The 42,468-nt window shown below is 39.8% G+C and carries 34 protein-coding genes, 2 tRNA genes and 1 other RNA gene; 15 read left to right on the forward strand and 22 right to left on the reverse strand.

The genetic code is table 11. The features are described from left to right. Positions 1–132: 132 nt before the first annotated feature. Both JW841_14055 and JW841_14060 read right to left on the reverse strand, forming a co-directional pair. Positions 133–435 (reverse strand): nucleotidyltransferase domain-containing protein, encoded by a 303-nt coding sequence (locus JW841_14055; protein ID MBN1962063.1) that lies wholly within the window; start codon positions 433–435, stop codon positions 133–135. Further along, positions 428–850, reverse strand: coding sequence for a nucleotidyltransferase substrate binding protein (locus tag JW841_14060; protein MBN1962064.1), 423 nt, complete (start codon positions 848–850; stop codon positions 428–430). The genes JW841_14055 and JW841_14060 overlap by 8 nt, the downstream gene beginning before the upstream one ends. 161 nt (positions 851–1,011) lie before the next feature. Between JW841_14060 and JW841_14065 the strand changes: the two genes are divergently transcribed. From JW841_14065 to JW841_14075, 3 genes are all read left to right on the forward strand, one after another. Further along, positions 1,012–2,124: an ATP-binding protein gene (locus tag JW841_14065; GenBank protein MBN1962065.1), complete on the forward strand. Its 1,113-nt coding sequence runs from the start codon at positions 1,012–1,014 to the stop codon at positions 2,122–2,124. 334 nt (positions 2,125–2,458) lie between these two features. Beyond that, positions 2,459–4,264, forward strand: a complete 1,806-nt coding sequence (locus tag JW841_14070; protein ID MBN1962066.1) for a hypothetical protein — start codon at positions 2,459–2,461, stop codon at positions 4,262–4,264. A 371-nt stretch (positions 4,265–4,635) separates the two neighbouring features. After that, positions 4,636–5,976 (forward strand): hypothetical protein, encoded by a 1,341-nt coding sequence (locus tag JW841_14075; protein MBN1962067.1) that lies wholly within the window; start codon positions 4,636–4,638, stop codon positions 5,974–5,976. A 22-nt stretch (positions 5,977–5,998) separates the two neighbouring features. Here the strand turns inward: JW841_14075 and JW841_14080 are convergent, their stop codons facing one another. The 9 genes from JW841_14080 to JW841_14120 all read right to left on the reverse strand — a co-directional run bounded on the left by JW841_14080 (position 5,999) and on the right by JW841_14120 (position 11,835). Then, positions 5,999–7,174: an ATP-binding protein gene (locus JW841_14080; protein ID MBN1962068.1), complete on the reverse strand. Its 1,176-nt coding sequence runs from the start codon at positions 7,172–7,174 to the stop codon at positions 5,999–6,001. Between the two features lie 127 nt (positions 7,175–7,301). Continuing rightward, positions 7,302–7,889, reverse strand: a complete 588-nt coding sequence (locus JW841_14085) for a GTPase domain-containing protein (GenBank protein ID MBN1962069.1) — start codon at positions 7,887–7,889, stop codon at positions 7,302–7,304. Positions 7,890–7,915: 26 nt separating this feature from the next. Continuing rightward, entirely contained in the window at positions 7,916–8,395 is a 480-nt protein-coding gene (locus JW841_14090; GenBank protein MBN1962070.1) for a roadblock/LC7 domain-containing protein, read from the reverse strand. A 121-nt stretch (positions 8,396–8,516) separates the two neighbouring features. Further along, positions 8,517–9,128, reverse strand: a complete 612-nt coding sequence (recR, locus tag JW841_14095) for a recombination protein RecR (protein MBN1962071.1) — start codon at positions 9,126–9,128, stop codon at positions 8,517–8,519. Positions 9,129–9,161: 33 nt separating this feature from the next. Next, positions 9,162–9,506, reverse strand: a complete 345-nt coding sequence (locus tag JW841_14100) for a YbaB/EbfC family nucleoid-associated protein (GenBank protein ID MBN1962072.1) — start codon at positions 9,504–9,506, stop codon at positions 9,162–9,164. A 15-nt stretch (positions 9,507–9,521) separates the two neighbouring features. After that, positions 9,522–11,432 (reverse strand): DNA polymerase III subunit gamma/tau, encoded by a 1,911-nt coding sequence (gene dnaX / locus JW841_14105; protein ID MBN1962073.1) that lies wholly within the window; start codon positions 11,430–11,432, stop codon positions 9,522–9,524. Between the two features lie 25 nt (positions 11,433–11,457). Further along, positions 11,458–11,545 (reverse strand) — tRNA-Ser (locus JW841_14110). 13 nt (positions 11,546–11,558) lie between these two features. Further along, positions 11,559–11,652: signal recognition particle sRNA small type (ffs, locus tag JW841_14115), an RNA gene on the reverse strand. A 94-nt stretch (positions 11,653–11,746) separates the two neighbouring features. Further along, a tRNA-Ser gene (locus tag JW841_14120) sits at positions 11,747–11,835 on the reverse strand. 182 nt (positions 11,836–12,017) lie between these two features. Between JW841_14120 and JW841_14125 the strand changes: the two genes are divergently transcribed. Next, entirely contained in the window at positions 12,018–14,291 is a 2,274-nt protein-coding gene (locus JW841_14125) for an endo-1,4-beta-xylanase (GenBank protein ID MBN1962074.1), read from the forward strand. 130 nt (positions 14,292–14,421) lie between these two features. After that, a complete protein-coding gene (locus JW841_14130; GenBank protein ID MBN1962075.1) occupies positions 14,422–14,721 on the forward strand; it encodes a nucleotidyltransferase domain-containing protein in 300 nt (99 codons plus the stop codon). A 123-nt stretch (positions 14,722–14,844) separates the two neighbouring features. On the opposite strand, the gene hypE is transcribed toward JW841_14130, so the two are convergent. Genes hypE through hypF form a run of 4 tightly spaced genes read right to left on the reverse strand, consistent with a single transcriptional unit; the run spans position 14,845 to position 19,535 of the window. Further along, entirely contained in the window at positions 14,845–15,843 is a 999-nt protein-coding gene (hypE, locus tag JW841_14135) for a hydrogenase expression/formation protein HypE (GenBank protein ID MBN1962076.1), read from the reverse strand. A gap of 35 nt (positions 15,844–15,878) precedes the next feature. Beyond that, on the reverse strand, positions 15,879–17,018 hold the full coding sequence (gene hypD / locus JW841_14140) for a hydrogenase formation protein HypD (protein MBN1962077.1): 1,140 nt from the start codon (positions 17,016–17,018) through the stop codon (positions 15,879–15,881). A gap of 14 nt (positions 17,019–17,032) precedes the next feature. Beyond that, a complete protein-coding gene (locus JW841_14145) occupies positions 17,033–17,242 on the reverse strand; it encodes a HypC/HybG/HupF family hydrogenase formation chaperone (GenBank protein MBN1962078.1) in 210 nt (69 codons plus the stop codon). Positions 17,243–17,270: 28 nt separating this feature from the next. Then, on the reverse strand, positions 17,271–19,535 hold the full coding sequence (hypF, locus tag JW841_14150; protein ID MBN1962079.1) for a carbamoyltransferase HypF: 2,265 nt from the start codon (positions 19,533–19,535) through the stop codon (positions 17,271–17,273). Positions 19,536–19,728: 193 nt separating this feature from the next. On the opposite strand from hypF, the gene JW841_14155 reads away from it, so the two are divergent. From JW841_14155 to JW841_14180, 6 genes are all read left to right on the forward strand, one after another. Further along, entirely contained in the window at positions 19,729–20,004 is a 276-nt protein-coding gene (locus tag JW841_14155; GenBank protein ID MBN1962080.1) for a hypothetical protein, read from the forward strand. A gap of 83 nt (positions 20,005–20,087) precedes the next feature. Beyond that, positions 20,088–20,996, forward strand: a complete 909-nt coding sequence (locus JW841_14160; GenBank protein ID MBN1962081.1) for a hypothetical protein — start codon at positions 20,088–20,090, stop codon at positions 20,994–20,996. Positions 20,997–21,075: 79 nt separating this feature from the next. Further along, complete coding sequence (locus JW841_14165; GenBank protein MBN1962082.1) at positions 21,076–21,582, forward strand: sigma-70 family RNA polymerase sigma factor; 507 nt, start codon at positions 21,076–21,078, stop codon at positions 21,580–21,582. Beyond that, positions 21,579–22,448, forward strand: coding sequence for a tetratricopeptide repeat protein (locus JW841_14170; protein ID MBN1962083.1), 870 nt, complete (start codon positions 21,579–21,581; stop codon positions 22,446–22,448). The genes JW841_14165 and JW841_14170 overlap by 4 nt, the downstream gene beginning before the upstream one ends. A gap of 92 nt (positions 22,449–22,540) precedes the next feature. Then, positions 22,541–24,082, forward strand: a complete 1,542-nt coding sequence (locus tag JW841_14175) for a right-handed parallel beta-helix repeat-containing protein (protein ID MBN1962084.1) — start codon at positions 22,541–22,543, stop codon at positions 24,080–24,082. A 115-nt stretch (positions 24,083–24,197) separates the two neighbouring features. Continuing rightward, positions 24,198–24,653 (forward strand): ATP-binding protein, encoded by a 456-nt coding sequence (locus JW841_14180; protein MBN1962085.1) that lies wholly within the window; start codon positions 24,198–24,200, stop codon positions 24,651–24,653. Between the two features lie 6 nt (positions 24,654–24,659). On the opposite strand, the gene JW841_14185 is transcribed toward JW841_14180, so the two are convergent. Genes JW841_14185 through JW841_14205 form a run of 5 tightly spaced genes read right to left on the reverse strand, consistent with a single transcriptional unit; the run spans position 24,660 to position 27,427 of the window. Beyond that, the gene (locus JW841_14185) at positions 24,660–25,262 is read right to left on the reverse strand and encodes a SpoIIE family protein phosphatase (protein MBN1962086.1); all 603 of its coding nucleotides are present in this window, start codon (positions 25,260–25,262) and stop codon (positions 24,660–24,662) included. After that, positions 25,259–25,909: an ATP-binding protein gene (locus JW841_14190; protein MBN1962087.1), complete on the reverse strand. Its 651-nt coding sequence runs from the start codon at positions 25,907–25,909 to the stop codon at positions 25,259–25,261. Before JW841_14190 ends, JW841_14185 begins: the two co-directional genes overlap by 4 nt. Next, on the reverse strand, positions 25,906–26,382 hold the full coding sequence (locus tag JW841_14195) for an STAS domain-containing protein (protein MBN1962088.1): 477 nt from the start codon (positions 26,380–26,382) through the stop codon (positions 25,906–25,908). Before JW841_14195 ends, JW841_14190 begins: the two co-directional genes overlap by 4 nt. Before the next feature lie 25 nt (positions 26,383–26,407). Continuing rightward, positions 26,408–27,172: an STAS domain-containing protein gene (locus JW841_14200; GenBank protein MBN1962089.1), complete on the reverse strand. Its 765-nt coding sequence runs from the start codon at positions 27,170–27,172 to the stop codon at positions 26,408–26,410. A gap of 33 nt (positions 27,173–27,205) precedes the next feature. Next, entirely contained in the window at positions 27,206–27,427 is a 222-nt protein-coding gene (locus JW841_14205) for a sulfurtransferase TusA family protein (protein ID MBN1962090.1), read from the reverse strand. Positions 27,428–27,712: 285 nt separating this feature from the next. Here JW841_14205 and JW841_14210 point away from each other — a divergent pair, with 285 nt between their 5' ends. The 3 genes from JW841_14210 to metH are packed head-to-tail and all read left to right on the forward strand — an operon-like array spanning position 27,713 to position 38,583. Beyond that, the gene (locus JW841_14210; GenBank protein ID MBN1962091.1) at positions 27,713–29,356 is read left to right on the forward strand and encodes a hypothetical protein; all 1,644 of its coding nucleotides are present in this window, start codon (positions 27,713–27,715) and stop codon (positions 29,354–29,356) included. Further along, a complete protein-coding gene (locus JW841_14215) occupies positions 29,338–34,854 on the forward strand; it encodes a hypothetical protein (GenBank protein ID MBN1962092.1) in 5,517 nt (1,838 codons plus the stop codon). The genes JW841_14210 and JW841_14215 overlap by 19 nt, the downstream gene beginning before the upstream one ends. Positions 34,855–34,893: 39 nt before the next feature. Continuing rightward, the gene (gene metH / locus JW841_14220; GenBank protein MBN1962093.1) at positions 34,894–38,583 is read left to right on the forward strand and encodes a methionine synthase; all 3,690 of its coding nucleotides are present in this window, start codon (positions 34,894–34,896) and stop codon (positions 38,581–38,583) included. A gap of 23 nt (positions 38,584–38,606) precedes the next feature. Here the strand turns inward: metH and JW841_14225 are convergent, their stop codons facing one another. After that, complete coding sequence (locus JW841_14225) at positions 38,607–38,843, reverse strand: hypothetical protein (protein MBN1962094.1); 237 nt, start codon at positions 38,841–38,843, stop codon at positions 38,607–38,609. A 44-nt stretch (positions 38,844–38,887) separates the two neighbouring features. Between JW841_14225 and trxB the strand changes: the two genes are divergently transcribed. Continuing rightward, positions 38,888–39,826, forward strand: coding sequence for a thioredoxin-disulfide reductase (gene trxB / locus JW841_14230; GenBank protein MBN1962095.1), 939 nt, complete (start codon positions 38,888–38,890; stop codon positions 39,824–39,826). Between the two features lie 14 nt (positions 39,827–39,840). Here trxB and JW841_14235 read toward each other — a convergent pair whose 3' ends face one another. Further along, positions 39,841–42,294, reverse strand: coding sequence for a DNA internalization-related competence protein ComEC/Rec2 (locus JW841_14235; GenBank protein ID MBN1962096.1), 2,454 nt, complete (start codon positions 42,292–42,294; stop codon positions 39,841–39,843). Positions 42,295–42,468: the final 174 nt, after the last annotated feature.

The raw sequence follows: 42,468 nt of genomic DNA on the forward strand, positions 1-42,468 counted from the left end.
GTAGAGAGTTTTACTTAACTCCTCGTCATTCCTACGAAAGTAGGAATCCAATTCCGATAAAAGTGAAAAATGAGACTAAGAGTCAGCATCACCCACCCTCGACGCGGTGCCTGGCACTCTTGGTTTCTGCATCTATGCTTCTAAATCTAATATTTCATAATTTTTTAAAATAATCGATTGAAATTCTGGTGCAATTTGATGCCAATCTAGAATATCAACGCAAAAAGGTAGTTCAGAAAATTCAAAATCATCTTTTAGTCTACGAATAATTTTTGGATCAAGAGCACTATCGCTGACAATGGCTATATCTAAATCAGAATAAGTATTTGCATTACCTTGAATACGTGAGCCAAATACGCGAATCTGTGCATTAGGCACATACCTATTTAAAATATATCTAATATCCTCGATATATTTTTGTTCTAAATCAATCATTACTTGCTTTTATACGTTCTAATAATAGACGCACATCGTTAATAAATTCTTTTGCAGTGTCGATAACTGCCTGTGCGACAAAAGAGTCGTAAGTGTGTACAGTTTCATTGCGAGCTTGGTGATAATCCATCCATGTATCAACATCATTAATAAGACGGTGTTGCGCCGCAAGACGAAATAAATGGCGACGAGAAATACCTTCGGTTTCAGTGCGGCCAAGATTGCGTGTTAGCCACCGTTGTATAAATTTCCATGATAATTCATAAGTAAATTCAAAATTTTGAATAACACCAGCACGTAATACTTCTATTTGTGACGTATTCCAAGACATAGAATCTGCACTTGCTAATACCGATAAGGCATTAGCAAAAGACTCGATAGCCCGACGTAGACTGCTAAGATCTAAATAATCCATTAACATATTGAAATATAATAATATTAATGCTGAAGAAAGTTAATTGTTATTTTTATTGTATTGCTAGTATTTTGACTCAGTAGTCAAAACACTAGCTAGTAATTTGACTATATGATAAATTTTTTCGTATATAGTAATTTGTCATGATACGAGGGTCCTTTATGCAGCGTTATCTTGCAGAAAATATAAAAGCTGATTTATCGAAAAAAATGGTTTTTTTAGCAGGTCCGCGCCAAGTTGGTAAAACTACACTTGCAAAAAATATACTTTCAAACCAAGGCGCCTATTTAAATTGGGATGTTGATAGTGACAGAGCCTTATTATTGCAGCGGCAAATACCAACAACAGATTTAATTGTTTTAGATGAAATTCATAAATATCGACAATGGCGCAATTTTCTTAAAGGGCTTTATGATGGTTCGCGCGAGCGAAAATTACACATATTAGTAACAGGCAGTGCTCGTCTAGATTATTACCGCCGCGGTGGTGATTCATTGCAAGGTAGATATTATTTTTATCGGCTCCATCCTTTAAGCCTAGCTGAATTGAGTGATAAAAGTAGTAATACTTTACAGCAATTGTTAAGTCTGGGTGGTTTTCCTGAACCATTTTTTTCCCAAAGCCAACGCGAAGCAAGTCGTTGGTCACTTGATTATCGTACACGTTTAATTCGTGAAGATTTACGTGATCTAGAAAAATTTGAGGATTTCGGTAGCATTGAATTAATGCAGCAAAGATTACCTGCGCTTGTTGGTAGCCCATTGTCGATAAATGCTTTGCGTGAAGACCTGCAAGTTAGTCATCATTCAGTTAAAAGATGGCTTGCGGCGCTTGAGAGACTATATGCGATTTTTCGTATAGCGCCATTTGGGGCGCCACGCATTCGCGCGGTTAAAAAAGAACAAAAGCATTATCATTTTGATTGGACTTTAATTGCTAACAAAGCCTTACGTTTTGAAAATTTGGTGGCTTGCGCCTTGCTAAAATGGGTTGATTGGCAACGCGATATTGAAGGTAAAGAGTATGAGCTACGATATTTTCGTGATGTTGATAAGCGTGAAGTAGATTTTGTTATTGTGCATCAAAACGAGCCCTATATGTTTATTGAATGTAAATGGTCAGATACCGCAGCAAGCCCAGGCTTAAGGTATTTAGCGCAACGATTTCCTAAAGTGCCAGCGTGGCAAATTGCTGCTTTAGGCACAAAAGATGTTACTACTCTTGATGGCATTCGCCTTGCCCCAGCAGTAATCTTCTTAAGCACTTTAGTTTAAAAAAATAGCATTGGTGTCTGGCACCAGTTGTTTGTGCACCAGTTGTTTGTGGCACCAGTTGTTTGTGGTTGTTTGTGTTTGCGGCACCAGTTGTTTGCTGTTTGCGCACGAGTTGTTTTGCTGTTTTGCGAATTTAAGTGTCGCAAATTGAAACAAAGGCGTGTGTCATTTTGCGACATCTCTTTAGTTCAAAAACCTATTAACATGGTGTCTGGCACCATTTTTGTTTAATGAATTCAACGCCATAAAAAAATCGCAATCCCATAAACTATTTTTTAACAAGATGGCATGCCGCTTGCTTAATGAATTATGCAAACCTTAAAAGGGGGCAGTTATGACGCGAACTAAGTATCTTGATAACAACAACTTACCATCATCTAATGAATATTTGTTTTCATTATCAATCCCAGCAAGAAAGAAATTAACTAGACGTGAAGCAATTAGACGTAGAAAAGCTGAGTGTTCGGTATTTAAACAAAAGACAAAAGCAACTGAAAATCTAACGACAATACCATGGGGATCAATTAATTATAAATCAAATCTCACAAACTTTCTTGCTGGGCTTCAATCTGCAAATGACAACACCTTGCAAAAATTTATCAAACAAGTAAAAACAAATTCAGCAATCGCCAAAATAAACGTCAATCAACGCATACCTGTCACTAAATCACCTGAAGCATTAGCAAACCATATTGCATCCAAAGGTAATTATAATACCGCTACTTGGGAAAATGAGCGCACTTTTGATTTTATTGATGTTGTTCAATCGCATTTTGAAGAAAAAGCTTTCATAACAGATTTTATGCGTGCACTTGGACCTGAATTATGCACAAAACTTACACATCAGTCAGTTGATGCTATTGCACGTCGAACTTACAAACAACCTAAAAAATATGATAAAGACTATCCATTGTTAACTTTAAAAACCATTGCACAAGCATTTGCACAAACACCTGAAAGCTTTCAAAAACAAAGTGCCGAAATTGCAAGTCAAAAATATTTATTAGCTGGATTAATTTTTGCTCAACCTGTTTACCCGACTAATAGCCTTGATACTGCACGCAGTGTATTTTTAATCGAATGCGAACAGATTGCCATTAGTGACCCAAACAATATTAATGATAATAACGCAGACCTAAATCAAAATGATGCTAATAAAAAAGAGAACAAAAAACTCACCAAAAATGATATTTATCTTACCGCAATGATAGCTAGCAAAATACTTTCATCTGACCGAAAACTTGCTGAAAAATATTTTAACAAATGGTCCTATGAACAAACAACTCAATTATTTAGCAATGATCTACTACGACCCATAAATTTACTAGATACCCAAGCTATCCCAAAATCGTTAATACCTAACGGCAGCGAACAATTAATTATTATGTCGACAACTGCTGCATCAAACACCAAGATGGGTTCAGATGAATTTAAAACAATAATTTTTCGTGAAAGTATTTTAGCATTAAAAAGTTTCAACCCAGAAAAATACCAACGCGATGATCTAATAAGTGCTTTAGAAATTATGTTTGTCACCAATTACTACAGTATCATTGACCTCTTACACAGCAATGAATCAAACAGTCTGACTTACGATAAGACTAAGGAAACTCTCGCAATATTTCTTGCTTATGCGATATTCAATAAAAATTCAAAACATGATTCATTCATAAAAATTTTTCAAAAAATTATAGCTAACACACACACTCAAATGCTTAATCCACAAAACAAATATAAAGATTATTTTCGTAACGAATATGATAACAAATGGTATGCCACTTGTTTAAACAATATCCTTAACGCATTTACTCTTGGACACATTTTTTATTCAACAAAACTTGCAAAAAATAAAAGTGAGCGTGAACAGGCAATTGATAGCATGGTAACCATTTTACAACTTGTTCTTCCTAAACACAAACTCACTGGAGCCCTGCTTTCTAGTGCCAAAAAAATGATTAATAACTATGCCAATAGCAACCACAAAGAAAAAACTAAAAATATACAACAACTATTAATTGAATTTAATGACAATATCAAACAAGACGTTCAAAAATTTGATAGATGTTTTGAAACTGATGTTAGCACTACACTAAAAGGAGACCCCAATGAACAATATATTGGTTTTTTAAATCTAACATGAATTTTGATAAAAACTAGCTAGTCAAAAAAACAATACCATCAGGTAGTATAATTTTGTAGCCAAAAGCGATATAAATCGTGTATGTATGATTACTTTTTTAAGTAGGTGTTTTTTTGCTTTACTTTTGTTTTAAAAATTCATTTTTAAAAAGGGGAGATCATGTTTAATCACCAACATTATCCCGTCAATTTTAAAATCATAAAATCATCGCCCAAAAAGTTTCTATCATCTGTTATCTATTAGGGCTTATCGTAACTAACACCGCTTGTTGGGCTATAGCACCTAAAGATGATACCAAAAGCACTGCTGAAGATTGCCCAAACGGTAATGAATGTGCCTCTGGCTATACTTGTCTATCAAATAAAAAATGTGTGCGTTTGGTACTGCCTTATTGTGATAGCTCTTCTGCAACAAATTGCAGCGCCTTTACCGCTGGTCAAAGCTGCTCTAACAATAATGGTGCAGTAACCCCTTGTTTCGCTGGTGCTACCAATTGCAATGGCGGTTGCGCTGTTTGCGATTGCCCGCCAGCAGATACAAACGACCCTAATTCACCAGCAAAAGCTGATTGTAATAACGATGAATTAGTTTGGGGTAATTGCAATGCTTCGCTATGCACTTTAGGGCAAGTGCATAGCTGTTCGTCATGCGAAGATGATTGTGTTAAAAATCTCAACCTTGCTAGTATTGGTGATACTACAACAACAAAAGCAATATGCGTTGAGGTACATTCATCGATAAGTGGCGTTGATAAAACCTCATCACCACTCTACCAATGTCAAGCTGCCAATGGGGCCATTTGCCAAAAAGGTTATGTAGATGCCGACGAGGATATTGGCCTTTATGGCAATAACGGTTGTGAATGTAATGTGGCTGAAGGGTTATGCAGTGCCTTGGGCAATTCTGCCTGTGATTTAGCAATTAACCAAGCGGTGCTAGCTGGTAATACTGACAGCGAGCCCTTAGGATGTATAAACTATTATATAGATAGTGATAATGATGGATACGGTAACTTGGCACTTGCCCCAAAATGTTTATGTAGCCCTACAGCTATTTATACTGCATCTACTGGTGGTGATTGTAACGACGACAATAAACAAATAAACCCTGGCGTTATCGAACAGTGTGATGATATTGACAATAACTGTAATAATCAAAACAATGAGGGTGAAAATACAATAAATTGCAACATATATTACGCTGATAGTGATGGTGATAGTTTTGGCTTTGGCGAACCAAAATGTATTTGCAATCCGACTGGTGTGTTAACCGCAACCAACGGTGATGATTGTGATGACAACCCAACAGCCTGTGGCGCAGCTTGTTACCCTGGGGCCAATAAAAAATCCGATGGTTATGACCATGATTGTGACAAACGACCTGATTATTTAGTAAGCCACTTTGTAGGACCTACAGGTGGGCCTGGGTTTAAAGATGGCATTGGTAGCGCAGCCACATTTTACCGCCCCACAGGTATTACCAACGATGGTACTAACCTATTTGTGACTGACTCGCAAAACCACACCATTCGCAAAATTGTCATCGCCACCGGCGAAGTATCGACCATAGCAGGTAGTGCTGGCATTTGGGGTTCAACAGATGGCGCAGGTATTAACAGCGCGTTTAATTATCCATATGGCATAGTTTATATTAAAAATAAACTCTATATAGTTGATAGTAGCAACAACGCCATTCGCCTTCTTGATTTATAGCGTTGCCCGCACATTATTTTGTTTAAGGCAAATTAGCTAAAAATCGAGTTGCTGACACAATACGAACTTTAGTGCGGCCGATGTCGGGCAGGCGTCTTTCATTTTTAGCATTAAGCACTACTTGAAAGGCATAGTTCGGCTGCACTCTTTCAACAAAATATCGTAAACTTGGTGCTAATTCGCAATCTGATAATTTTGCTTTTATTGCTATCCAGGGTTTATGTTCTTTTAGCAGCACAAAATCAACTTCATGACCTTCGCGATGGCGAAAATATCGCAATTGCAAGCGCTCGCCTTCAACATCTGCGGCCCAATCAATAGCGCGCCATAAATGCGTTGCAATTAAATTTTCAAACCGTGCACCTTCATTAGGGCAACGAGACCAATCATAAAAATATAATTTTTGTTCTTTTTTAACGCTTTTAATTTTTGGTGGTCCATAAGGAGAAATTCTGAATATTGCATCAAGACGCTCGAGAATGGTTAGCCATGAACGTACTGTTTCAAATGCTACCTCTAGATCTTCACGCAAACTATTTATTGATACTATACTGCCAGCAATATCTGATAGACGGTCATACAGTAACTCCATCCGCTCAATTTCACGAACTTGCGAAAGCGAGCTAATTTCTTCATATAAAATACGCTGCGCATAGGCTAAACGCCATCGGGCTGCGGTGCGAGACGAACCTGAAAAAAGCGGCTCTGGAAATCCACCCAGTATAATCAAATCATTAAGTTTTTGTTGAGGCGGCGCCACTGGCAATTCGGGCAGGGTATTAATCTCAGCAAATGGCAACCCGCAAAATTCAGAATAAGTAATAGGATGCAAACGATGTGGAAAATAGCGGCCCTGCAGCGAATCACCTCCACGACCAAATAATTCAAGACGAGCGCTGCCAGTAACTAGAATAGATATCTTTTCATTATATGTATCTGCAATATCTTTTAAAAAAGCTCGCCAGCGTTTATATTTATGCAATTCATCAAATACCCATAGATTACTATCAAGATTAAGCTGACGTTTTTGAATTGCTAATCGATCTGGTGCCGCATCCCAATTAAGATAAGTCCCCGTTTGTTTAACCAGCAAACGTTTAGCTAGGGTAGTTTTACCACACTGTCGCGGGCCAGATAATATGACCATTTTATTTGTTAAATCTTCAGCAATATTTGCAAAAATTCTTCGCTGCAGCATATCGACAATTTTAGACTATACTCTAAAATTGTCCAGACAAAATTAGAGTAAACTCTAAATTTGTTGTACCAGCTCTTGCAGTATTTATTGAAAACTATAAGAAAAACCGTTTTCAGGATAAAACCTATTAACCACCCTTGCGCAGCTCAACCAGAACCAGCTTGGCGATAGCTTTAAGAGTATCAAACACACCATCACCGCGAGTTGCCGAAGCTTCAAAATCAGGTACCTGACGTGGATTTAGCAAACGCTTGAGCTCTTCAACATCTGCAGCGTTAGGCAAATCACGTTTGTTGTATTGAATAACAAATGGCACTTTATCGAGATCGTAGCCTTGTTCGCTTAAATTGGTGCGCAAATTCTCAAGCGATTCAAGATTGGCTTCCATACGCTCAATCTGCGAATCAGCGACAAATACGACACCATCAACGCCTTTTAAAATTAACTTACGGCTAGCGTCGTAAAAAACTTGGCCTGGCACCGTGTAAAGATGAAAACGAGTCTTAAAACCTCTTATTTCACCAAGTGATAAAGGCAAAAAGTCGAAAAACAAGGTTCGCTCGGTCTCGGTGGCGAGCGATATCATCTTGCCTTTAGCGTCAGGGTTAGTTTTGTTGTAGATGTACTGCAAATTAGTCGTTTTTCCGCATAAACCGGGACCATAGTAAACGATTTTGCAGTTAATCTCACGTGAACTGTAATTAATAAATGACATGGCGGCTCGGTTGATTCTCGCCCATTTTAGCTAAAAAGATTATCGATGTCGTCATCGGTAATCTCGCCAAAGGGTGTTTCCTGCGACTGCTGCTCCGCTTTAGCCAGAATCATTTGAAAGATTTTGGTTAATTCTTCGCTGCTTTTCTTAACCCGCAATCGTACTAAACCAAGGCTAGAACGTTGGTCAAACATAACCACCAAAATAGCCCGTTGAGCGACGATTGATAGGTGAAGATTATCTTTCTCTCCTTCATGAAAGACGTTAGGAAACTCCTTTTCACCAATAAGTTTGGCAAGACCGCTGGTCGCGGCATAATTGCCAGCAGTTAACGAAGCCAATGATGTCGTATCGAGATCATCGATTTCGCCACTAGACGTAATAAATTGGCCGTTTTTATCAACTAATAAAACGGCTTTTGCATTGGCTTCACGATTAAGGCGTTCGCAAACCGCAGCGATTTGTCGAAACTCCTCTTCGTACAGCACCATTTGCTGCTCAACCATAGGCACCCCAAAGGTCCAATCCTTAATACCGATATCAAAGGACTCGAACCCGTGCAAGCAAGCTTTTGTATGTTAACTTAATATATATCCTGCAGAAAAAACTCGGCGCGGTCAAAATTTTTTAAAACTCCCTTCTCTCAGCCAATGCCCGCCCGAGCGTAGCTTGGTCTATAAATTCTAACTCACCGCCAAGTGGTATTCCGGCAGCAAGTCGCGATAAACGTACCTTTGTACTACGTAATAATTGACCGATATACAAGGCGGTAGCGTCACCTTCAACATCAGCATTAGTTGCAATTATTACTTCTTGAAACTTCTCGCGCTGTACTCTTTCATAAAGTTCATCAAGAAAAAGATCTTTTGGCCCAATACCATCAAGCGGGGCTAATGAACCATGTAGTACGTGATAAAATCCGCGATAGCTACCACAAGCCTCGATTGCCCTTAAATCCTCAACTCCTTCAACAATGCATAATAAATGCTCATCACGACGGGCATCAGAACAAATATTGCATTGAATAGATGTAGCCAGATTATGGCAGGTTTTACAAAGCACTACTTTATCTGCAACTTCGGTAAGTGCCTTAGCTAAATCGTAGGCAAGCGATTGCTCCACCGGATATTTGCGTGATTCGGCAATAATATAAAAAGCCAAACGAGCAGCCGAACGCACACCTACGCCGGGCAAACGTCCAAGCTCAAGAATAAGATGTTCAATAGGATCTAAACTCATCGTAACATCGCGCAATTATTAAAATTTTAGCGATCAACCACCACTTGAATTAGGCTTATCGCCACCAGTAAATTGCGAAATATCAATACCCATATTTTTGCCTAAATCGCCTACACGTTCTCGTAGCGAATCGGCAATTTTGCTTGCAGCCGAATTAATTGCTGCGCGTACTAAATCTTCAAGTAAGCTAACTTCGCTTGCAACCATGGCTTTCTTATCAATATGAACCTCAACGGCTTCATAGTTGCCATTCATTACAACTGAGACCAATCCAGCACCAGCTTCGCCTTTGACTCTAATATTGCCAACTTCTTTTTGTGCTACGGTTAATTGGTCGCGTAATTGGCCTGCCATACGCATAATGTCATTGATATCCATAAGCTGCCTCCTAATTCATTCATCTTGTTTGTCATTTATTTGATTAGCAAGCGGCACAACCCCAGTAATTTCGCCACCCAATACTGATATTGCTTGACGCACCGCGGGATGTGCAACTGCAGTTGACTCTAAATCACGTTGGCGTTGTTTTTGATCTTCATCTTTTTGGGCTGCTATTGAAGTAGTTACAGTTTTTGCCTGGGTATCTATTGGTGTTAATATTAATTTTACTGGTTGGCCAAATTGTTGTTTAAGCAAACCTTCAACCGGCGCACGAAACTCTTTATCGTGAGCTGTATCCCAATAAAAAGTTTTTGGCACAAAGCCAAGTTCAACACATTGTGGCGTAAACTGTAATAAATGTGCATGCTCAAGCACTGAAGCAAGTGCCGGTTTTAATTCACGAACTCTATTAATAAGACGTGCCCAGCCGAGATTAATTACCTCACGATTAGTGTTTGAATCGTCACTATGGATACCCGGTTGTGCTGGGGTGACTACAGAGTCAACATTATCATCATTCCCGTCTCGAAAGCGGAAATCTGGACCAGCCTGTTTTTGAATATCATTTTGGATCCCCGCTTTCGCGGGGATGACGTTATTTTTAGCTTGCGCGTGGATGTTATCATTTTTAGCCTTTGTGGGGATGACATCATTTTTAGCCTTCGTGGGGATAACAGTACCTTGCTGCGCTGCATTAGTTGCACTTATTTTTGGAGTACCACTGCTTAGGCCTGAGCCTTTTGCACCACTAGTTGGCGAACTACCATGAGGTCCGTCACCACCTTTAGCTATCGTATCAAATCTGTGTACTAAATCAGCCAAGCTTGACACCGGCTCAATTTCAAGCAGACGCAACAAACCCATCTCAAAAGTAACCCGGGGATGTGGCGAGCGATTAACATCTTCGGCCACTGCTACTAGTCCTGAAAATAATCGATGCAAATCTGGCTTGCTAACAGTTTGTGCTTGTTGACTCAGCGTTTCGATTTCAACAGGTGAACGTGCTAAAACAGCCTCTGAGGGGTTGGGCATTACTTTTACCACCATTAAATCGCGTAAATGCTCAACTAAGAGACCGGCAACATCACTTAAATCATGACCACGAGCATCAACTTCAGCTACTAAATCAAGCAAGGTACTTGCTTGACGAGTCAGCAAGGCATGCGCAAGAGCAAAAATAGTTTCGCGTTCAACAATACCAAGTGCCTGACTAACTTGTGCATCGTTAGGATTATCTCCTGCAAAGCTTAATACTTGGTCAATTAGTGATAAAGCATCACGTACCGACCCTTGGGCTTCACGGACAACAGCGGTGATGGCGGTGGCGCTTAACGAAGCCCCTTCGGATGCTAATATTTTTTTTATATGTTCAGTTTGATCACGTACGGTGGCACGACGAAAATCAAAACGCTGGCATCGAGATAAGATGGTAATAGGGATTTTTTGTGGTTCAGTTGTTGCAAAAATAAATTTTACATGTGGTGGTGGCTCTTCAAGAGTTTTAAGCAACGCATTAAATGCTGCCGTTGAAAGCATATGCACTTCATCAATGATATACAGCTTATAGCGACCACGACTTGGCAAATAACGAACCGCTTCGCGCAGTTCACGAACATTATCAACGCCAGTATTAGAAGCGCCATCGATTTCAATAACATCAGTTGCAGCGCCACTAGTAATATCTTTGCATGCACTGCAAGCGTTACATGGCTCAATAGTAGGTCCGCTTTCGCAATTTAACGCTCTAGCTAATACACGCGCCGTAGTCGTTTTACCTACACCACGAGCACCCGTAAATAAAAAAGCATGATGCACGCGCCCAAGTTTAATGGCGTTCATCAAAGTGCGCACAACGTGCTCTTGACCGATTATCTCGTCAAAGCGAGTGGGACGATATTTTCGAGCAAGGACTAAATACGACATAGGCTTAATCTATAGGCATAAGTGGTGGCGGAGCGAGAGGGATTCGAACCCTCGGTACCTTGCGGTACACACGATTTCCAGTCGTGCACCTTCGACCACTCGGTCATCGCTCCTTGAAAAATGGTGATAGCTCGACGGCCCAACACCCCAAAAATACCACTACCGTTGCTTCCTTCCGGACCTGGCGGAGTTTGCGGCGCTTTGATTGCTGGCGCCGAGCTATCCCAACTTAAAAACCATAAATACATAGCTGGCATTGTAGCCAGCGGTTACTTTTGTTTATAGTCTGCTCTTGTCAAACAACAAACTTAAAATGGCGGAGCGAGAGGGATTCGAACCCCCGGTGCCTTGCGGCACACGTGATTTCGAGTCACGCGCCTTCGACCAGCTCGGCCATCGCTCCAAATACGAAAGGCGCTTGTCCTACTCCAACGCATTGCGGATGACAAGTCACAACTGATATCAAGACGTACTGTTATGCTTTACCGTCGTAGGTGTTTTGTGCTTTGCTCAGCGCCAATTAAGGCAAAAAAATAACGACATTGATGACATAAACATAATTAAATACCCCTGAGGTTTATTGCGATGATGCACTTTTCTCATTTTTTGCTTACTTTTTGCTTGGTTACTATTGTTTTAGTAAACGCGACCGCCAAAAACCCAAACCTACGTGAACTTGCCGATAAAAAAGGAATTTTATTGGGTACGGCTGTTGCCCCAGATAATTTAGACGACCCCAAATTTGTAAAAGCACTGATAAATAGCTGCAATGTAGTAACCCCAGAGAATCAATTAAAATGGGAGCGTGTTCATCCTACCCCTAAAAAGTACGATTTCTCGGGTGCAGATAAGATCATAAATTTTGCTCAAAAACACAAAATGTTAGTGCATGGACATAATCTCACCTGGCACCGGCAAAATCCGGCTTGGCTGGCAGCATCATACAAATCAAAAGAACAATTTTTGGCTACGCTTAAAGCTCATATTGATACCGTGGTTGGTCGCTATCGCGGTAAAATCTATGCTTGGGACGTTATCAATGAACCAATCGATGATAACAATGGCAAGCTACGTGATAATCTCTGGCACTTCGCAGTTGGCCCACAATACATTGAGTTAGCTCTTAAATGGGCGCATGAGGCTGATCCGCAAGCTCAGCTATTTATTAACGACTTTGGCGTTGAAGAGATAAATAAAAAATCTGATCGTCTCTATGAGTTAGTCAAAGATCTTAAATCCCGCGGCATTCCTGTTAATGGGGTTGGCTTGCAATTCCACATTGATGGTCAATATCAACCTGATTGGGGCAGTGTGGTAAAAAATATTAAACGGTTTAGTGAATTAGGAGTAGTTATAGAAATAACTGAACTAGATGTAAGAATGCAAATGCCCCCCAAAGAATCTGCACTAAAACAACAAGCACGTATCTTTGCAGAAACTATGCGAGTGGCATTGGCTTTTAATTCGGTCAAAGCTTTTATCATGTGGGGATTATATGATGGGTACTCTTGGATACCGATGGAAATACCTGGTACAGGAGCCGCTTTAATTCTCGACGAAGCATTTCAACCAAAACCATCATACCTTGCAATGCATGATGTTTTATCTAAACCAAATCCAACATTAAAATATTTTGATCGTTATATGCAAAAAGCAGGTCAAGCGCGCGTCTTGCCGACCTTTAGGGCGGTTAGGGCAAAAAAATCTCCAAAAATTGATGGCATTGAGAATAATAACGAATGGGATGGTGCAATTGCCTACCCATTTCTTTATAACCAATTAAATAGCGCTGATTTACGACCACCCTCTTTATTAACCAATGACCAAGATATATGGGGCAACTGGCGACTAATGTATATTGAAGATACTTTATATGGGTTGGTACACCGCAAAGATGATATTACCGATACCACAAGCAATAATCCCTGGGATAATGATTGTATTGAAATATTTTTTAGTATCAACGGTGAATGGAAACAATACCGAACAATAGTTGGTAAAGGTTGGCAAGAAGATAATAATGTTACGGGTGAAGCTGTATGGAGTAAAGACGGCTCAGTTTTAGAATTTTCAGTAAAAATGCCTCAAAATCTTAGTGGAATAACTATCGGATGGAATACCGCTTTAGCCGACAATGATGAGCTAGGTGGCAGTGTACGTGAATGCCAACTTTATCCCGTAGTGGGCAATAATACCGGATGGCAAGGTAAAGGTTTTGCAGAGCTCACCTTTGCCAACGCTGAAGGCAAATTTGTTGATCAACAAAATATTAGTAATCCACCGCCATTTGTGGCAACGCAAATAAACAAAGAACAACAGCCTAAACTTGATGGTAATAGTGACGATAGTTGCTGGCGTGATGCAATAATTTATCCGTTAGGTTATAATCAACTATCTGTAAACGATCAAAGTATACCCAAGTTACAAGACCTTGCTGGTGATTGGCGCGTACTAATTAGTGGTAATACTATTTACGGATTAGTTACCAGGATTGACAATAAAACTATTACTAATAACCCTCAACTATATAATAACGACTTAGTTGAAATTTCATTTTTAATAGATGGGCAACAAACTACTTTAATAACTTTTGTTGGGCAAAATTTTGAAAAAAATGATTATATTCAAAATGCCACTGCGATTTGGAGCAAAGATGGTAAAATTCTTGAGTTTGCCGTCGAATTACCCAACACTGAACTATTAGGCCAACAAATTAGCTGGTCAATTGGGTTAATTGATGCAGATAACAATGTAAAAGCATCAGCGGCACTGAATGGGCTATTTCCATTCAGTGGATATAGACAAAGCTTAAGTGAAAACGCTGACAAGCCTAAAGAATATGGGCGATTGCAATTGTAATAATTAAGAATTATTATATTATGACTACAGTAATAATTTTCAACATTTGATTATTTAGTTACAAATTATTGCCATGTTAAATTTTGAAAAAAAAATACCTCAAATTAACACTATTTGTCATTCACTATCTGTGAAACGTCTTGGACTTTTTGGCTCGGTATTAACTAATAGCTTTTCACCAAATAGCGATGTTGACGTATTAGTGGTTTTCGATTCGGATGATAATATTGATTATTTTGAAAATTATTTTAGATTAAAAGAACAACTCGAAATCATTTTTGAACGTAAAGTTGATCTTATTGTTGATAAACCATTTAAAAATTATGTGTTTAGCAAGGCGGTCGAACAATCAAGGTTAACGATATATGAAAGCAGTTTATCCGCTATAATATCGCCTTTCATTCTCAGTTCCATATTCTCTGTTCTTTAAATACTCAGTTCAAACTTCCCTCACTTAAAGATAAACAGTCGGCCATCACATAAAATGAAGATTTAAAGAACAGAAAACAGAGAACTGGAAATTTTAAGTGAGTTTATTTGTAATCGTGTCTATTTAACATATTCTTGGCAACAACTCACCGCTGGCCATACGCAACGATCTCCGACCACCTGCTTTAGTACGCAACTCAATACTTGAATCACCAGAAGTTACTGTACCTATTTGCACAGCATCGCGACCTAAAGGATGAGCACGTAATGCTGTTAAAGTTGCTGCTGCTTGTGACTCTGGCACTATTGCAATAAGTTTGCCTTCATTAGCTACATATAAGGGATCTAATCCTAAAAGCTCGCAGGCTGCTAAAACTTCTGGTGTCACTGGAATAACAGTTTCTTGTAATTCAATTTGCACTTGCGCAGCTTGAGATAATTCGATCAAACTTTGTGCCAAACCACCACGAGTAGGATCACGCAAGGCATGTACAGCAATATTTGCTTGGCGTAGTATTTCGACTAAAGGTGCCAAAGTTGCAACATCACTAGTTATTGGTTTGCTAAAAGGCATACCTGGCCGAGCGGTCATAACTGCCATGCCATGATCACCAATTGTTCCACTCACAATAACCGCATCACCAACTTTAATATCACGCGGTTGTGGACGAAAATTAGCATCAATACGACCAACCGCCGAAGTGGTAATAAAAATACCATCACAAGCATCATGTGGTACAACTTTAGTATCACCTGCTACAATATCAACACCAATGGCATGAGCCTCTCGTGCCATTGAGGTAATAATTAAATCTAACTCACTTAATGGTAACCCTTCGGCCAAAATAAAAGCTGCCGTCAAACCAATTACATTAGCACCTACCATGGATAAATCATTTAAGGTACCGCAAATTGCGAGCTTACCGATATCACCACCTGCAAAAAAACGTGGGGTAACCACAAATGAATCAGTAGTGAATGCTAAGTCATTTATTACCCCACTATCTTGCATAGTATCTAAAATAGGATTGCTAAATGCCGGCATAAAATGACAAGCTAGCAATTCTTGAGTTTGACGTCCCCCTGAACCATGTCCAAGCATAATAGTTTCGTTTTTAATCATAACTTTTTCTCACTCTTGTATTTATAAATGCTTGGTTAAACTTCGTAATAGCGGGCTGCACAACTACCTTCTGAACTAACCATACATGCACCAATCGGATTTTCGGGTGTACAAGTTTTACCAAATAGTGGACATAATACAGGATCAAGTATGCCACGTAAAACCTCACCACAATGACAACCAACTGGTTCAATTGATTTTTTAAGTGATACCGAGAATTTCAGGGCTGCGTCAAATTTAGCATATTCTGAACGTAGCCTTAGGCCACTATGAGCGATTATGCCAAGGCCTCGCCAAATACTATCACAAGGTTCGAATACTTGGGATAAAATGTGACGCGCCCGTGGATTACCATTTATATGTACCACTGCGCTATAACAATTTTCGACGACGGCTCTGCCAGATTGACATTGCGCCACTAAACAAGAAAGAGCACGAACTATCTCAATCGCCTCAAAACCGGCGATGACGCATGGTACATTATACCGAATAGCTAACTCTGTGTATGCACTATGGCCTAAGACAACACTGACATGACCTGGCGCTAAAAAACCATCAAGTTTCAATTCATCAGAATTGGCTAACATTGCCATAGCTTCAGGAATAGTTTTATGAGCGCACAATACAGAAAAATTATTTAGCCCTTCGCGTTGTGCATTAAGAATAGTTGCTGCAATTATAGGTGTAGTGGTTTCAAAACCAACACCTAAAAAAACTATTTCACGGCTCGGATGTTCACGTGCTACTTTTAATGCTTCAAGTGGTGAGTAAACCACTCTAATATCCGCACCTCTGGCTTTTGCATGAATAAGATTATTAGTGATTTCATCACTATCTGGTGACCCAGGAACTCTTAATAAATCCCCAAAAGTCGTCAATGTTACCGATGAAAGGTGTGAGAGAGCTAAAGCATGATCAATATAACTAACCGGAGTAACACACACTGGACAGCCAGGACCTGAAACTAAATTTATTTGTGAAGGCAGAAGTGAACGCAAACCACTTTTAGCAATTGCCATGGTATGCGTCCCACATACTTCCATAAAAGTAAGTGGTGGGCCTTGATAAGCTGCTATATCATCAAGTAACGCTCGTATTTCATAAGCGGTACTACGATTGCTTTTTCTATATTGGATATATGGAAGATTATTTGCCGATGATTGATTGGATGTCATAGCTTAAAAAACCATTATGATAGGCGATCGAATATGGCTAAAGTCTCTCGTGCTTCATCTACGGATAATGATTGAATCGCAAAACCAGCATGTACAATAACATAATCGCCCACCTGCACATCATCTACCAAATCTAACGACACAGATAATTCAACACCGTTGATTTGCACAACCGCACTATTTCCTTGACGTCGTATGATTTCCATCGGAACAGCTAAACACATCTGTTTTTTGCCTTTGCTTAGCTATAACCTACAGGTTACATGCAGCGCAAGCAACCTGACCTACTGCAATCGCGCCATCACCTGCAGGAAATTGTATTGGTTGTAATACTCTCACACCTGCGTGCAAAAGATTACCAACTATTCGACGAGTCAATAGCCGATTTACTATAGACCCACCTCCGAGAGCAACTATACTTTGGTTCGATGATAATGCAGCAAATGTCAATCCATCGGCGAGACCATTATGAAAACGCGCCGCTCTGATTGATATTGATGCTTTATCTTTTACAAGTGCAGTGATCAGAGCGCGAGTATCTAACATGTTGTTTATCAATGGTAGAGGATATGCATCATTAACAGCAGAATCAGCGATAGTTTCAAGACGCGCTGCAGCTTCACCTTCGTAATCAATACGTTCGGGAGCAATACCAAGAATTGCCGCAACCCCATCAAATAACCGACCAACACTGCTAGTAAGTGGAGAAAACTCTCGCATTTGTGCTATGGCTGCAAAATTCTCAACAAACCCTAACATACCAATTCGTCCAAGATCTGCATCATACAACAAACTAGTTGCCATACGCATAGGCTCAATAGTTGCTTGGTCGCCTCCTGGTTGTGCTATTGGTCGTAAATATGCGTGGCGTTTAACCGTGGAATAATCACCAACTAATATTTCTCCACCCCAAATTGTGCCATCATAGCCATAGCCTAATCCATCTATCATTATTCCACATACATTTTTATTTAAAGCAATAGCATGCTCACAAAGTACCGCCGCCATATGAGCATGATGATGCTGTACTTCTACTATTGGAATATTAGCAAAAAGTTTTGTTGCCGCTAAACGACCAGAGCCTTCAGGATGCAGATCAACAGCAATAATATCAGGTGAAAAGTTATAAAATGCTAACGTGCGCATAATTTCATCAAAATAGGCTTTTAGTGTTCGCGAATTATCAAGGTCGCCAAGATGACGGCCAACTGTTAGCATTCCTTGATTAAGTATGGCAACGGTTGCTTTTATTTCACTTCCTAAAGCTAATATTTTCTTCGCAGGTAAAAAAGGTGTACTAATACTAACGGGTACATACCCACGTGAACGCCTTATACCAATATTTTCACTTAAACTATGAGTTTTATTGTTCATGGTTCTAACAACACTATCATCACAGGCTAAGTAAATTTCACGATCATGTAAGAGAAAAGCATCCGCAGGAAGATTAGCTACAGCCTCTTGATTGTCTGTAATCATAGGTTCACTAGAACGATTACCAGAAGTAAGAACAATAGCATCTAAATCATCATTAAAAAGTAACTCGTGAGTACCAGTATAAGGTAAAAATATTCCCAGATCACCAAGGCCTGGTGCGATAAGCTCAGTATAAGGTGTTGCTTTGCATAGAGGTGCTAACACAATTGGAGCGGCATAACTTGTTAATATCTTTTTTGCAGCAACACTTAAAGTAACTAAAGAACAAGCAACCTTAATAGTATGAACCATTACTGCAAATGGTTTGCGTAAACGATACTTTGCTTTACGCAATCTTTGTATTGCATTAATACTACGAGCATTTACCGCGAGATGAAAACCACCGATACCTTTTATTGCAACAATCTTATCTGCTAATAATAATTTTCGTGCTGCAATAATAGCAGCAACACCATTAACATCACGATTAATTGGGGGATTAGTATCTTCACCTTTATTAATAAGCCATGTTTGTGGACCACACTTTGGGCAACTTATGGCTTGTGCGTGATAGCGACGATCACCTGGGTTTTCATATTCGCGTTTGCATTTTGTACACATAGGAAACTGATTAAGTGTGGTGTGCTCGCGATCATAGGGCATAGCTGTAGTAATGCTGTATCTTGGACCACACTGTGTGCAACTAATAAATGGGTGAAGATAGCGACGATTACTTTGGTCATACATCTCTTTACGACAATCACTACATAAAGCACCATCAGGAGCCAGACTTATCGTTCCACTTGCGACATTTTCACTGGCAATTATTTTAAAAGTAGTTTCCTTATCACAAATGGGTATAGCACTAATATTTAGGTGTTCAATTTTGCCAGGCGTTTTCAATTCACTCTGCAATCTTTCACAAAAGCTCAATATTTGTGATAAATTGCCTTGTATTTCTATACTGACTATCCCACCGTTATTTTTTACTGTTCCACTAAGTTTAATGGCATGTGCAAGATGATAAACAAATGGGCGAAAACCAACCCCCTGTACAATGCCACTAACTAAGATATGACGACGTTCAATTTTAGTTGTCATAAAATGTCACAACGCTTTAAATTACAAAATTCATTTGCTGATAATGTAGAACAATTATTTCTATCAATGATAGGCATTAAACTGCTAGACTATATATTTATCAATTTTATTAATTAGTTTTTGCTTCTAAATGCATTTCGCGCTAAATCATAGGTCAATAGTTAGTTGTATCCATTTAAGGAGGAACTATACTTTGGATGCCACAACACAAAAAAGTTTAAAGAAAGCTCTTGCAGATCTTATCGCAGAACAACGCATGATAACTAATGCGATTAACACTATTCAAACATTGCTTGGCGCAAAAACTACTGCAACCCGCGTGCCTGCATCTGCTGCTAAGCATACAACCAATAAGAAGCGTGCTGCTTCTCGACGTAAACCCCAATGGAGTTCAGCGATGCGTAAAGCTGCAAAAGAGCGTATGAAACGCTATTGGGATCAAAGACGCAAAGGTACAAGTAAGGGCTAACTATTAGGCCGATTAAATTCTAACGAAGCGTTTATTAATTGATACATGCGCTTCGCAATATTTTTAAGGTGCTTAAGGTGAAGATGGGTAGTAGTATCTTTCATTATCTTCCTATCTTCGGATTGGTTACAGCGCTTAGTGTAAATTTTGTTCCACGTGCTTTATACGCAGGTGCCGCATTAGATATTGAATCAACGAGTGGCTGTGTAAAACCCAACGCGGTTAGAGCGCGGCTAAAGCCAGTTCTTGAACCCTATGCTGACGCTCGCGGTGGCACAATTGCTGTTGTCAGTCACAAAGCCGGCAAGGTAACTAGTGTCACCCTGCGTGTGGTAGCCTTAAATGGTGATGTAGTTTTCTATCGCCGTCTTAAACTACAACCTGAAGACTGCCCGAGTGCTCCGGCTCTTATTGCAACTATTATAGATAGATTTTTACATAATTTTCCACGTGCACGTTGGACTGATTTACCAGCACATGAATCCTCAGTAGTAGTCATCGGTCATCAAATGCCGTGGATCGTTGCAATGATGCGTACAACTATAATGGGTCGATATCCTCAGCCGGGTGCTGATTTAGATTTGGGTTTAAGTCTTGAAACTGGCACAGCGCGTCATCGCCTTTATATAGCTGCAAATGCTCGTTCAGGTACTCCGATAGCTTTAGGTATTGGTAAGGTGTTTGATAGCACTGCTACTGGTAGCATAGGTTGGCGTGAAATTAGTGATAATTGTACGGCTGAATTTGAAATACGTGTAGGTGGAAGACTTACATCAGGCATTGAATACTCTGTAAATCGTAATGTATGGCTACCATGGATTGAGTTTGAAACAGCAGTTTCCTGGCCTTGGGGACCGTGGCTTTTTGGTCCAATGATCGCGGTTTCGCCTTTGCAACAACGCGCCAAAACTGCAGCTGGAGCTCGAGTTAAGCTGCCATGGATACATCTTGGTCTTGGAGCATGGATCCCACTAACAGTTGACCTTCTTTGAAGTAAAATCACCTTGCTGGGCAATTAATAGGAGGATGACAACAGCAGTGGCACAGCGTGCGGAGACCCACGATTTGGACGTGGATACCATTTTCCGTGAGCACGCTCGCTTCGTGACTCGCTGTATTGAACGATTGGTAGGAACGGGCAGCCATGTCGATGACATACTGCAAGAAACTTTTATCGCAGCTTTTCGCAATAAAGAGCGATTCGATCCTGAGCGAGCCAGCATTACCACCTGGTTGTATGGTATTGCCGCAAACCTCTGTCGTCGTCATCGACGCGGTGCATTTCGTTTTGGAAGATTACAAAATAAAGTCGCTAGCGAAGCACCTTTTGCTACTCTGCCAATGCCCGACGAAAATATTGAACGTCAGCAGTCGATTTCGTTGGTTTATGATTGCCTGCAAAAACTTCCTTTTAAACAACGTGAGATCTTTGCGCTCTACGAGCTTGAAGGTCTCGATGGCGGTAGTATCGCCGATATGGTTGGTGTTCCGGTTGGTACCGTTTGGACCAGGTTGCACCATGCCCGTCAAGCGTTCGTCAAACAAGTACGACATCGAACGAGTACGGAGGGCTTATGAAAACAATAGTTAATCCGACCCGCTTAGTACTTTCTCCGGAGTTCGGACCTCTACTTAAGCAAGCGTCTAATATAACCGTAAGTGATGCTCGACTTGAATATAATCGACGTATAGTTTCAGCGGCCCTTATTAATATTTCTGTTCCTACTAGCGCTACTTTACTTAAGGTTATTACTAAAGCCAGTACGTTAACAAAAACTGGTATGATAACAATAGGATTAGTGGGTGGACTGGTGCTTTGGCGGCATGGAGGTGGTTTATCTAGTGGTGATAATTCCGCGAAACCAACCACGCCACCCCCAGCAGTATCTACTGCCTTGGCGCCAGATCCCACTCCAAAACCAATCCAGCCTGCAAGTGACTTAAACTTAGAAAAAACACCAAAACAAATAACTAAAAAGGCCCAATTAGAACGCCCACGAATGCCAAAAATGCGGCAATCGGGTCTATCAAATCGTCGCGCAAATCAAATGCCACCCAGTGCAGTGGCTGCACAACTGAAGCTGTTTCATCAAGCTCAAGCCAAAGCCAAACTACAGCAATACAATGAGGCACTAAAAACTCTCGATGTCTTAGAACGTCGCTATCCTCAAGGGTCACTTGAAGCAGAAATCATCATAAGCCGCGCTGAGTATCTTTGGCTGGCCGGACGTTATCAAGACGCTGCCAATTTAATTGAGAAACAAATCAATAACCCAGTTGTTGCTGCACGCAAAGCAGAATTATGGCTAACTCTTGGAGATGTGCGTCAGAGACAAGGGTCATGCAAAGAAGCTATAATTGCTTATCAACGAGCACTAGGTCTTGGTTTACGTCCTGCGGATGTAAAAGCAGCGCAAAAAGGATTAAAACGGTGTACACCATAAGCAAACATAGTTTCACCTTGCGTCTCATAGATGTCTTGGGCCTATATTCTGCTTTAATTCTCAGCCTGCTTTTGCAATCATGCACAAGTGTAATGGTCGGTGCCGAATGTCGCGAAGGTGAGGTATGCAGCTCACTTGAACTTATATCTTTAAGTACTACTGATAATGAAATATGGCCTGGTCGAGTAAATATTGATGTAACCGCAGCATTGCGAAACCGTAGCAGCCACAAAATTGAACATGCCGCTATAAAACTTACCTTTATTGATAGTTCAGGAGCGCGCGATGTTGATTTTGTTGCGAGACAAAATGTACCATGGTCTGGCTCGATTAAAGCAGGTCATCGTGTAGAAATTCCATTTACTGTTGATGTATCTCCACTAGCTTCTATTGAACGAGAAATTATTGTAAATGGTGAATTACTATTTATAGATGGTGGTGTAAGTTATGTGCTCAATGCTACAAAGCCTATACGCTTATATTTTGCTGCAATAAATAGCGATCTTACGGTAAATACAACAATTGACAGCGACGATGGCTCTAATAATACCGAAGGTACTGATAGCCTTTCATTACGAAAAGCTTTACGTATAGCTAATGAGCGGCCTGGGATAGACCGCATTACCTTCTCGCAAGATATTTTTATTACAGGTCAGCGTAATTTAATTACTCTTGATTCTAATTTGCCAGATCTACCACCTTTGCATGGTGATATTGAACCAACATTATTAATTGCCGACAACAATCGTGTCACTATAACACCTGACAGTGGTTATGATAACTCTCGTAGAGTCGGCATTAGTGTATATGGTCCTGCAGTTGTTTCAGGCATAGAATTTTTAGAAATGTCTAGATTAATTGAAAGTAGTGCTCAATGTCCTGATGAAGGTCCCGAGCCTGGTGTTGGCTCTGCAATACTTATCGCTGGTGGAGAAAATGCCGCCATAACCAATAATAATTTTGACGACACTGGTTTGCTCGTACGACCATGTATTCATCATTTAATTGCAGTGACTGCTGGTGAAAATCATGTGTTAGCTAATAACTTTTTTAATAGCCCAGCAGGAAGTGTTATTGGAATCTTTAGTTCACCTGTAGAAGTTCGCGGCAATAGAATAATAAACGGTCTAAATAATGGCGTTGTTATTGATGCCCCAGGAAATATAGTAAAATTTACTGGTAACCTTCTAGTAAATATGAGTGCCGTAGGGTTAGGAATATTTGATAACAACGATGTCGAAGCAACGCATAATACTTTTGTACGAACTCAATGTAATAGTATTATTGCATTAGCTCCTGCACGATTATGGTTACGAAATAATGTTTATATAGATAGCGAATATACTGCACTATCTTCACATAATAATGGCCTCAATATTAATGCGGCATATGAAGCAACTGATATCGCCGTATATTGTCAAAATTGTCTTGAAGCAACTATCGACTCTTCAAGTATGATCATTTCTGTTGATGCAGGTCTGGCTAATAGTTTGGGTTCGAGTTGGGAAGAATTAATGCCAACTGTAAATTCGGTGTTAATAGACTCTGGATTAGATGTCATCGATCGTAACGGCTCAGAAGTTGGGCGTTTCAGTGGTTATGCTAGTGACCGCGGTGCTATTGAAAGACCTTAATATTATACTGCTATAATTTTTCTCACCTTTTCAAGTAACTTACATTAATGCAACACTGTAACAAGAAGCCAGTTCTGTTTTTTGCTATAATAATTTTAAATAAGGAGAGATTTTTTTGCATTACCAAATACCTTCAGAGTTTTCTTGTCGTTTCAATTACTTGCATGATGCATGGTGGTGCGCTCCACGTGCAGAACGCTTTGTTCGTCATATAGGATTATCACACCATGAATCTGCGGAAACCGCTATAATTGTTAGTGAACTTGTAACCAATGCCGTGAAGTATGCTGGTGGTGGAGAGTTAAAAATTCGCTCGCTAATTTTTTCTTTATTAGTAGGTGTTGAAATCATTGTTAGTGACCAAGGCCCTGGTATTACAGATATTCATGCTGTTTTTATTGATGGCTATTCACAAGGTTATCAACGCGAGCCAGGTATCATTTTATCTGGTAGTCTTGGCACCGGCTTAGGTGCAGTAAAAAGGTTGAGTGATAAAGTTGAATTCACTCAAGCTCATGATCGTGGATTAATCATCCGAGTAATTAAATATTCACGAGCAGGATCAAAGTAGCGCATATCAGGTAATTGCAAGCACTATACAACTTGCATCATCAATATCTTTACCATGTTTTGACACAATTTTATCTGCAATTTCTTGAGGTGTTGCTTTAACGCCAAGAGATGAACTAATTTCTTTTATACAGGTCGATAAAGAAAACCGAGATGAAATCCCATCACTATAAATAGCTATGATATCATTAGATGCAATATTACAAGAAAATACTTTAACTGTGCGCACTCTACGCCCTAATATCCCAGCAATCGAAATAGGACGTATTGCATATTGGCTGATAGATTGTAGGGCAATATTGCCAATCCCAACAAAATGAAGCAATGATTTATCACGATCAATAACCACTAATGCTACTGCGGCACCACGAGTAGATGATAAGTTGCGATTAGCTGAATGTATTACTTGTTCTAGTTGGCTAATATCAGCAGCTTGTTCTACAGCGTCACAAAAAGCAGTTGCCGCGAGATTTGCATGTCGTCCATGACCAAGACCATCGGCAATAGCAATTACATAAAGTGCCGCTCTTTCAAAAGTGCGAATTACATCACCGCAAATAAGCTCACCTTTGCATGATCGTTGTGACACACCACAAATAACAGTGTTCATCTATTTTTCTTAATCGCAGTTATTTTTGTTCCTCTGCCAGGTATGGTATCAATACGCAACTCATCCATCAAAGCCTTAACCCCAAGCAAACCTCTTCCCATACCAGTCTTTGAAATATATTCTCCGTTAAGAATTTGTTCGATATTATTAATACCAAGACCATTATCTTTGGCGATCACTTCTACACTCATTGGATCGCCGGTTTTGATTGAGACAACGATTTCACCACCTTTGGTATATTTTACGATATTACGTGCCAATTCAGAAATGGCTGTTGCAACTCTAATTTGAATAGAAGCAGGAAATCCGGCAGCCATACATAAATCTTGACCAGACTTGCGTGCCGCTAAAATGTCATACTCGTTATTAATTAAAGTAGTTATGGCGTTAGGCACTTCAGTTGTTTTATAAGCTTTTAATAATAAAAAACGCATACGATTAAGGCATTGAGCACGACTTTTATCGTCATGCATATGCGCATTTAAACTTACAGATAATCGATTAAGAAAACGATCGACATCCGTACCTCTTGGCATCTCGAAATTTAAACCAGAAGCTTTTACCGTAGAAAAAAGTATTGCACGAGCAACGATCTCACCTACTGCATCACGTAAAATTTCTTGCATCTTCTCTTGTAATTCATTCATACGCTACTGCTTCCTCCCTCATTTGCAGCAGTACCGCTTTGGCGTTTAGTATCTGCTTCGCTATTGGCCGTTGTTTTCGTAATCTCGCTTAATACTGCGTGTGAATCGCCAGCTTTAAGGGTTTCTATATAGTCAATTGCCGTCTCTAAATTAAGTGCTGTTTTTACTCCCGTTAGATCCATTCCCATTTCTACTAAGGTAATAGCAATCATAGCATCAAGGCCGGATATAACCGTATGTGTACCCATTAATTTTGCCATTAAGGCAATATCTCGCAGAGTGCGAGTAATATAGGTATCCATAACATCGATACCCGAAACATCAATTATCAAGGCAACTGGTCCGCTACGTTCAATTTCAGCAGTAATATCATCTTTTAATTGCTTAACTAAGTCATCACTTAAGGCGACTTGAATTGGAACAATAAGATTACCATACAGTTTGATTAATGGAATCCGCAGACTAGATAGCATAACTCTCTCTTTAATAAACTTTTGTTTAGCTATGATGAGTAGATTTGAGACGTAAGCATTCTTTCAAACCAGCCTGCAAATCACGCATAGTGATTATAGCTGATAAATCTATACCCAGTTCGACAAGAGTTTGCGCGACAGCTGGGCGAATTCCGGTAACTACACATTTAGTACCTAGTAATTCAGCAGAACGAATAACCTTAATGAAATGGTCAGCAGTTCTAGTATCAACTACTTCGACGCCTGTTATATCAAGAATAACAAAACGCGCTTGGCGTGCTACCACTTCGTTAAGTAGCTTTTCCATCATTTCAGCAGTACGACGAGAATCAACTACACCAATAACCGGCAGCGCTAACACATCATCCCATACTTGCAAAATTGGAGTTGATAATTCTTGGATTGCTAGACGTTGATTTGTAATAGTTTCTACTTGTTTGCTAATTTCTTCAATAGTGTCATTTAATGCTGCGCTAAACTTTGCAATCAACTCATCGCTTGCCGTTAAACCAGACTCACTTACTCTAGCATTAAGGCGACCCGACCTAACTTCAGATAAGACGTGAAAGCATTCAGATAAACCAATAGCAATATCCATTGATGTTGTCTGAAACACATTCAAATCTCTTAATAGTTCATTAAGCAATTTACCAATTGTGACAGCTTGGTCGCCAGAAGGCCGCAGTTTTTCAACATCAACATGTACTTGGCAATCTCCTGCTTTGGCAGCTTCTAAAACTCGATGTAATTCGCTAATTACCAAAGCAATATCGGCATCGTTGTTCGCCATAATAACACTCCGCAATATCCTTAACGATCGTGATTAAAATTTAATCTGAGCAATCTTAGAGTCACCCTGAATAGTAATAGCAAGCAATGTTTTTTGCATACGCTGACACCATTTACGCACGTCGTCTTCAAATGTTGTGCAGTCTGCCAGAACTTCCAGAATGTCTCCGCTATTCAACTCAGGCATTTTTGAAGCAATTTTAAGAATTGGCTGGGGGCATCTAAGCCCTGTTGCATCAAGTTTGACTGTAGCCATAGTTAAACCCCTTTTTTATGATTTAATCCGCTTCCAATGTGATATCACCTTCAGTGTATCAAGGCTCGTAGTGGCAAGCTACGACCTTTTATTTTAACTTTCACCAATAATGCTACCGTTCGTTTATTTAGCACGCAACCTGATTTGGGGTGTCCCTGATTTTCCGTGTTTTTTAGGAGATTTTTTGCAAATATATTAGTAGCAAAGGTAGAATTAAACGTGATTCGTTTTTTTAAAAAATTAACGCATTGCGCATTAAAAATATTATTTTTGGCGCAATTTTGTATGCCTGTCTATATTTTTGCCAAAACTATACGTAAAAATACTTTAAATATTAATGTAGTACCAAATCGTATAGTTCTCGGTAAAAAAAATGCTATAGCTGTTGTTGATATAACTGTTGGTGATGCAAATAGTCGAGCAGGTGTGGCTGGTCTTCGGGTTAAAACTACAGCCGGCAAAATTGAAAATTTACATTATATCGGCAAAAATCAATTTCGTGCTTTTTTAAAACCACCCAGCGACAAATTTCCGCAAATAGCGGTTGTTAGTGTAGCGGATGTAGCCAAACTTGATACTGGGGATGCGCCACAAGTACAAATTGCAGCCGTAGCTTTTGCCGCCCCGCTTGAATTAAATGGAACTAGTGAGCCTGAAGTACAAGTAGTTATCGATATTGGTAAAAACCGATTTGGCCCTGTAATTAGTGATACCAGCGGAAAGTTTACCATTCCTGTCATAGTTGAGCCTGGTGAAGGATGGGCAACCGCAACTGCAAAAGATACCTTAGGAAATACATCCCACTCGCGTATTAATCTATATTTGCCGGTAGTACAAAGACTACAAACTTATATATTCCCCGAAACAATAATTACCGATGGTGAAGACATTGGCTGGATTTATGTAACGAGTCTTGGTCCTACTGGAGCACCACGAGCTACCCCATTAACAGCTACGGTAAAACATGGCTGCATTATAAAATCAGAAGTTATCGGTACTGGGCTCACCCGCTTTGCGTATCTTGCACCACGAATAGCAGATAATAGCAATGACACTCTCACACTTAACGCACCTAAATGGAAAATGAACGCAACTTTTAAAATTGCGCTCTCATCAGGACCACCTACTACAATTAAATATATTGCCTCACCATCACCAACCCCAGCAGATGGTAACACAAATACAAAACTACAAATAATGGCATATGATGCCTCAGGTAATCCTGCTTCTGGTCATAGTGTCGCAATTTCACTTGGTGAGTTAAGGTTAGCAGCAAATGAAATTAAACCAGGAGTATACGAATCCACTCTTGCACCTCGCCAGCTTGCCGGTGTCTTGACAGGTAAAATATTATTACAACCTCAAGCTCAACGATGTATGCGCCCACGTGCGCTTAAACATAATAAATATATGTGGGTGCTTGATCGACGAGGTATCCCTTGTCTCGGTGAACTTATTGGTATTGCAGTGGATGGCACAACTAAATGGCGACAATTAATTACTACCGGAGATGATATAAAAGGTGTAATCATACCAACTTCTAATGAAGATATATTATTAGTTTTTACTGATATTTCTGGCGAACAGTATGTTGTCATACCACCTGAAAACAATCAGGACGAAAAATTAATTGTAATGCCTTTAATTGAACATCCAATTGAAGTGGCTTGGCGTGTTCCAGTTGCGGCAGAATTGCATCTAACTACGCTTGAAAAACAAACAGGCTGGGCGAAAATTCGGTTACTAAGTAATAGTATTGAAGATCTTGAGCAACGAGTAAGTCTTGATGCTACCGGCGCCAGCATACAACCAATTGGTAAAGGTTTGAAATATATTGACTATACTATCAACTGGAGCTCAGGTCAAATTGTTGACGTACTTGCTACTGACAAGCAAACGGGTATTTCAGCATGGCTGCGTTTAGAATAGCAACATATATCCCTAATAGTATAATTAGATCATTATATGTAGCTGTGTATTTAACTCGTACTAAAATTCACAAGTTATTTGTATTTATAACTTTTTTACTATTAGCACTATTTCCACATGCACTTCGTGCACAAGCAATATCAATTAGCGGAGCACCAAACAGCATCTTTGATGGTAATGTTGTTGAGATAAATATCAGCAGCACTCCAATCTTAGCTATGTCAATGGATATCAGCTTGCCTGTTGGTTTTGAGCTTGTTGCTATAGAAAATAATCTTGGCGTAGTAATATTACAAAGCGAAGACCTCGGCACTACTTGCCCATTGTTAGGTGGTTATTATACTTGCAATATATCAGGTATATCTATTGGACCTGGAATAAATCCAGTATCTAGCTTAATAGAACAACAGATAAATTTTCCTGGCAGCGGTATATCTATATTAAATGCTAAAGTTTTTGTGCGCTTAAAATTGCCGATATGTGCCCCACCGGTATTGCGAGTTTATGATGAATTCAACAATCCGGTACCATCTTTATCTTATGCGCCAATGGCACCATTATGTAGCTCGGTTGAAATCCCCACTGCTGTTGTTTTTGTGCCAACTGGTGGTAATGCTATAGCAAGCCGTAATGGTACGCCCTTAATTTTGACTTTATACGCTCAAACAAACTCAGGTCTACAACCTATTTCTGAAGCTATTTCTGATCCAAATGTTCGTGCTAATATATTTAAATGCCGTCGTACATCTGTTGATGCTACTTATGGTGCATGTGAAAGCGGTTCCTTTCCAGGTTTTCTCACCCTAGCAGCTTATAATAATTCTCCCGCAAGTATAATACTTACAGCAGTTAATGACCCAAATCCTATCCCGGGGGATGCACAACTTGAAGCACAACTTGAAACAACTAATTCTATCTCAGGTTCGGTATTAATAACTGTAGAACAACCAGTAGCTAATGGTTCATTAACCTTAGGGTCACAACCTGGGCTGACAATTAGCGAAAGTACGAACGTAACATTCAATGTAACCAACGCTTATAATGCAAATGGTGGTTATGAACCTCTTAAAGCTACTTGGGCGATTACCAATGTTTCACCAAGCATCAATGACTCTATTATACGTTCTTGGTTCAATGCTGCAGCAGCTTCATTAAATATTGCCCAATTGTTCGAACAAGTTACTAATGTAACTGTTGAAGCTAGCCATACTAATCCAGATTCAAGCGTAACCACGGCTAATTTAACTTTAGCCATAGACGCTGCACCTATACCTCCAACTTCTTGTTTATTAGTTGCTGAGCAAAATACTATCGTCACCGATACCACAACCAACATAAGTATTGTTAGTGCTGATGGGCGTGACTTAAGTGACAATATCACAAACTGGAGCATTGTCAGCGGCACTGGCGAGCTTACCGTCGACCCTCAAAATCAAAATCTTGCTCACTATAAGTCGCCTACCGTAATTACCAATGCGCGGATACATGTTGAGTTATCGAACAGTATATGTGGCGAGACTAGTTTAGAAACTGACATTGAAGTAATTGAAGATGTTCGACTTGCATTCGCTTTTGCAAAAAAAACAATAGCAACTGGCAATATTGCTATTGGACAAGCCACTATCACCAATTTAGTTCAAAGCCAACGCTCGGGACTCATTCTAAAGTTGAAATCATCTCCAGCTTTAGCTGTACTTAATAAATCACCTCGAACCGATTCTAAGACTATAATAGCCAAAAATAACAGCGCAAGTGATATATCTGCCTATACTATTACGATTGATAATGAATCTACTCATCAAATTGAACATGCATTTTTAGCCCGTCATAGTGCTGGTTGCGGTAAAGCACATGTTGAACTGTCTCTGCATCGCTCGTTAAACGGCCCTGCTATTGCCCAAGCTTCTAGTAGTATTGAAATAGAATGTGATCCTGAACTTACATTTGCTACGGTATTTGGCCGAGTCTTTGCAGACAGCAACAATAATCAAGTTCAAGATGATGATGAACCTGGTATTGCTGGTGCCTTAATTGCAAGTGCTGCTGGTGTCTATGCTGTTAGCGATCGCAACGGCAACTACCATTTAAATCGTTTAACCGTTGGACGTCATGTCATAAAAATAGATGCGGCAAGTTTACCGGAGGGAACTAAAGTAAATGAAGCAAGGCGTGAAGTGACTCTCACTCCTGGTGTTTTTGTACGATTAAGTTACGCTGTTGAAATACCAAAGCTTAAACTTGATTCATCGTTGCAACTTAATACCAATAAAAGTGGCATTATTATAAACCAAGGCAAACTTACTTATAAAGCCTGTTTTCATTTACCTCAAGATGGTATCTTAACTGCATTGCGTGACAAGACCGTAATAATTGCGGATAAATCGTGTGCTGATTCGGATGAAGCTGTAGCCATCGAATTACCGCTAGCCCAAAATAATATTAACTCTGATGACCATTGGTTATTACATCTACGTACTAAAGACGGTCGCATGTGGCTATGGGTTTTTGCTGTTCATATCTATCGCCGTACCAGTGGAGATCAGTTAGTCGTACCATGGGGACCACGTTTTATCGGCGGTTTAATATTGCCTTCAATAAATTTGCAAAATCGTCCATTGGTTTTTAATGCATTACTTGCTGAAGCTGTAAATTTAAAAATTTCTGCTACATCAACTGCGTCATGCTCGCTGGGCGGGAAAATTGGCCCGGATCAATGTCAATTAAGCTTAACCGAAACAGATCGCGAAGTGAGTATCGCATTTGATGCCCACGCTGATCGTGGTGGTGATGATCCTCCACTAATGTTTATCAGCTTACCGCTAGCTATAAGCCCGACAAGGCACTTTTTTGTAGGTAGGGCTAGTGCCCAAATTGAAGGACTATTACAAAAAGATCATAAACCACTTGGTAATGGTGGTGGTGCATTTTTTTACCGAGCACAACATGCAAACGGTGTGTTAGCCACTGCGGGTGCTGACTTGCCTGCACGAGAACTTATTTTAGGTGATGATGGTCGACGTCTTTCTTGGGGCAGTATTGCATCACGCTTGCTTGGTCATGATCCTCGTCGTGTATTTCGCAGTCTTGATCCTGAAAATTACTACCCTACTTATGGTGATGTCAGTACAGTTATTGATGAACGAGAAGCAGGTGGCCGATTTTTTGCACGACTGCAAAAAGGCCAAAACTATGCTAAATGGGGCGGAATTAATACAGAAATCAACAATCAAGAATATGGTCAATATATCCGTTCATTGTATGGATTTGGGGCTAAATTAATACTCGATGAACCATCACAAAATATGGGAGTAAGTCTTGTTGCATTTGGTGCAAAGCCAGATACAGTTGCTTCTCATGATGAGTTTGATACTACTGGTGGTTCATTATATTTTTTGTCACATCGTGATGTTGTCGAAGGTTCTATCCATATAGTTTTTGAAATACTAGACGAAATTTCAGGTTTACCAATTCGCAAAGTAAAACTAACTGAAGGTATCGATTATGAAGCCGATTACCTTGGCGGCAGAGTTTCGCTTGATTTAGCATTACCTATGCGCATCTTTGGGCATTCACTTACCAGTCAACAATTCGCAGGTGCCCATGGACGTCTATCAATTGATTATGAGTATTATCCCGGCGCCAATTTAAGCGATGGTTTTAGTGCTGGTGGGCGTATTGAAGCTCGTATGGGTCCATTAAATATAGGCGGCACTTTAGTAAGTGAATTCTCAGATAGCATCACAAAATTCAATGACCGCAACTATGATTTGCTGGCAGCGACTGCACGTTTAACTTTTGAAGATTATTTACGCCTTCGTGTTGAATTTGCTCATAGTAAAGGTATAAGTCATCAAACTTTTCGCTCACCAGATGGAGGCCTAACCTCATTAGCCATGGCTACAACATCAGAAAAACCGCAGGGTAATGCTATCGCATTAGAAGCATCTAGCAAATATTCTATTTTACAGGTCGGAGCATATGGTCGTTTAGTTGAACAAGGTTTTTATGACTCAAAAACCGCGGCTGATAACAAACTTATGCAATTTGGTGGTCGAGCCGAAATAACACCTCTAAATAGCACTCGCATATGGTTACAAGTTGATCATCGTGAATTTGATAATTTGCAAACTTCTGTATCTAAACGTGATCTTGGGCTTGCTGGAATTTCACATAAAATATCGTTGTTTGATTTAAGTACTGAAGGACGCTTCGAAAAAATTACCAGTTACGATGATACTCTTGCCCTTGGTGCTGAAATTGGTTTACGCCTTAATAACGAATGGCGTATTTATACACGACGGCGACAGCAGCTTTCCGAGTCGCAACAAGCCAAGCTAAGCGCAACCGCTATAGGGGCTAGTTTGCAGACTCCTGGTTCTTTGTCTTTTGCAGCTGAAGCTGGCCTCTCTGATATAGGTCATAGCTTCGGACGTGCTCAAGCTGGAATACCGTTGGCTGATGGCATTGAAATGTATGCTGCTTATGTAACTGATGCACAAGCTGGCTCTCGGGTTAGTGAAACTATTGATAGTGTTGGCGGCTCTTCTTTAGTCGTAGGCGGACGACAAAAGTTAAAAGATTCTTCAATTCTTTATAGTGAACAACGTGTTGCAATCGCAGGTAATACTCGCAGTTTAACACGTTCTGTTGGTGCACAAACAACACTTAATCGTCACCTTGCTTTAGTAATAGCTTATGAGCGTGGCGCTTTTGATACAAACCAACAAATAAAAATCATTCGTGATGCAGGTAGCGCTGGTATAGTTTACCAACATACAAAATGGTCACTTATATTTGGTGTTGATGCACGCCACGATGATGGAAATCATGTTAAAGCTGTAAGCGCTGGTGCTCATAGCCGCTTAGAAGCACATTTAAATGATGCAATTACGGTTGCGGCTGGTGGTCGTGGTTCAAACAATTATTCACAACAAGATAGCAATCAACTTAAAATTGACAAAGCTAGCTGGGAAGCATCGGCCGGCCTGGCCTATAGGCCAATAAAAAATGAAAGCATCAATATATTTAGCCGCTATGCTCTACAAAATGAACGTACACCAGCTATAGACACAACTCCACGCACTATATCACTTTCTCACTTACTTGCCTTTTCAATTATTTTTAATCTTGATTCGCTAAAAGGCGCTTCGGTATATAGATTACCTTTTGATATTGGCCCAAAAGTATACTATCGCCACACTACCGTACATAGAAGCGATAACTTTGCAAATGATCAAGCATTAATTATGTCTCTAAGAGGAGATTGGCATTTAAGCAACACTGCTGGTTTTGACGCCAGTATTGAAGGGCGTACCTGCCGAACAATTGGTGTAAAAATACCTCCTAGCTATGGGGCCCTTTTTGAGGCTAGTGCTCTTGTCATAAATTGGCTCAGATTAGGTGCTGGTTATAATCTCAGCGAAATAGCAACAAGTGGGGTTAATTGTCATGAACCTGGGGCTAAAGGTTTATTTGTACGAGCAGAAGCTTTATACTGAAAGGTTGCACAATTAGCCACTAACCCCTATGTTTACCCTATGCATCAAAATTCTTTAAACCCTGATGAATCGCGTGGGCAAAAAGCAATAGCCACGCTTGAAACACTACTTAAGCAACGTATCGTAATCGTAGATGGTTCAATGGGTGTGCTTATTCAATCCTACAAACTTAGTGAAAATGATTTTCGTGGTAAAGAATTTGCGCTCCATCAACAAGAGCTTAAAGGATGCAATGATATACTGTGCCTAACTAATCCTGATTTTATTAGTTCTTTGCATAAGAGTTATTTTGATGCTGGGGCTGATATAATCGAGACCAATACCTTTAATGCCACGGCCATTTCGCTTGCTGATTACGGCCTAGCACACCGAGTTTATGATATCAACAAAGCTGGCGCTGCAATCGCGCGAGCCACTGCAGACTCTGCCATGCAAGCAAAACCAGGTCGTCCACGATTAGTAGCTGGATCTATCGGCCCCACCAACAAAACTGCTTCATTACCTTATGATGTAAATCGCCCTGGTTTAAGAAATACTAGTTTCGATGAGCTTTGTAAGGCCTATGCTGAGCAAGTACGAGGGTTACTTGATGGTGGTGTTGATATTCTTTTACCTGAAACGGTTTTTGATACCTTAAATCTTAAAGCAGCATTATTTGCCATTAACCTTGTTTTTACTGAGCGCAATACTTATTTACCAGTAATTGCATCAGCCACTGTCGTAGATAAAAGTGGCAGAACATTAGCTGGACAAACGGTTGAGGCATTATTCACCTCAATTGCTCATGCAAATCCTTTTGCTGTTGGTTTAAATTGTTCAACCGGCCCTGCGGCGATGCGTCCGTACCTTGAAGAATTGGCAGCTATTGCCAATTGTTACATTAGCTGTATACCCAATGCTGGCTTACCTAATGCCTTTGGTCAATATGACGAAACACCTGAACATGTTGCCAATGTGCTTGCAGAGTTTGCCCATTCAGGTTTAGTTAATATTGTCGGTGGCTGTTGCGGTACCACCCCTGAACATATCCGCGTCATCTCTGACGCAGTAAAAAATATTGAGCCGCGCCAAAAACCAACCATTAAGGCGGCAACCCTTCTTTGTGGTCTTGAATTGTTAACCCTGCAGCCAGATAGCAACTTTATTGTTATTGGTGAACGAACTAATGTTGCAGGCTCAAAAAGATTCGCCAGGTTAATAAAAGAAGGCGACTATGAAGCTGCACTTGAGATTGCTCGCAACCAAGTACAAGGTGGCGCAAATATTATTGATGTGAATGTAGATGAAGGATTGCTTGATGTACCTCAAGTAATGCAGCGCTTTTTACATTATTTAGGTGCTGAACCTGATATCGCTCGCTTGCCAATTATGATTGATAGCTCTGATTTTGCGGTTATTGAAGCAGGGCTAAAATGCTTGCAAGGCAAAGGTATTGTTAACTCACTTTCACTAAAAGAAGGTGAAGAAAAATTCATTAAGCAAGCCTCTATAGTACTACACTATGGCGCTGCTGTTGTAGTTATGGCTTTTGACGAGCGAGGCCAAGCAGTTACTTGCGAGCGCCGTATTGAAATATTATCTCGCGCTTATCATATATTAACCGAGCAAGTCGGTTTTGCACCTGAAGATATTATTTTTGATCCAAATGTTTTAAGTTTAGCTACAGGTATTGAAGAACATAATAATTATGGCGTTGCCTTTATCGAATCTTTACGCCAACTCAAACAATTATTTCCACGCGCACTCCTTAGCGGTGGTATATCAAATGTATCTTTTGCCTTACGTGGTAATGATGCAATACGTGAAGCGTTTAACGCGGTATTTCTTTATCATGCAATAGAAGCTGGTCTTGACATGGGCATTGTTAATGCTGGCCAGCTTGCCATCTATGATGAAATACCAAGTGAATTACGCGAATTATTGACAGACGTTATCTTCAATCGCCGATCTGATGCGACTGAAAGATTAATTATTTATGCTCAAAATGCTAATCTTTCCTCCCGTACCGCCAAACGTGATGATGCTTGGCGACAACAATCGGTCACTGAACGATTAAAACATGCCCTAATTTCAGGTGATGATACTTATATCGAAGTAGATACGAATGAAGCTCATCAAACTCTTGGCAATCCGTTAGTAGTTATTGAAGGGCCATTAATGGCCGGTATGAGCGTTGTTGGTGAACTTTTTGGTGCGGGTAAAATGTTCTTACCGCAAGTAGTAAAAAGTGCGCGAGTAATGAAAAAAGCGGTAGCAATACTTGAGCCTTTTATGGACAGCGCCAAAGATCGCACTAATGCACGCGCAACTATTGTATTAGCTACGGTTAAAGGCGACGTGCATGATATTGGTAAAAATATTGTAGGCCTGGTGCTTGCTTGCAATAACTATCGTATAATTGATTTGGGTATTATGGTACCTACTGCACAAATCGTTGCTGCCGCGCGCGAGCATAAAGCTGATATTGTGGGTGTATCAGGCCTAATTACACCTTCTCTTGATGAGATGGTTCATGTTGCTGCCCAGTTGCAACGTGAAGGTTTAAGTATTCCGTTATTAATTGGCGGTGCTGCCACTAATAAAAAACATACTGCGGTTAAAATTGCACCTGCCTATGATGCGGTTTCGGTACATGTTGCTGATGCTTCAAGAGTTTCAGGGGTGGTTAATGAGCTACTTAATCAATCCCAAAAACAAGGTGCGATTGATCGCATCAGACAAGCGCAAGAATCATTGCGGCAAAATTTTTTAAACAATCAAAACTTGCCAATCATTGCTTATAGTGAAGCACAAAAACTTGCACCTAAATTGCAATTTAATGATTCTACAATTGCCAAACCATATTTTTTAGGAGTAAAAACTTTTACACCCTCTTTAAGAGAAGTCACCGAATATATTGATTGGTCACCGCTATTTCACGCTTGGGAACTCAAAGGAGTTTATCCGGCAATATTAGACAAACCTGACATCGGCCCAACCGCACGTGAATTATTCGCTAATGCGCAAGCAATATTAGAACATATTTTACATGATAATTTACTTGAGGCTCGCGCAGTATACGGCTTCTTTGCTGCACAGAGCACTGGTGATGACATTATACTTTATACTGATGATACATTAACAAACGAGTTACTGCGATTGCATAGTTTACGCCAACAGACTAAACGCGGTCACGTAAATTTGTATGCTTTAGCTGACTTTATTGCACCACAATCCAGTAAACTATGTGACTATATCGGAGCATTTGCGGTTACCACAGGGTTTGGTGTTGATGAATTAGCACTTCAGTATAAAAAGCAACAAGATGATTATAATGCAATTTTAATTAAAGTTATTGCCGAGCGTTTGGCTGAAGCTTGTGCTGAAATGCTACATGCTCAAGCGCGCCGCGATTGCGGTTTTGGCAGAGATGAAAATTTATCACTTACAGATTTATTACATGAACGTTATCGCGGTATACGACCGGCCTCAGGTTATCCAGCTTGCCCAGATCATACTGAAAAAGAGTTACTCTGGCGTTTACTCAACGTCAAAAAAAATATCGGTCTCACCCTAACTGAAAACTATGCTATGTGGCCTGCAGCAGCGGTGAGTGGCCTATATTTTAATCATCCAGCGGCTCGTTATTTTACCCTTGGTAAAATTGGCGAAGACCAATTAGAAGCATATGCAAAACGAAAAAATATGGATATTGACGAGGTAAAACATTGGTTAGAACCAATACTATAGTTGTTACTAACGAATAGTGCTGGTTAAAATGGATTATTCACAAACTCTTTAAATTCGTTTGAATTTTCAAGAATTTTTGTTGCTGCTGCTCTAATGTTATCCACTGTCTCATCAGGTAATGATAAAGTAGTAATAACACTTTTTAATTCATGGCGTTCTTTTGCATCTTTTAAACCGTCAAAACTTAGTTCAATAAATATGGCAATTGAATACAAAGCTAACTTAATGTTTTTTAACAATTGCATTCTTACTCGCAGCACGCTACGCACATAAAAATTAAATGCAAACTACAGGAACTCTTAGCATGACTACTACTGAAAAAGTAATCATTATTGGTTCAGGCCCTGCCGGCCATACTGCTGCAATTTATACAGCTCGTGCAAATTTGCAGCCACTAATGTTTGAGGGTTTTATAAAAGGTGGCTCCCCTGGTGGTCAATTAATAACTACTACTGAAATTGAAAATTTTCCAGGTTTTCCTGAAGGCATCAGTGGCCCTGAGTTAATGGGCGCTTTAAAAAAACAGTCAGAAAGATTTGGGACTCAATTTATAACTGAAGATGTCGACGCTGTTGATTTATCTTCACATCCGTTTAAGGTGTCTGTAGCTCAACAAGACTACTTTACTTTGGCACTTATCATCGCAACTGGCGCTTCTGCTCGATATTTAGGGCTTGAAAGTGAAAAACGCTTACTAAATCGCGGTGTCTCTGCCTGTGCGACTTGTGATGGTGCGCTGCCAATGTTTCGTAATCGAGATTTGATTGTAGTCGGTGGCGGTGATACTGCCATGGAAGAAGCAAATTATTTGACTCGCTTTGCCAGCACTGTTTGGTTAGTGCATCGCCGTGAAGAATTCCGCGCTTCAAAAACCATGCAAGATCGCACCCGTAAAAACCCAAAAATAAGTTTATTAACCAGTATGGTAGTTGAAGAAATCCTGGGAGATGATCAAGTTTCAGGTATTCGTCTTCGTCATGTAGTAACTAATGAAGTGATTACTAAACCTGTCGCAGGTGTTTTTATCGCTATTGGACATCAACCAAATACTAGCATCTTTTCTGGTCAACTTGAACTTGATGATGTTGGCTATATCAAAACTAAGGGTAATTCTTCGTACACCAGTGTAGCAGGTGTCTTCGCTGCTGGTGATGTTAAAGACCATGTCTATCGACAAGCAATCACTGCTGCTGGTAGTGGTTGTCAAGCTGCTATCGATGCAGAGCGTTGGCTAGAATCATAAAAACTCCACATAATCTAGGGTATCTCATATCGACGCCCACTGTTAGTATTTATAATAATACTATTACCGTCAGTTACGATTTCTATCATCCCATCTTGATCCGTTCTAAATATTTCAGCGTTATATGTCTGATACCTCTCTATTACTTCAGCTCTCGGGAAGTTAAAACGATTGTTAGCCCCAACTGAGATTATCGCCACTTTTGGTTTTAATGCAGTAATAAATTTTCTTGTTGATGAAGTATTGCTACCGTGATGCGGGACTTTTATAACATCAACTACTGGAACTCTCTCAGATAATTTACTCTCTGTATTCGCCTCAATATCACCTGTAAATAAAATCGAATATTTTTTATATTGTAACCGTAATACTATTGAATTTTCATTGTCATTAAGTGTTGGGTCGAACAGAGATTTATCTTCATCATTATTATGACCTGGATGATATAACTCAATAGTAGTATTGCCTCGTTTCTGGATTTTTGCTAACTGGGCACTTAATTTAATTATTCCCCCATTCTCTTTAACTGCCTTTATTAATAATTTCATAGTTGGTAAGTCTGCTCCATTACCACTCCACCATAATTCTTTTATTTTAAAATGCTTAGCTATATATGCAAAACCTTCTAAATGATCTGGATGTGGATGAGATACCATTGCTAAATCGATTGTACGAATACCTAAACGTCGCATCATTGGTGCCACAGTCTGTTGACCAGGGTCGAAACCTTTTGCATTAAGCGAACCACCAGCATCAATTAATATTACTTCTCTATCCGGTAGCTGGATTAAAGCTGCATCACCTTGACCTACATACAATTGCTGTACAACTAATTTTCCATTATGATGATGCCCTGGCCCTAACCGCCAATAATATGAACTACAAACAATAACACAAACAACTATTCCAATATACTGCGCAAGTCGTTTTTTGGGTTTTATGACTATAGTAAGCAAACCAATATAATATACTATCATTTCAAAATAAGTTGGTGCGGCAACATCAATTGCTGACCAGGTTTTTGACCCTAAATAAGTTATAAGACTATCGAGTACAATTAGTGTTGTTTTAAGTCCTATACGAAGTATTTGTTCTAACATTTCTGATATTGGCGCAATTAGAGAATACAATAATGCACCAGGTGTTGCCACTGCCGACCCAATTGGTACACCTATTAGATTTGCTAACGGTGCAATTAAAGACACTCTACCAAAATAATATGCTGCTATTGGTAAAGTCGCTAATGTTGCAACTATTGAGGCAAGTATTAAATTGGCAGCAAAACGACCTAATCGATGCCATAAGTTTTGTGATGTTTTTAATCGAGGCAATAGCAATAGAAACAAAATACTTACAAACGAAAATATAAAACTTAAGTCATAAAGGCTTACTGGCATAATAATAAGTATTAATACTCCTGCTATACCCACTGCATTAATTACTGAACTTGGTCGACCAATAGCAATACCACATAAAAATGCTACACCCATTATCGTGGCCCGTACTGCAGGAGAAGGCGAACCAGCCCAACAACAAAATAAAATTATAAGTGGTATTGCAATAATAGCGGCCACACGTCTTACCGACCAGCGTTCTGCAAAACGCGGAATGAGTAGAAGCAATTGACTAACGATGATAAACACTAAAGTAGCTATTAAAGTAATATGAAGACCACTAACAGAAAGTAAATGAGTTAAACCAGATACTGACCAATATTCTCGCATCTCAGCATTAATAGCGTTTTGATCGCCATTTGATAACGCCTTAGCAATCGCACTATGTTTTGCTTCAAAATGATTTTCAAATCTTTCACTTGAACTATCCCTAGCTCTATCTATGAAGGCGCTTAAACTTTGGGCTCGTTTAGTAAAAGCATATGGTGATTTAGCGATTGCTCGTCCCGAAAGACCATCTCGTCGAGCAATGATTTTAGGATCAGGATCAGTCGGATTACGTCGTAATGTTAATGGTTCTATTGTTAAACGAAGGGTGATTTCATCACCGCTTGCAATACGTTCATTTTGCCATAGTTTTATACTCACTCTGCCCGTTCGTGCTAACCATGTTTCACCACATCGTTGTGCTAGTAAATCTAGATGAACCAATCGCCCCATATTGTTAGTGGTGGGCGAAGTTACTCGACCAACTACCCTAGCTACACGAGCATGCCAATAATCAGTTGCATCAATACAATGTACTTGAATTGGTGGTGGTAATTCATCAGTAGCCGCAAGAAATGCTCCAAGTAAAATAAAACCAAACCATGTAACAATAAAAGTTCCGCATCGTCGATTTATCGCCCTACGCAAAAGCAACAATAAGCCGCACAATGCTAAAGCTAGAAACTCTACTGATATTTGAAGCAAATCATCGGCTAATATGCCTGTGGCAATTGCCGCAAATACCGCAAGCATTGGTGCTGATAAAATATTTTCAATTAAGCGTTGTTTATAATTAGTCGCCCTCATCCCCCCCCCAAAAAAAACAACAACAAAATACTACGGCGCTAGTATTTACTTTAATATTATATTATTCGCAGATATTAAAAATAAGTTGCCGGGTGCGCGTTCAAAAATTGCTCAGGCCGATTAACCGTTTATAGTTAGTTGAAATATCAAGATAATTTACAAAAAGTACACGTA

The sequence above is a fragment of the Deltaproteobacteria bacterium genome, from assembly GCA_016931625.1.
Classification (GTDB): Bacteria; Myxococcota; XYA12-FULL-58-9; order XYA12-FULL-58-9; family JAFGEK01; genus JAFGEK01.

Excerpts from the sequence above, each read along its gene's own strand:
- JW841_14055 (MBN1962063.1), bottom strand. The coding sequence starts at position 435 with ATGATTGATTTAGAACAAAAATATATCGAGGATATTAGATATATTTTA.
- JW841_14060 (MBN1962064.1), bottom strand. The coding sequence starts at position 850 with ATGGATTATTTAGATCTTAGCAGTCTACGTCGGGCTATCGAGTCTTTT.
- JW841_14065 (MBN1962065.1), top strand. The coding sequence starts at position 1,012 with ATGCAGCGTTATCTTGCAGAAAATATAAAAGCTGATTTATCGAAAAAA.
- JW841_14070 (MBN1962066.1), top strand. The coding sequence starts at position 2,459 with ATGACGCGAACTAAGTATCTTGATAACAACAACTTACCATCATCTAAT.
- JW841_14080 (MBN1962068.1), bottom strand. The coding sequence starts at position 7,174 with ATGCTGCAGCGAAGAATTTTTGCAAATATTGCTGAAGATTTAACAAAT.
- JW841_14085 (MBN1962069.1), bottom strand. The coding sequence starts at position 7,889 with ATGTCATTTATTAATTACAGTTCACGTGAGATTAACTGCAAAATCGTT.
- JW841_14090 (MBN1962070.1), bottom strand. The coding sequence starts at position 8,395 with ATGGTTGAGCAGCAAATGGTGCTGTACGAAGAGGAGTTTCGACAAATC.
- recR (MBN1962071.1), bottom strand. The coding sequence starts at position 9,128 with ATGAGTTTAGATCCTATTGAACATCTTATTCTTGAGCTTGGACGTTTG.
- JW841_14100 (MBN1962072.1), bottom strand. The coding sequence starts at position 9,506 with ATGGATATCAATGACATTATGCGTATGGCAGGCCAATTACGCGACCAA.
- dnaX (MBN1962073.1), bottom strand. The coding sequence starts at position 11,432 with ATGTCGTATTTAGTCCTTGCTCGAAAATATCGTCCCACTCGCTTTGAC.
- JW841_14125 (MBN1962074.1), top strand. The coding sequence starts at position 12,018 with ATGATGCACTTTTCTCATTTTTTGCTTACTTTTTGCTTGGTTACTATT.
- hypE (MBN1962076.1), bottom strand. The coding sequence starts at position 15,843 with ATGATTAAAAACGAAACTATTATGCTTGGACATGGTTCAGGGGGACGT.
- hypD (MBN1962077.1), bottom strand. The coding sequence starts at position 17,018 with ATGACATCCAATCAATCATCGGCAAATAATCTTCCATATATCCAATAT.
- JW841_14145 (MBN1962078.1), bottom strand. The coding sequence starts at position 17,242 with ATGTGTTTAGCTGTTCCGATGGAAATCATACGACGTCAAGGAAATAGT.
- hypF (MBN1962079.1), bottom strand. The coding sequence starts at position 19,535 with ATGACAACTAAAATTGAACGTCGTCATATCTTAGTTAGTGGCATTGTA.
- JW841_14160 (MBN1962081.1), top strand. The coding sequence starts at position 20,088 with ATGGGTAGTAGTATCTTTCATTATCTTCCTATCTTCGGATTGGTTACA.
- JW841_14170 (MBN1962083.1), top strand. The coding sequence starts at position 21,579 with ATGAAAACAATAGTTAATCCGACCCGCTTAGTACTTTCTCCGGAGTTC.
- JW841_14175 (MBN1962084.1), top strand. The coding sequence starts at position 22,541 with ATGGTCGGTGCCGAATGTCGCGAAGGTGAGGTATGCAGCTCACTTGAA.
- JW841_14185 (MBN1962086.1), bottom strand. The coding sequence starts at position 25,262 with ATGAACACTGTTATTTGTGGTGTGTCACAACGATCATGCAAAGGTGAG.
- JW841_14190 (MBN1962087.1), bottom strand. The coding sequence starts at position 25,909 with ATGAATGAATTACAAGAGAAGATGCAAGAAATTTTACGTGATGCAGTA.
- JW841_14195 (MBN1962088.1), bottom strand. The coding sequence starts at position 26,382 with ATGCTATCTAGTCTGCGGATTCCATTAATCAAACTGTATGGTAATCTT.
- JW841_14200 (MBN1962089.1), bottom strand. The coding sequence starts at position 27,172 with ATGGCGAACAACGATGCCGATATTGCTTTGGTAATTAGCGAATTACAT.
- JW841_14205 (MBN1962090.1), bottom strand. The coding sequence starts at position 27,427 with ATGGCTACAGTCAAACTTGATGCAACAGGGCTTAGATGCCCCCAGCCA.
- JW841_14210 (MBN1962091.1), top strand. The coding sequence starts at position 27,713 with ATGCCTGTCTATATTTTTGCCAAAACTATACGTAAAAATACTTTAAAT.
- JW841_14215 (MBN1962092.1), top strand. The coding sequence starts at position 29,338 with ATGGCTGCGTTTAGAATAGCAACATATATCCCTAATAGTATAATTAGA.
- metH (MBN1962093.1), top strand. The coding sequence starts at position 34,894 with ATGCATCAAAATTCTTTAAACCCTGATGAATCGCGTGGGCAAAAAGCA.
- trxB (MBN1962095.1), top strand. The coding sequence starts at position 38,888 with ATGACTACTACTGAAAAAGTAATCATTATTGGTTCAGGCCCTGCCGGC.
- JW841_14235 (MBN1962096.1), bottom strand. The coding sequence starts at position 42,294 with ATGAGGGCGACTAATTATAAACAACGCTTAATTGAAAATATTTTATCA.